Here is a 57,671-nt window from a genome sequence, read left to right as displayed (position 1 = left end):
TGAGACGACACAAACGATCACTGATCAGTTGCCCTGCTGGCTTACCTACACCAACGAAAACACCCACCAATTTATCCGCGACAACCTGCATCGGGCACCGATGTATTCCGGTCAAATCGAGGGGCAGGGTCCCCGGTATTGCCCTTCGATCGAGGATAAGATCGTTCGCTTTGCCGATAAGGATCGGCACCAAGTTTTTTTGGAACCGGAAGGTCGCGACACGTTAGAAATGTATGTACAAGGGTTGTCCACTAGTCTGCCGGAAGATGTGCAACAGGCATTTCTGCGCACGATCACCGGAATGGAACAGGCAGAAATGATGCGGACCGGGTATGCGATCGAGTATGATGCGATTGTGCCGACACAACTATGGCCCAGTTTGGAGACAAAACGGGTACCGGGACTTTTTACCGCTGGTCAAATCAACGGCACATCCGGTTATGAGGAAGCGGCAGGCCAGGGAATTATGGCTGGTATTAACGCCGCTCGCAAGGTGCAAAAAAAAGAACCGGTTGTGCTGGATCGTTCCCAGGGGTATATCGGAGTTCTGATTGACGATCTAGTGACCAAAGGTACGGCGGAACCGTACCGGTTGCTCACTTCCCGGGCAGAATATCGGCTTTTGCTGCGCCATGATAACGCCGATCTTCGTCTGACAGAACTGGGTTATGAGATCGGGCTGATTTCAGAGGAGCGGTATCGTCGGTTTACGCAAAAGCGGGAGGCGATTGAACGGGAAATCGACCGCTTGCGTCACACCAAAATCAAACCGACTGCAGCAGTGCAATCCTTGTTACATGAGCTAGGATCGAGTGAACTGGATAACGCGGTGGAATTGGCGAAGTTGATTAAGCGGCCGGAAGTTCGTTATGAGCATATCCAGGTTATCGCTCCCGCCGATGAACCGATTCCTGCGGATGTAGCGGAACAAGTGGAGATCCAGCTGAAATATGAAGGGTACATCAAGAAGTCACTGCAACAGGTGGAGAAAATGAGCAAGATGGAGAATAAACGAATCCCCGATTGGGTCGATTATGAGCAAGTGGTGGGGATTTCGACGGAAGCTCGTGAAAAATTGAACCGGGTACGTCCCCTTTCCCTGGGGCAGGCTTCTCGAATTTCCGGCGTCAATCCTGCGGATATCTCCATCTTGTTGGTTTATATTGAGCAGGGGGGAAAGAAGAGCGCTAGCGTTTAAAAGACGACTTACCAACCGGTCGGCCGGACTGGATCCAGCAACGGAAACGGTCGACCGGGTTTTTTATGGGAACAAGGGGGAATGGTGATGAGCGAACAGGCGGAATGGTTGGCACAAGCGGTAGAAGAGGCATGGAGTCTCTCCTTGACTTCGCATCAACGGGAACAGTTTGAACAATATGGACGCCATCTGTTGGAATGGAACCAGCGGATCAATTTAACGGCGATCACTTCAAGCGAAGTGATTTATATTAAACATTTCTATGATTCCCTTACCATGATCGATGCTGTGCCGATGCAGCGTGTGCGGTCACTGGTGGATGTAGGGACGGGTGCGGGTTTTCCTGGGATTCCGCTTAAAATTGTGTTTCCCGATCTACAGTTGGTATTGGTGGATTCCCTGCGGAAGCGGGTTCAGTTTTTGCAGGAAACGGTGGAATTGTTGGGGCTGAAAGGTGTGCAAACGGTACATGGCCGCGCGGAGGAAGTGGCTCGAGAGCGCCGCTACCGTGAGCAGTTGGATGTAGCGACTGCACGGGCAGTGGCCAAGTTGAATGTCTTAGCGGAATACTGTTTGCCATTTGTTTGTACAGGTGGATGGTTTGTCGCGTTAAAGGGAGCCGAAATTGAAACGGAGATCCAGGGGGCAAAGCGAGCGCTTCGCACTTTGGGAGGGAAAGAAGACTTTACGGTAATTCCTTGTTCGTTACCACAAGAAGCGGGTATGCGCCATCTCGTCGTCGTATCCAAAGAGAGATCCACTCCCCGTACATATCCACGTAAAGCGGGAACACCACAGCGAAAGCCGTTGGAGTAAATCATAAAAAAAGGCAGCTTGATGGGCTGCGGTCAGGTGTTGATACCCAGGATCGGGAAAAACGCGATCCTGGGTTTCCTTCACCCCAAATTGTTGATTAAGTTGTGCAAACCTCGTAGCGCTAATTTTCGTTTCTCCAATTGTTGTTCTTGCTCGCTGCTGTGGAAAGGTTCCATGAAATCTTCATAGGACTGACCATAAGGGTCTTCGATATCGATGTGATCTTGTTTTAATCCCGATTCTTGTGAGCTGTTGCGTAATACGTGCCGTGCCATTTCCTGATTCATAAAGGGTTGTTGCCCGCTATTGCGCTTGGTTGCGAATGGAGCAGAGGATAAAGGCTCCTGCTGTTGTTTTTCTTTTTCCTGTTTTTTGTCGGATAAAGGGCCCCTCGTCATTTTCCGATCGGACCAATCTTGTCCATAGCTTGACGAGAGTGAATCCTTGCTATTGGGTGGCGATGTTCGTTCTTTCCGTGAAAAAGGGGCTTCTTTGGAAGCGCGGGGTGGCTCCGCCTTTTTGTTCAGCGTTCCTTTAGGCTGCTGAAATGGTTGGTAAGAGTTCAAGGGTGAAGAGGAACTTTGTCGCTTTTTCCGTGATTCGCCGCGTTCAACTTTGTGTTCTTCCGTTTGTGCTTGTTTCTTTTTAATAGAGTCGCTCTCATTGGCCTCCCAAACCATAGGACTGGTTTGCGGTGGATTGGTGGGACGGACGGAATCCTCCTGACGGAAGGATTTTTTATTTTTATGGTTTAGTGGAATAATCGACGGTCGCTGGTTTGTTTTTTGTTCGGGTGGTTCCGTTGTTTCCGATTTGCGGTTAAATGGTTTTTCCCGTGCAGAAGTGGTGAACGGCTGCAGTTGAGACTTTTCCAAGGCTTGGGTCGACGATTTTTGCTCCCATCGATCCTCTTTCTTTTTAATTCCGGGTTGTGGATATTTTCGAGACATGCGCTTTCGCAATTCCGGTTCCCGCTTTTGAAAGCTCTTTTTTTCTGAATCTGCTGATGCCGGTTTCGGTTTTCGGTTGCTCAGCGAAGGGCGCTGCAATAATTTGCGCCGGGTTTGAATATCCCTTTCCCGGAGCGTTTCTTTGAACTGATCGCGTTCATCGTATTGGTCGTGATCGGGTTTATTGTCATAAGCTTCATAAGTTGCTTCCGCTTCTATCTCTTCCTCTGGGAAGGTTGACTCTTCGACGGAATAGGAGGTAGAAGGGGTGTCGATTGGATCGTGGGAAGTTTGCTCGACAGCAGACGTATCTTCCTGTTCTCCTTGTAAAATATAGACGGAATGGCGGGCATCCGCCTCTAAGCGCTCACTGTGGAAAGATCGGATGCCTCTATCTTGATCTTCGATTAGAAAGAGTCGTTCCGTTTCTACTCCTTCCTGAGCAGACACGCCGGGGGAACCGTTCATCGATGTGCTACACATTACTGACGCAATCGATCCAGGATTCAGCTTCAAGATGAGAGCAGTTTTTCCCAAGCGGGCGGCCTCTTTAGCTGCTTCCAATCCTGCTTGGCCCTTTGTGATCACGATCAGATCGTAGTCTCCGCCCGTATTTGCCATTTTACTTCCCTCCTTTGTAACTGGAATTGTGCCTAACCGGTGCAATCAACCTCTGAAAAGACAAAAAAAGCGACTCCTTGATGGGTTTCATCTTGGGTAAGATCGCTGCGATGTTGGATTTATGGATTCCCCCAGGGAAAGCCCTGGGGGATCTTACAGGGATAACGGAATCCGTGTTATGCGGTTATTTTTTTGCGCTGCTTTTGCCACGGTTGACACGCTTTTCCGCGGAATTAGGTACGCTGAACTCTTCCTGAATGGTAGCGGCCACTTCTTGCTGTGTTTTTAGCGGAACGGATTTGGATTTACTTTGGGTAAATTTGCATAAGCCGAAAGCATTGGCAAATTGTGCGTCAATACCGTAATCCTCAGCAAAGATCAATTTATCGCCAAAGCGGTCGCGGTAATGAGGTTTGAAGGGGATCGATGATCCGCCAGTCAAAATGATGTAGGTAATGTCATCGGCGAAGTCGAGCCGATTCCAAACCTCATCCACTAATGCAACACCAACTTCTTGGGTACAGCTGTTGACGATTTCCTTGACATCGTAAACTTTGCCTTTGAAACTGATTTCGCCGGATCGAATCACGCGGTTTAAGCTCCAGATCGGATACTCTTTTCCGGTTTTATCCGGGTCAACTTCACGGGTGAATTCAGCTAAACGTTTTGAGAGCAATTGATAAACATTGATCATCGCATGACGCGACGTAAAGCTTTGCCGTTTAATGATGGTTTCACCGTGAAGGGTTTCTACATCAGAGGTACCAAACCCTAAGTCGTTAATACTTACCTTTTGAATAAACAGATCTTCATTTAGAAGCTGACCCTCTCGATCCAGGGCGATATGGAATAAGGTGGCCATCGGTTGGCTGATGACGTATAAGTTTTCCCGTTTGATTTCAAACTCAATGCGGCGATAAGGCATATTTCCCTGTTTGATTTCAAAGCTGTGTTTTCCGACCAAACGCCGCTTCAACTCTTCTTTATAATCAATATAGCTGTCGGTTGGGAGGGCGACGGAGACAATCGGTTCGCTGTCGCTGATTCCCTGGAGCATCAAGCCTGTACTAACCCGAAACATAATTAAATACTCTTGTTCACGGAACCAGGTAGGGCTGAACAAGCGACGTTCATGGGAATCAAACAACTCATCGTCGGCGGACTGCTCAATGGCCAGTTTACCGACGAACCATTCCGGATCTCTCTCTTTTTCCCGGTACATAATGTTGTGCGGATCATTGTTGTACGTGATTTCACCGACACGATTGGGAACGACCATGTTGCGGATAAACATCTTCAGGAATTTGTCCCCATTGCGACTAACAACCTTTGTACCGTAATAGCCTTGATCATTTCCTATATATATGGGTGTGCTCATACCAATTGCTCCTCCTCGTTTTTTGTCGAAGGGCGTCTTTTTTCTCTCAATTTTGATTCTACCAAGGCTAGATGATTAGGGTCAATATAAAGCGGCGAGAATTGGTCATATTTCGACATTATGCGCTGTTTAACCGTTGATTTTCCGTTATTTGTAGATCATTTGCATGAAATTAGAAATGGTCTATCCGCTATGGCGAAAATAGTTCATTTTGGTTAGTGATGTGGAAAAAGGGATGTTTCACGTGAAACATTTTCCCGATTTCCATGTGCAGGTAGTTTCGATACAATAGAGAATAAGTAAGGAAGAGCTGACCAATCTCTGGCCGGTACTATTAAATAGGTGGTGTCCATGAGAATGAAAGAGCCGTTCACCCGCCTCTTCGGTATGGCTGAAAAGGGAGAGGTGGATGAGGTGAAACAGATAAGGGTCGGCGAAATCCACCCCAGTCCTTATCAGCCGCGAAACATTTTTCAGGATGATCACATGGACGAGCTTTGTCAATCGATCCGTACACATGGTGTGATTCAGCCGATCGTGGTGAGAAACCGAGATCATGGATATGAGCTAATCGCAGGGGAGAGACGGTGGCGTGCCGTCAAGAAATTAGGTCTAGAAACCATTCCCGCTGTGGTACGGAATATGACCGACACACAAGCAGCTTCGGCTTCTTTAATTGAAAACCTACAGCGAGAAGGGTTGTCAGCGATTGAAGAAGCGATGGCGTATCAGAAGTTATTGGAACTTCATCACTTAACACAGGAAAGTTTGGCTCAACGTCTCGGGAAAGGACAATCGACAGTGGCCAACAAGCTGCGATTGTTACAACTTCCGGCCGAGATAAAAGATGCTTTGTTGCACCGAAAAGTGACAGAACGCCATGCCCGGGCATTGCTTGGTCTACATGAACCCCAATTTCAACTAAAATTGTTACACGAAATCATGGAAAAAGGGTTAAATGTCAAACAGACGGAAGAACGTGTGCGTAAGTGGACGGAGGAGAAAAAACGTCCCAAAGCAAAACGAAAGTCGTTTTCCCGTGATGTTCGGATCGCGGTAAATACCATCCGCCAGTCGGTGGATATGGTGAAACAATCGGGATTGCCCGTCTCGGCAGATGAACATGAACGGGACGATTGCTATGAAGTGATCATTCGTATTCCTAAAAAATAACCTTATGATTATCACGTTGAAAGAGGTGTACACAACAACATGGGTCGAATTGTAGCGATCGCCAATCAAAAAGGTGGAGTAGGCGTGCGTCCGTAAGGGATGGTGAGCAATGCCTCAAAGGAGGTTGGGATTGGAGAGGGATCCCATGGTTATCCGGCTAACCTGAGGTGGAAACACTGGAGGGGAACATCGCATGCCGGCAAAGCCCATCGGTTGTAAAGTCAGCGAACAGCCGGATCGGGCGAGACCAATGAAGTGATAAGGTTAAGGCTATACTGCTTGAAACCCAGTTCCTTGGCTCTGACCACCGGGGTGTGCGAAAGCTGATTGAGACGCACGCAAAGGAGAATTATGAAGGAATTTGCCTGTGTTCTTCATACTCTCTATTCTCTTTTCAGCGCATCGGAGATGCGTAAAAGGAACGAACGGGAACCTAAGTCACTTCCGGCTGTGCTCACGATTCTAAACGGAGATAGTCTAAGGCGGAGCGTGTCCATCATCGATAAAGGGCCGGTCGGCTAAGGCTACGGAGCCCCCGTAGTAGTCCGAGATAGGGAAAGCCTGTCACATGGCGAAGGGGGGCAGGTCGTTCAAACGATGGGATTATGGAGGAATGCGAAATGCAGAGAGCCGAAATAATCATATCGTTACTGAGTCAAAAAGCAAAAAACGATGAGTGTTTTGTCTTCCGCAGACTGTACCGTCATTTGTATAATCCAGACTTGTACCAGAATGCTTTTAGGCATATTTACATTGGGTCCGAACCCAAAGCTAGCGAGCTTTCAATGGAGATCGTGGACGCCATCATTCAAAAGATGAAAACAGAAACGTACCATCCCCAGCCAGTGATACGTCCATGCGGCCAGCAACCGCCTGGATGCCTTTCCTTTGAAGATAGACTGGTCCAAGAAGGATTACGGCAACTTCTTCAGGCTATTTATGAGCCTCAGTTTCTGGAATCCTCACACGGCTTCAGACCTGAGCGAAGTCATCTAACCGCTTTATCTGCAATCAAGGCATCTTTCGGGAAAGCCGATTGGCTTATCACGGGTAAAATCAAAAACGTTTCTCATTTCGACCATGATACACTTATTCAACTGCTCTCCCGCAAAATTGATGATGGTAGGTTGCTGGAACTCATTCGCCGGTTTCTCCGCGCAGGTTATGTGGAAGTAAACCCAGCGGACGATTCTCTGGTTATACAGCGAGGAATTACCCCGTTGCTGCTCAATATTTATCTGCATGAATTGGACACATTGTTGCAAAGGTTGTCGCTTGATTACAGCAACGGCAGGGTTCAAGCAAACAAACCCGAGCAGATGCGCACCTTCGAAAGAGCGGAGAATGCGCTGAAACGGGTCGGGAGTCGGTTAAATGAGGGCCTCATTGATGGCGACGATAGCATGGTGAAATATATCCGTTTTGCGGATAGGTTTGTAGTTGGGATCACCGGATCTAAACGATTGGCGGAGGCGGTCAGGGATGAGATCCAGTCTTTTCTTAAACAAACTCTCAAGCTGGAGTTAGATACAGTCTATATTGCTAATCCAGCAGAGAAAAGGGTGCGATTTCTCGATTATGAGATCACCCGATCAATTCAGGATTTCTCCCCGGAAACCAAAAAGAAAGTCATCCCAGATATACGGTTATTGGTGCCAGGTGATGTCATCCGCACTAAGCTCCGCCCTTTTTGTAAGAACGGGATACCGATCCATCACCATGCCAGAATCCATTGGTCTGTGCCTGATCTCATCAGACGTTACACTGCTGAGATCAGGGAATTGTACAGCTACTATCACTTGGCTGCCGATGTAAACGCCAAACTGGGAAGGTTCAGGTATTATCATTATCACAGTCTGGCAAAGACCATTGCCCGTAAGGAGAAGCGATCGGTCAAACAGGTGTTGGCTAAGTACGGGATCGAAGTAAAGCGGAGACAGGGCGGCGGAAGTAAAAAAATGATCGGGATAAGATACCAGGATGAAGATGGGAAGGAACAAATGTTAACCTATTTCAACGAACCGTTGAAGAGGTGCGATGATCCTCGCTATCTCTCGGCACGGTGATGGGCAGATCCAGAGCACGATATACGGTGTGACTGCATCGACAGTTGTTATGACATTATTTTATATATTATATTCGCAGTTACAGTAGGATCCATTAGTGATCAAAGGAATCGGCCCATCATTGCTCATCGTTTATAATTGCTCAGGAACGGCTGGAGAGCCGAATACATTGAAAGGTGTACGTTCGGTTCGGAGGGGGGTTCCACAGAAACCGGCCATTGCGGTATGGCAAGGCGCTTGGTTCCTACCCTACAAGACAACAACATCGATTAATCTAGGTGCCAGCTTGGCACATCAAGGGAAGAAAACATTGATTGTGGATATTGATCCGCAAGGGAATACCACATCCGGTTTAGGGATTAATAAGGCGGATGTCAATCAGTGCATTTATGATGTATTGATCAATGAAACACCTGTCAGCCAAGTGATTCATTCCACCAGTGTGGAAGGTTTATCGTTAATTCCAGCTACAATCGAATTGGCGGGAGCTGAAATTGAGCTAGTACAGACGCTCTCACGGGAACATCGTTTGAAACGCGCGCTTCATGGGATTCAGAACGACTATGATTTTATTCTGATCGATTGTCCACCTTCCCTGAGTGTGTTGACCATTAATTCCCTTACTGCCGCCAATTCGGTGTTGATTCCGATTCAATGCGAATTTTACGCGTTGGAAGGGTTGGGGCAGCTCTTAAATACGATCCGGATCGTGCAGAAGCACTTAAATAAACGATTGGAGATCGAAGGAGTATTACTTACGATGTTTGACGGTAGGACTAACTTATCCACTCAGGTGATGGACGAAGTAAAAAAATATTTTCAGCAGAAGGTATACAATACGGTAATTCCACGCAATGTCCGTTTAAGTGAAGCACCTAGCCATGGAACGCCCATTCTTCATTATGACGCCCGTTCAAAGGGATCCGAATGCTATGTGGAGTTGGCAAAGGAAGTGATTCAAAATGGCCGGTAAAGGACTGGGAAAAGGGTTGGGATCACTTTTTCCCGATACGCTGGTAAATGAGGAGGATCCGATTCAGGAAGCGGCGGTAACGGATTTACGTCCCAACCCTTATCAACCGCGTAAACATTTTGATAGTGATGCCTTGGAAGAACTGAAGGAGTCGATTCAAGAGCATGGTATCGTTCAACCTTTAGTCGTTCGCAAAAGTATTCGAGGTTACGAGATTGTAGCGGGAGAACGGCGTTATCGTGCGGCAAAAGAAGTAGGACTGGAGTCAGTTCCCGTAGTGGTACGATCGTTTTCCGATGAACAGATGATGGAGATTGCTCTCATCGAAAACCTGCAACGGGAAGATTTAAACGCTATCGAAATTGCACAAGCGTATCAAAAATTGATGGATCATTTTTCGCTCACACAGGAATCTTTGGCGAAGCGCGTTGGTAAAAGTCGCCCCCATGTGACGAACTTTCTACGATTATTGCAGCTTCCTCAGGATGTACAGGATTATGTTTCACGTGGAACATTGAGTATGGGACATGCCCGTGCATTGTTGGGACTAAAGGATGTAGAGGTACAGACGCGCTTAGCCAAAAAAGCGATTCAAGAGGGAGTCAGTGTTCGCCAGCTGGAAGAGCAGGTTCAACAGTTGCAATCACAACCGGTAAAAAAGAAAAAGAAAACGAACCCGGAAGCCAATCCTGCCTTTAAACGCTATGAAGATTTGTTGCAAGAAGCATTTAATACTCCGGTGCGAATTCGCCAAGGTCGACGAAAAGGGCGGATCGAAATCGAATACTTTTCACAACGGGAGTTGGAGCGATTATTGGAACTGCTGCAAAAAGATCGTATTCTGGAATAGGGGGTTCATCATTGATCTATTTAGACAATGCCGCCTCCAGCTGGCCCAAACCACCGCAAGTGACAGAAGCGATGAGCCAGAGCATCAATCAATACGGAGCTAATCCCGGACGAGGCGGGCATCGCTTGGCACGCCAAGCCGCCGGAATGGTAGAAGAGACACGCCGATCGTTGGCAAATCTCTTTGCGGTTCGTGATGCCCGCCATTTATTATTTGCCCCCAGTGCCACATACGCACTAAACCAAGCTATCCATGGTACATTGCGTCCCGGTGATCATGTCATCAGCTCCGCATGGGAGCACAACGCAGTGGCGCGACCGTTGGAGGCACTGCGACGAGCGGGTGTCATCGAGGTAACATGGTTACCGCCACAGGCCTCGTTGGCCAGTAGTCACGCATGGGAAAAAGCGATTCGTCCATCTACTCGGTTGCTGGTGGTTACACATGCCTCCAATGTGACCGGGGCGATCCACCCGCTTGCAGAAATCGGATCATTGGCCCAAAGCCGCCATATTCCGTTGTTGGTGGATGCAGCCCAAACGGCGGGAATAGTGCCGATTGATGTGGAAGCGATGGGGATTACAATGTTGGCGTTTCCCGGCCATAAAGGTTTAATGGGGCCGCAAGGGATCGGGGGATTATATGTAGATCCGAAACATCCGCTGCAACCGCTGATCCATGGTGGAACAGGCAGCCGGTCGGAGGAATTGAATCCACCGCTTGATCGGCCGGTGGCTTTTGAGGCGGGAACGCTTAATACACCAGGTATCGCCGGATTAAACGCCGGTGTCCGCTTTGTGCAACAGACAGGGATAGAAACCATCCATCGTCGGGAATGGGAACTGGTCCACCGTTTGATCGCGGGACTTTGCGACATTGCCGGTGTCCAATTGCTGCTACCCGACGGTGAAGCACTCCCTGTCCTTTCTTTTACAGTGGATGGCGTCGATGTACAAGAGATCGCCACCATTTTGGATCAACATTATGAGATCGCGATACGGGCAGGGTATCACTGTGCCGCTCTGGCTCATCGCTCCTTGGAAACAAAAACAGGTGGGGGAACGGTGCGTGTCAGTCCCGGCTTTTTTAACACTGAGCAAGAGATCGATACATTTATAGAAGCAGTGACAGAGATTGTAGATGCGCTCACCTAATTGAAAGGGTCGGCTTTCGGTTGTAGATGATTGGGGAAGGAATGAAGGGACGGCTAAGAATCATGTTAAAAGAAATTTCTTCCTAAACCAAAGTTGCTGAATGGCGCTTGGAGCCTATCTGGGCTCTTTTTTGTCCGAAGTCGGTACAATTGATGAATTTTCATTTTATCCGACCGAGTAACCTCCCAAGTGGGGTTTAAGACGAATAACCACCTCGACCGTTCTGGGATCAGGGTTGGCAATAGCATTGTAAACTATGGTATTCGAGAGGATAGTCATACTAAGGAGAGAGGAAGTTTCGGGTGGAAACTTGGTTGAATTGGTTGCAAACCTACTGGCTAGAGGTATTATTGATCCTGGTAATCATGCAATTATTGGTCGGCATGTGGTGTGTCGTGACAACGATTCGTCTGCACCAGCAGAAACAATTGATCAAAAAGTTGCTCGAACCTGCACGGGAAAATACGTTAAAAACCATTTTGGCGTCTGACCGTGCTGATCAAGATACAGTATTGGGATATTTGTACCATTTGGATGAATCAGCTCGACGGTTAAAAGGAAATATCGGGTTGGTTCGTTACAATGCAATCGGTGAACAGGCTTCGGATATGAGCTTTTCCCTGGCGCTGTTGGATGAGTACCAAGATGGCGTGGTGATCAGTAGCTTGTTTAGTCATCAGGGGCAATCTTATATCTATGCGAAGCCGGTGGAAAAAGGAGACTCCTCTTACCGATTGTCAAAAGAAGAAAGGCAAGCGATTCAACGGGCGATTAAACCCACAGTGGAACGGGAAGATTCAATGCAAGTGGATACGGAGAATGGAAACGAATCAAATACAAAAACGTAACGGTTCTACTCTGTTAAACAGATCAACTCGGTCTATCATCCTTTGTCAACACAGGCCAAACAGGTCTGTTTTTTTTATACCTCCGAAGAGCGAGGCTTGGGAGCGAGACGATGAGTGATTTGCTAGTCCATGCATGGAACGAAGGCGAAAATCTACCTCCGCCCCCCCTCTTATAACACGCGCTCTCCATGGTGAATCGCCACACGGCGAACGGCGTTGGAAATAACATTGGCCATTTTCATCACAATGCTAAGGCGAGTGTTTTGCAGAACAAAATATTCCATAAATCCGGCAACATTTACGATTCCAGTGATATGCACCTGTCCGACTTCCGGAAGTTGTTTATTTACTCCGGCACCTGGTTTTAAGGGGCCATTTCCCACTTGAATCCAACCGACGCTGGAGAGCTGTCCCAAACAAGCGTCGACTGCGATTACGAGGGGATTGTTCAATTCTCGTTTCATCTTGATTAAAGTAGATTGCAGATTGACGGCATGTACCGGCTCGTCCAACGTTCCATAAACGCGTAAAAAGGGTGGTGATGATTTTTCCAATTGCGATCCAACGAGCGGTCCCAAAGAATCGCCGGTTGATCGGTCGGTGCCGACGCAGACGCATGCCAACTCGCTGGTTTGAGGATACAAGTGTATGGCCTGCTGCAACCAATCGGCACATCGGTATTCGGCACTGGGATGGGTATATTTGACCCGACCGGGACTGGAAAAAGAGGGAACTGGCTCACGCATGGCGTCAACCTCCGCAATAGTTTCAAATCCTTACTAGTATACGGATCCCTGTCAGGAAATATACATATAGGGACAACCCGGACAAGGGGGATTTTGATGCATTTTCGACTCTGGCAATCTCTTAAACTAAGCATGACGATCGTAGGAACAACGATTGGTGCCGGTTTCGCCTCCGGACGGGAGATATGGGAGTTTTTTGGTTCATACGGTCAAAGCAGCAGTTGGAGCATTCTACTGGCAATGGTTCTCTTTTTAGCGGCCAGTATGGTGATTCTATTTATCAGTTGGAAAAAGCAGACCCGTCATTATTCCGAAGTATTATCCCATGTAATCGGGCCACGTATGGCCAAGGGATTTGACGGGCTGGTTGTTTTATCTCTACTCAGTAGCACGTTGGTGATGATGGCGGGAAGTGGTGCCACCATACAGCAATGGAGCGGTTCTTTTGCTTTAGGTGTATGGGTGATGGTTGCAGCGGTAGTTTTGATTCTTCTCTTTGATCTACGGGGGCTTCTCTCAATGAACGTTATCTTGATTCCGGTGATGACGGCAGTGTTGATACTGGTTTGTGTAAAATTTTTAAGCTCCTACGGTTGGCCGACCCTCACCGCTTCCATCACATCCCCTGCCTTACCTTCTTGGCCTTCCGCCATTACTTATGCCGCTTTTAATATGCTGTCCTTGCTGGCTGTACTGTCCACGCTGGGTAAACAAATTCGACATAGCGGTGAGATTTGGGTGGCGGGAATTTTAAGCGCATCACTGTTAGGGATGATCGCATTCCTGTATAATTATTCATTGTTGCGTGTAGAGGACTTGGTTTCTCAGTATGAGATTCCTTTGTTCGCCCTGATACACTCGTATTCACCATGGTGGGTGATGGCGATCTCTTTGATTTTGTGGCTTGCGATCTACACGACGGCGGTAAGCAATGTGCATGGGTTGGCATTTCGCTTTGCAACGGTTTTATCCTTACCGCATTGGTTGATTGGAGGGGGGATTTTAGTGCTTCTCGTCCCCCTTACCCGACTTGGTTTCGCCAATTTGGTTACCATTCTTTATCCTTTGTATGGAGTGCTCAATCTATTTATCCTTACGATGATTCTTCTCTACCCTTTGAACCGTCATAAACAGGGGTAACGCTTGCATAGGAAAAAGAATCAAAACCGGGTACAATGGAAGAGGGAGATAAGAGATTCTTGTATCTGGTTTGGGATACCATGGTTTAAAGTGGATGGAAGCGAACGCCTTTCTCACAATGGCCCACTCATCCTGATCAGCAATCATATTCGTTTATTTAAGACGATCAAGACCGCTATTCAGCATTTACCCCACAATCGAATCCTGGGCAATACAAACGGTTAACCCGGTTGATGAGGGAAAATGAGTTATTTATAATAGAGGGAATAAAGAAAGGTGGAGGAAGCGATGGAGCGGAAAAGCTTCCAGCTCGGGGATGTCGTAGAGATGAAAAAGCCCCATCCCTGTGGAACCAACGCTTGGAAAGTGATTCGCATGGGGATGGATATTCGAATGAAATGTACCGGTTGTGGACACAGTGTCCTATTGCCTCGTTCAAAATTTGAGAAGCGGATGAAAAAAGTATTGGCATCGACGGATCCACCCCAATCGTGATGCCCCTCATGAAAAAGAGGGGCTTTTTTATATCTTTGCGAGCGGGAAAACCCCTAGCTTCAGCTATGGGTATGAAAGCGAGCGTCAGGCGAGGGAGGGTTTTTTTACCCCTCTCACAAGCCTGACCATCTTCGCCTGTAAGTGACCGGCTTGAAAACGACGATTTCAAGGATGGAGATCATGCCCGATCATGTCCATTTGCTCATACAATGTGATCCCCAATTCGGCATACACAAGGTGGTCAAGCATCTCAAAGGGTATCCATCACGAGTATTAAGGCAAGAGTTCCCGCACTTGAAATCACGAATCCCCTCACTATGGACAAACGTCTATTTTGTAGCAACGGTTGGGACGGTTTCATTGGAAGTAGTGAAACAGTACACTGAGACTCAACCAAGGAGGTGACCCATGCACAAAGCGTTTCGGTTTCGTCTGTATCCAACCAAAGAACAAGCAATTCTCATCAACAAATCCATTGGTTGCAGTCGTTTCACATTCAATCTCTTTCTAGCCAAGTGGAATGAACAATATGCACAAACGGGGAAAGGGCTCACCTATCAGGCTTGCTCCAATCAACTTCCCAGCCTGAAAAAAGAGTTGGAATGGTTAAAAGAGGTAGATTCCACTTCGTTGCAAAACGCCTTGAAGGATCTAGCGGATGCCTTTTCTCGTTTCTTTAAAGGTCAGAATGATCAGCCGCGTTTCAAAAGTCGCAGGAATCCCGTTCAATCCTACACCAGTCAATGCAACTATCCAAAAGGAAAACCGTCGATTGCAGTCATAGGCAACAAGATCAAGCTACCCAAACTCGGATGGGTCAAGTTTGCAAAATCAAAAGAAGTAGAAGGCAAAATTCTTTCCGCTACCATTCGGCGTACCCCATCGGGGAAATATTTTGTGTCGGTTTGCTGTGAAATGCATGCTTGCCCCTATGTTCCCGTCGATAAAGACAAAGCGATTGGTATTGACTTAGGTCTAAAAGATTTCGCCATCCTTTCGGATGGCAGGAAAGAAAATGCGCCAAAATATTTCCGAAAATATGAGAAACAACTGGCGAAAGCACAGCGAGTCATGAGCAGACGGAGCAAAGGCGGTTCCAACTGGAACAAGGCCCGGATCAAAGTTGCCCGGATTCATGAGAAAATTGTAAACGCCCGCCGTGATTTCCTTCATAAGTTGTCTTTGCGGTTGATTCACGAAAATCAAGTGATCAGCATCGAAGATTTGCAAGTGAAGAACATGGTGAAGAATCACAACCTGGCCAAGCCATTACGGATGCTTCCTGGTCGGAGTTTGTTACCATGCTGGAATACAAGGCACAATGGCACGGGAGAACACTTGTGAAGGTTGGAAAAACCTTTCCCTCCAGCCAACGCTGTTGCGGTTGTGGGTATCGAAACAAAGACGTAAAGAAGTTAAACTTAAGAGAATGGACATGTCCAGCATGCAATGAACACCATGATCGAGACATCAACGCAGCGAAGAATCTCTTGCAAGAAGGTCTACGATTGATCGCCGTGGGGCCCACGGTCTGAGCTTGGTCAATTTCTCCCGGTTACGGGGGATTACCCAAGCGACCGTAGGAAGTGCCTGTGGTGAATCCCCTGCGTTTACGCATGGGGAGTGGTCAAGACAGGTGGGGGCGGTTTCGCTATAATGGACAAAGATTATCATGAGATGCGGTAACGATGATTAAAAGAGGAGATGAAGCTACATGCCGTTAACCACCGGCATTGTCGGTTTGCCCAATGTAGGCAAATCAACCTTGTTTAATGCAATTACCCAGGCGGGAGCCGAATCCGCCAATTATCCGTTTTGTACCATTGACCCTAATGTCGGGGTGGTGGATGTTCCCGATGAACGGTTAGAGCGTTTGGCCGAGATCGTCAATCCTCAGCGTGTGATGCCCACGTCGTTTCAATTTACAGATATTGCCGGACTTGTCAAAGGGGCAAGCAAAGGAGAAGGGTTAGGAAATCAATTTTTGTCCCATATTCGGGAAGTGGATGCGATCATCCATGTGGTGCGTTGTTTTGAAGATGACAATATTACCCATGTATCTGGCAAGATCAATCCTGTTAGTGATATGGAAACGATCAACCTAGAGTTGGTATTGGCCGATTTGGAGACGGTAGAACGCCGCCTGGAACGACTTCATCGCCAAAAAAAGAGTGGGGATACGCAAGCGATCAAGGAATATACGCTGTTGACACAGCTGCGGGATGCCTTGGCTGAAGGGCAGCCGGCGCGGGGAGTAGATCTGTCGGAAGAGGATAAAGGGTTGATCCGCTCTCTTAACTTGTTGACCATGAAAAAGATGCTGTATGCGGCCAATGTAGCGGAAGAGGAAGTGGCGACACCGGATGAGAATCCGCTTGTGCATCAGGTGATTGAACAAGCAGAGAAAGAAGGCGCGGAAGTGGTGACCATCAGCGCCCAGTTGGAAGCGGAGATTGTGGAGCTGGAAGGGGAAGAACGGGATCAGTTTTTAGCGGACTTAGGCTTAGCCTCTTCCGGTCTGGATCGATTGGTGGCAGCCGCATACAAGCTGTTGGGCCTTATCACCTACTTTACCGCCGGTGAAAAAGAGGTGCGTGCCTGGACGATCCGGGAAGGCACAAGAGCACCTCAAGCGGCTGGGGTGATTCACTCCGACTTTGAACGGGGTTTTATCCGGGCGGAAGTGGTTGCATACGATCACCTTTTAGAAGCCGGGTCGATGGCCCAAGCACGAGAGCGGGGACTGCTTCGCTCTGAAGGAAAGGATTATGTGGTTCACGACGGCGATGTCGTTCACTTTCGCTTTAATGTTTGAGTGGCAGCGATTTTTTGCCGTTCCCAACCGCTTGGGCGAAGCCCCACTGATCAGGTGTCCCGTGAGGGGCAGCATCGGGGCCGGAGTGGACGTTATCTTCCTTTTTGCAAACGGCGAGAGCACGCAGGCTTAAAATCCCTTTCCCTAAAATCTTGTCACATGCTTGTGCTTTTGGTAAAATGTATTATCGTGAATAATGACTATTCACTCCTTGCCCCTGATAGGGGCCGCCAAGTCCAGAAGGAGGTGGAACATAATGAGTAAATATGAGCTGATGTACATCGTTCGTCCCGAGTTGGACGAGGAGAAGCTGAACAGCACCCGTGAGAAAGTCCAAGGGATTCTCTCCCAAAACAACGGTGAAGCCATCGAGCAGGAGCACTTTGGCAAACGTCGTCTAGCTTACCTGTTGGACGACTATCGCGAAGGCATCTATACAGTGGTTACCTTCCATGGCGATACCGACACGGTTAACGAATTGGATCGACAGCTGAAGTTAAATGACGACGTCATCCGTCACATGGTCATCAACATTGATGATAAACCGGAAAAACAAAAGTAACCACGGCCAACAAGGGCATCTCACCAATCGGGGACACAACGGAGAGCCCGCTGGAGAGAGTAAATATTGAGCAGAAGGTTTGGCTAAAATGTTTTAAGCGTTGCGGTTCTACCGAAAAGGGAGATGACCCTTCCAAATCTCCAATACAGGGTCTTCGCCCAAAAGGAGAGGTTGCCCCTCACAGGACACCTGATTGGAGGGGCTTCGCCCAAAAGGAGAGGTTGCCCCTCACGGGACACCTGATTGGAGGGTCTTCGCCCAAAAGGAGAGGTTGCCCCTCACGGGACACCTGATTAGGGGGGCTTCGCCCAAAAGGAGAGGTTGCCCCTCACGGGACACCTGATTAGGGGGGCTTCGCCCAAAAGGAGAGGTTGCCAATGTTAAACCGGGTGGTTTTGATTGGTCGATTAACTTGGGATCCGGAACTGCGGTATACGGCGAACGGTGTAGCGGTAACCAGTTTCCGGTTGGCAGTGGAACGGCCTTTCACCAATCAGCAAGGGGAACGGGAAGCGGATTTCATCGACATTGTCGTTTGGCGTCAACAAGCGGAAAACGTAGCCAACTATGTGAAAAAGGGACGCATGGTGGCGGTGGAAGGCCGTCTACAGGTGCGGAACTATGAAAATCAGGAAGGTCGTAAGGTCCGCGTAGCGGAAGTGGTGGCGGACAATGTTCGTTTTCTCCCTACCGGTGGTTCCGGTGGGCAAGGCGGCAATCCGGGGTACGAGGGTGGAAACGGATTTCAGAACGACCGCAATTCCTCAGACGATCCCTTTGCAGATGACGGCAAACCGATTGATATCTCCGATGACGATTTACCCTTCTAAATAACAGTCGAAAAGAGAGGAGGCTAACTATGGCTCGACGCAGAGGCAATAAACGCCGTAAAGTCTGCTTCTTTACAGTAAATAAAATCGAGTATATCGATTACAAAGATGTCGATTTGCTACGGAAGTTTATCAGCGAACGCGGGAAGATTCTCCCTCGCCGGGTGACAGGAACTTCTTCCAAATATCAACGGCAATTGACCCGGGCAATCAAACGTGCTCGGCAAATGGCGCTTTTGCCGTACACGACGGACTGAGCATCAAAAAAGGGACGTGTCACACGTCTCTTTTTTCATTCACATTCCTGCTTGGGACAGAAGGAGGATTCTTCCTCTTCTGTGTGGAAGATACTTTTTATCACGCTTTCCCAAAAAGGAGTGCTGACGATGAGCAGGCCGGAGCGAAGCGTACACATCGCCAAAAGCATGAAAGTGATCGAATGGTTAAAAACAGAGATGTTGGATCAAATCGCCAATTTATATAAAGGATTGCATCATGCCAACCGCTCTCTGATCCAAGACAGTTTGGCCAGTTTGGTAGTGGCTACTTATGTCTTGGCGCGGCGTGTCGGTTTCTCTTATCGGGAAGTGGACCAGGCTGTTACCCGTAAATTGCGGGAGGCGGCACGAGAGCGGCATCAGCTGGAAGACTGGTATGGTGATCTGTCCCAGTTGGAAGAATATATCAGCAAGAGGTGACCACGGATTGTCTCCATTTACAGATGTGCGCGGCGGGTTGATAACGGTTGGTCTATATTTGCTGCTCCTTCTCTCAATAATAACGCCACTAGGCGTCATCAGCTTATGGTTTATTCCGCTCCCCTTTTTCTGGTTTAGCGCCAAAAACGGCTGGAAATCGGCATTGTTTCCGGTGACGATTTGCGGAATCCTCTCCCTTTTAGTCGGACCGACGATGATCGCCGCATGGCTGTTTGCCACCGGAATCGGTCTATTGATGGGGGAACTGTACAGAAAGCCGGAATCCACCGGGACTGACGTTGTTTTAGGCGGGTGGGTGGCAACGTGGCTGGGAGTGTTGGGGTTACTCCTGTTCGCTACCTGGATGTTTGACGGATTGGGACAGTTCCAATCCATGTGGCAACAACAGTGGGAAAGCACGCAGCAAACGTTGGAAAACTACGGTTTAAATGCAGTGGACATGGAAGAAGCCCCATCATTAAACCTCGTTCTTCCGATTATGATGTTCTTTATCACAATTCCCTTTCCTCTGTTTAACTTCCTATTGGGCCGACGCTTGCTGATGCGCCAGGGATTGCCCGGGAAATACCTTCCTCCGATCCGGGAATGGCGCTTGCCCCGACCCTTTTTTTATTTTTACTTTATCGCATTGTTGTTACTGTTGTTGTTTGGTTTAGAGGGGGGAACGATTTCTTTTATTGCCGGCACAACGGTTACGTTGATGTTTTTAATCTTTTTTGTGCAAGGGTTGGCTTTTTCCGCGTTCCTGTTGCATCGTTGGAATCGAGGGAATGGTTGGGTAGTTCTGGTTGGAGTGCTGGCGCTTCTCATCCCGTTATTCTCTTTTTTTATCCATCTGTTAGGAATCGTGGATACTGGAACAGAGTGGCGAAAGCGGATGGAGTCCAAAAAATAATTTCTTTAAGAGGCGCAGCATGGGTTCTGCTTGCAAAAATCCCTTCCACACCATTAAAACCTGAGAGTAAGGTTGTGGTAGAGGGAAGCTTGTCGGTACTAAGGAAAACTGCAAGGGAATATAATGGGATCGACTTTATCAATGGTAGTCGCTTTGAATCCAGTCAAGCCTAGGGTACAATAGGAACCAGGAAACGAAAGATCGGTTTTCCGGCTTGAGGGGATGTCATCATGCCGAATTTTATTACAAAACGGTGGCACGGAGCGCACATGGTGTTCGCCATGTGCTTCAGTTTAATTTTAATCGCGTTGTTGGGGATTTACCGCTGGCAATATGCCCTAGTCGCATTGCTGGTATTTTTCCTGTTGGCTTATGTTCTGGTACGGGCTGAGCAGCAGTTTCGTACGGATTTTATCGATTATGTTGAGACCCTTTCCCAGCGCGTAAAGGGAGCCCATCAAGCGGCGATGGGGGGGATGCCTCTCGGGATCCTGTTATATGATCGGGAAAATCGCGTTGCTTGGCACAACCCCTTTATCAAAGAGATGACCAAGGCGGAATCATTGGTGGGTGTTCCCGTATCGGAGCTGTTTCCCGCTTTAAGCGAAGCGGCCCAGCCGCAAAAGATTGAAGTAGAGGGACACGTTTTTGAAGTGATCCATCAGGCGGAGGAACGTTTATACTTTTTCCGGGACATCACTCGTTTGGAACGGTTGCGTGAACGGTATGAGCGGGAACAGAGTGTCATCGGCGTTCTGCATATGGATAACTTCGATGAAGCGGGTGTTGGCTTGGATGAGCAGGAACGGACACTCCTTTTATCCGATGTGATATCGGCGGTTACCCGCTGGTCGCAGACGAATGAAATCAGTTTGCGCCGGTTGGATTCCGACAAATTCTTTATGGTAATGAAGCGGGAATCGTTGGAACGACTAAAGAAAAACCGGTTTGATATCCTGGATGTGGTGCGAGACATGACGAGGCAGATCAAAATCCCGATCACCCTCAGTATCGGGGTAGCCACGACAGGAGCCAATATGGTGGAACAGACACATGCCGCGGAGGCCGCCCTCGATATCGCACTGGCCAGAGGTGGAGATCAAGCTGCGTTGCAAGACGGGGACCGAGTCGTCTTTTTCGGCGGAAAGACCAATGCGGTTGAAAAGCGGACAAGGGTGCGGGCGCGAGTGATTTCCCATGCGCTGTCCAACTTGATTAAGGACAGCGAACAGGTAATCATTATGGGCCATGTGCAACCGGATATGGATGCATTGGGTTCCGCCATCGGCGTGCTAAAAGCCGTCGAATTGGCCAATGGCAAAGGGTACATCGTTTTAGGGGAATCCAACCCCTCCATCGCGGGGTTGGTAAATGTGATCAATCGTAGTGAAGTTTTACGTGAGCGGGTCCTATCCCCGGAACGGGCTTTGCAGAAAGTAAATGCCAATACGCTGTTAATATTGGTGGATACTCATAAACCTTCCCTGACGATTGAACCGAAGTTGGTGGACCGATCGCAACGGGTCGTGGTGATCGATCATCATCGACGCGGGGAAGAATTTGTACGCGATCCGGTGCTCGTCTATCTGGAACCCTACGCTTCCTCCACTAGTGAGCTGGTGACCGAGCTGTTGCAGTATCAAGAAAGACGTCTCAACCTGGGGAAAGTGGAAACGACAGCCCTGTTGGCGGGGATCGTTGTCGATACAAAAAGCTTCGCCTACCGTTCCGGATCCCGCACCTTTGAGGCCGCTTCTTTTCTACGGCGCCACGGAGCTGATTTGGCGATGGTACAATCCTTGTTGCAAGAGGATCTGGACCGTTTTGTCAAACGGGCGGAGATTGTCAAAAATACGGAAGTGGTATACGATAAAATGGCGATCGCCGTGGGCGAAGAAACCGAAACTTACGATCAACTCGTGATTGCCCAAGCGGCGGATACCCTGTTGAACATGAAAGGAGTAGGGGCCTCCTTTGTCATTGGCAAACGCGAGGATGGAAAGGTATCCATCAGCGCTCGTTCACAGGGGGAAATGAACGTTCAGGTAATTATGGAGGAGCTGGGAGGCGGGGGACATCTGACTCACGCTGCTACCCAGTTTGAGGGAATCTCCATCGATGAGGCGCGGAGTCGCCTGATGGACGTATTGAGACAGATAGAAGAAGGGGGCGACGCCGAATGAAAGTTATTTTTCAGCAAGATGTAAAAGGGCAGGGGAAAAAGGGAGAAATGAAAGAAGTGGCGGAAGGATACGCCCGTAATTTCCTTCTGCCCCGGGGGTTGGCCATTGAGGCTTCCGCCGGTAATATTAACACCCTAAAGGATCAAAAGCGAAGGGAATCGGAACAAAAACAAAAAGAATTGGAGCATTCCCGGCAATTGGCTCAAGAATTGGAGCAAGCGGATATCACCATTCGCACAAAGGCAGGCGACGGTGGTCGACTGTTTGGTTCGGTCACTTCCAAACAGATTAGCCAACTCCTCAAACAGAAGCATGGCCTGCAAGTGGACAAGAAAAAAATCCAACTGGATGAGCCGATCCGTACCCTTGGCGTCACCAAAGTACCAGTTAAACTCCATCCTAAAGTGATGGCTACGCTCTCCGTCCAAGTGTTGGAGCAAAAATAATAAGGTTTTGTTATCAATCTTAGCTCCATCCGTGATGGAGCTCTTTTTTAGGTGAGTAGCGTCTTGGAGGAGGAAGGTTCATGAGCGAGTTGTTTGCCGATCGGATGCCCCCCCACAACCAAGAAGCGGAACAGGCGGTGTTAGGTGCCGTCCTGATTGAGCCGAGTGTCCTGGTCACTGTTACCGAGCGCCTGCGCCCGGAGGATTTTTATCGGCAGGCCCATCAGCGATTATTGCAAGTAATGATCGATTTATCGGAACAAGGGGAACCGGTTGATTTGGTTACCATCACTTCCGCCTTGCAGGATCGCAAAAGTTTGGATGAGGTAGGGGGGGTCCCTTACCTGACTGAACTGATTGGTACGGTTCCGACGGCGGCCAATGTGGATTACTATGCGCAGATTGTGGAGGAAAAGGCGATTTTGCGGCGTCTGATCCGGACTGCAACCGAAATTGCCACATCCGGTTACAGTGGAGCTGAGGAAGTCGCTCATGTGATCGATCAGGCGGAAAAAAAGATCTTGGAAATTTCCCAACGCCGAATGAGCAAGGGTTTTGTCCCCATCAAAGAAGTACTAATGGAGACGTTTGAACGGATTGAGTCGCTCCATTACAACCAGGGGAAACTGACCGGCGTTCCATCGGGTTATTCCGACCTTGACCGCATGACAGCCGGATTTCAGCCATCAGATTTGATCATTTTGGCGGCACGTCCCGCCATGGGGAAGACGGCATTCTCGCTCAATGTTGCCCAAAATGTTGCCGTTCGCGCCAATAAGCCTGTTGCCATCTTTAACTTGGAGATGTCGGCACCACAGTTGGTGCAGCGGATGTTGGCGGCGGAGGGGAATATTGACGCCCAAGTGTTCCGTAACGGTCATCTCGGTGATGAGGATTGGGAAAAGCTGACGATGGCCATCAGCACTTTGTCGGAAGCCCCAATCTTTATCGATGATACCCCAGGAATCACGGTTTTCGACATTCGCGCAAAACTGCGCCGCTTACAGGCGGAACAAGACTTAGGCTTGGTGTTGATCGATTACTTGCAGTTAATTGAGGGCAGCGGTCGTGATAGTCGGCAGCAGGAAATCTCCGAAATCTCCCGTTCTCTCAAATTATTGGCGAGGGAGTTGCACGTGCCGGTAATCGCGCTCTCACAGTTGTCCCGTGCCGTTGAACAGCGTCAGGACAAGCGGCCGATGTTGTCCGATTTACGGGAATCCGGCTCGATTGAGCAGGATGCAGATATTGTATCCTTTTTGTATCGGGATGATTATTACAATGAAGAATCGGAGAAAAAGAATATTATTGAAGTCATTTTGGCTAAGCACCGTAACGGGCCCGTCGGCAAGGTGGAGTTACTGTTCCTCAAGAACTACAATAAATTCCTCAGTTTAGATGTACGGCACGGTCAAGAGGAAATGGCATAGTTAAACTTCCAACAAAATCGATTAAACGCGAATGACACGAGCATAAAAATAGATATTGTTCGTGTTTTTTGTTGACAGAGACCATTAAATACCGCTACACTGATAAAGAAGAAAATGAAAATCGTTCGGATTTACGCCGCGAAGGAGGATGAACAGATGTCGACGGTGGTCGTGGTCGGTACCCAATGGGGTGATGAAGGAAAAGGGAAAATCACCGATTTTCTGGCGGAAAAAGCGGAAGTAGTCTCCCGCTATCAGGGAGGGAATAACGCAGGACACACCATTGTGTTCGGAGGGAAGCGTTATAAGCTCCATTTGATTCCCTCAGGTATTTTTTATGGAGAAAAGCGATGCGTGTTAGGGAACGGCATGGTGCTACATCCGCAAGCGTTGGTGGAAGAGCTGGAATATTTGCGGGGGCATGGGGTGTCTACCCAAAATCTGCATATCTCGGATCGGGCCCATGTGATTATGCCCTATCACATCAAGCTGGATATGGCGGAGGAGAGTCGTAAGGGAGCAGGCAAAATTGGTACCACTGGTAAGGGGATCGGGCCCGCTTACATGGATAAGGCAGCCCGTACCGGAATTCGGGTGGCGGATCTGTTGGATCGGGATCAATTTGCGGAAAAGTTGAAGAAAAACCTGGAAGATAAAAACCGTTTGCTAGAAAAAATGTACGATACCACTGGATTTACGTTTGAAGAGATTTATGAACCCTACTTGGCTTGTGCCGATCAAATTCGGCCCTATGTGACAGATACATCGGTGGTGTTAAATGATGCCATCGACGGGGGACGGCGCGTTCTGTTTGAGGGAGCGCAAGGGGTGATGCTGGACATCGATCAGGGAACATATCCCTTTGTTACATCCTCCAATCCGGTGGCAGGAGGCGTTTGCATCGGTTCCGGTGTCGGTCCCACCAAAATCCGTCACGTCATCGGGGTAGCCAAAGCTTACACCACCCGTGTGGGAGACGGCCCCTTCCCAACGGAGTTGTTTGATGAAATCGGGAAGCAGATTCGGGAAGTTGGACGGGAATATGGGACCACGACCGGACGTCCGCGCCGTGTGGGCTGGTTCGATAGTGTGGTGGTACGGCATGCGCGTCGCGTAAGCGGGATTACTGGGCTCTCTCTCAATTCGTTGGATGTCTTAAGCGGTTTGGAAACGGTCAAAATCTGTACCGCTTATCGCTATCGCGGACGAGTGATGGAAAACTATCCGTCCAACCTGGATATGCTGGCAGAATGTGAGCCGGTCTATGAGGAATTGCCGGGTTGGTCTGAGGATATCACCAGGGCTCGCAGCCTCTCCGATCTTCCCCTGGCTGCACAGCATTACGTCGAACGCATTACCCACCTAACCGGGATTCCTCTTACGCTGTTTTCCGTCGGTCCGGGTCGGGAGCAGACGATCCAGGTTCGTCCCGTATATGCTTGATAAAAATTGCACCAGCAACCAGCAATCGATCCTGTGATTGCTGGTTTTTCTTTTTTTACACGGTGGGTAACCGATCGCTCTAGGCAAAAGGATCTATTTTGCGCAGGAGTTGGGCTGATTTTGTCGAATTTCCAGTAGGCTGAGGGTAGTTTTCTTATAACATTTACGTTTATAAAAAATAACACTAAAATAAAAGCTGTTTTTACAACTGTTTTTAAAAAATGGATCTGAAGTTTCCGCTGAACAGATAAAAATAGCGATCAATTTCCTTATATTGTTTATCCAGCGAAGAGCGTGGTAAGATGTTGCTGGATCAAAACTAAATAAGATTAAGGGGAGAGGGAACATTGCGAATTGTATCAATGGCGATGGTGTTCCTACTATTGTTTGCTGTCGCGATGCCCGGTATGGCTTTCGCGGATGAACCGGAAGAAGCGGTAGAAACGACGGAAGAGAGGGTCGATCAAAACACAAAAGAGGAAACGCTTGCAGAGCCGGATCAATCCAACAGCCAACAAGAGGATCATTCATCTCAACAAGAGGATCCTCAAGAAGAGAATTTGCCCGTTACGGATGATACGTCTGTGGACGATACGGAAACAGGGCTGGATCAACCAATGGACAACACACCAGAGGAAGATGAAAACAAACAAGATATTGTGACAGTCCTGGATGAGATAAATCAAGGTTTGTCCCTTGGCGTCGATGTTGAAGTGGAAAAACGGCGTGCGACCGTGACTGCTTCTGTAGACAACACGACCCAATATGAGTTGACCGATGGCGTGTTTCACTTCAATTTAGAAGGATATGAGCCAAAAGTTAAACAAAACGGCACGGAAGCAAAAGCCACCTATAAGAAGCTGGAAGCGGGTAAATACGAAGTCACCGTGAAATACGTGGCGACGGTAACCCTGGACGGAGAAGCTCATAAAGTGGCAAGTGAGCGTATACTGGCGTTTCAAGTAGGGCAAGACTCGGTTGAAGCCGCGATCGGCGCTTGGCACTACTATCAAGGAAACGAAGATATTTTGGAACTTCATGCGTATGTGGAAGATGCCGACCGTGGAAAAGGGACTTGGACGTTTGAAGTGGATGGTCAGAAACAGGTCATAGACACAGAGGACCTGTATGCAGATGTTTGGTTTGAGCTTGCAGACCCACAGCCAGGCAAACGGTATGATGCACAGATTAGCTTTAATGGAAAAGCGGACGGCAAAAAAGCAAAAGGTTCCACCACCTATTCCTTCCAATTGGTGGTTCCCACTTTGGACTATGCTTGCACCGAAAAAGGGTTAGAGATGGTGACAAACTTAAAAGGTGCAAAGGCAGCCCAGGGAGAATGGTTTTTTGGTCTCTTGGATTGGGAGCAGGAAGAGTGGGCAGCGGAGCATGAATCCGGTTGGGTGGAAGGTACAACCTACAAACATACATTTAAGAAGATAAAGCCGGGCAGCTATGACCTCTTAGTCGATTACTTTGGCGATGTCGATGGAGAAGAGTTTTGGACCTGGTTTTATGAGGAGCTTGAAGTGGAAGCTGGTGATCCCTGTGCAGCTGCTGTAGGCGGTCCAAAACCGGGAGATGGAAAGCCTGGCGAACAGCCGGATCCAGGTGAAACGGTTACCCCGAAAGAGCCGAAACAAACCACAGGTGAGATTGAGCATGGCGCTGCTATGCCCAAAACCTCCAGCCAATATCCGTTGGGAATGCTGATCGGTGCAGTTATTACGTTGTTGGGACTTGGCGTATATCTGATGCGCCGTCGGGTTGTCTTCACTTCATAAGCGTACCTGGTCATAGGACTAGCGGATCAGTGAAAAGTTGAATTTAAGTTTTAAGAGAGCAGATAAGGAAGACATCTTCTCTCTTGCGCAAGAGTTGTAAATACCACAACAAAAAAGCTTGGTTTATTAAAAAAGTCTGCGTCCATCCATCGGTTGGACGCAGGCTTTTTTATCTTTATACGTCAGAAGTCTTCCACTTCTAAAGTGACGAGATGAATGACGCTTTGCTCGGCTACTTATGATACGTCTCTCCTCGGTTGATTTTAAAGGCACGATAAATCTGTTCCAACAGGATAACCCGCATCAGTTGATGAGGAAAAGTCATTTTGGAAAAAGAGAGGGTATAGTCCGCCCGTTGCAACACATGACGGGAGAGACCGTGTGATCCGCCGATGATAAAGGCGATCCGGCTCTGACCGTAGGTAGCGCGTTGGTCCAGCTGATTGGCTAAGCTTTCGGAAGAGAGGGAGACACCCTGGATGGCGAGGGCGATCGTATAAACATCGGCTGAAAGATGACGAATGATTCGTTCCCCTTCTTTCTCGCGGATTTGTTGAATTTCTGATTCCCGCAATGGTTCCTGCCCTTTTTCCTCGGGGATCTCGATCACCTCTATTTTTGCATATGGCGATAACCGCTCCAGATAATGTTCCAATCCCATCACTAAAAATCGCTCTTTCAGCTTGCCGACGGCAATAATTTGGATATGCATAATACCCTCCCTCTTTTTTGGACAAAGGATTGCGATAACTTCACATGGATAACTGTGCCCGTTCCGCCTTGACTGTAGTTAGAATGTAGCAAGTCTTGGGCGAAGTGACTGTGGCGAGACTAGTGCTGGTTCGTATGGAGCAATGGCGGCAAATCCGCCCTACAATGATGGAGGAAAGCGATTATTGATGCGGCTGCACCAGGACTTTACTCCCCGTCGAAACGAGTGAAGCGATACGCCGGTGTTCCTCCGCATTGCCGGCAGCGGGCTCCTGTTTGTGCGGTGTTTTCAACCGGTTCAATCTCCGGTGCCCGTTGATATTGGTCGACATAGTCATCGATCACCAGTTCGATATGCTCCTTACAAGCATACCATGAATGGTCGGCAACCATCATGGTTATCCTCCTTCAATTCTGGAATGGGAAACCCCACCGGTTGGTCCGGCGGGGCTCTGATGGATCACGGTTGTTTTTGCAGCGTGATTGTCACGGTTTCTTTTTTACCTTGACGGTAAAAGGTAATATTCATCTCTTCTCCGATGTTTTTCTCTTTCCAGAGGTAGGAGCGAAGATCGGAGCTGTTGCGGATCTTTTTGTCATCCAGCTGGACGATAACATCCAATTCCTCCATGCTTTGTGCTGCCGGTGAGTTGGGGTGGATATTGATGACGACGGCCCCTTCGTTTACATTATCCGGCAAATTAAGCCGTTGTTTGCGTGCTTGCTCGGAGATGGTTTCCAAATCCTTTAAACTAATTCCAATAAAGGGGCGGCGGACTTCACCGTGTTTAATCAGATCGTTGATAATCGGTTTGGCATCATTGGAAGGAATGGCAAAACCGAGTCCCTCCACGCCCTGTTCCGCGATCTTTAGGCTGTTGATTCCAATTAGCTGACCTGCGCTGTTGATGAGCGCCCCTCCGCTGTTTCCGGGGTTAATGGCTGCATCCGTCTGGATGACATCCATATCCATCGTGGCGGACACCGCAATGGTGCGGTGGGGAGAGCTGATTACACCGGCGGTTACCGATTGGGAGAATTCCAATCCGAGGGGGTTTCCAATCGCAATGGCAGGCTCTCCGACTTTAATCTTATCAGAGTTTCCAAATTCCGCGATTGCTTTTACAACTTGATCATCGATCTCCAGTACCGCTAAATCGGTCAATTTGTCTGAACCCAAAACTTTGGCATCGACCGTTTTACCACCATTCTCTCCTGGAATGACGACAGCCACTTGGGAAGCACCCTCAATCACATGGTGGTTGGTGACGACTTTGGCTTTTCCGCCTTTTTTTTCAATAATCACGCCGGAGCCTGTGCCGCTTTCCACGGTTTCCGGACTAAAGGGATCACCGGATGCTTGCAGGTTGATAATTCCCACAACCGCAGGCTTTGCTTTTTCTGCCGCTTTGGTGATGTTTGTATCGACATCCACACTGACGGATTTACCTGGACCCTCTTCCTCGTTTAGCGCTGGGCCGCTAAAAAATTGCTGAGGTAGGATTCCGGTCTGGGCCATGACCGGCAGGATTCCTAAGACCAATAATCCACCGATAACAGCGGAAATCAGGGCGATCAAAAATATACCGAGATAACGGCGGATACGGCTAGAATTATCATAATAACTCACGGCAATACACCTCCTCTTGATAATTGCCTCCTTTAGTCGCTTTTTCAGTATGCGGATGAGGGTAGAACATTATACGATTGATAAACTGGGCTCATCAGTGAAATGCGCCATTGTTCAAGATTTGTATCACTTTTTGAGGAAAGTGTGTTGATACAAATGAAATTAGTTGGAGGTTTGGATTGAGAGTGTCAGGATCACAATGAAAAAGGAGAGTGCATGGTCACCGCTCATACGTTCGATTATATGATAAGCGGGTTGCTCTTGCCACCTATTGTTACTGAAAGGAGAAGTAAAAATGAAAAAACAGAAACGGATACCGAGCCGCGATCCCATGACAGAAGTGCATTGGGGAGCGCAGTTGGCCGATTTAAAAGAGGCGGAATACCGCACCAACCTTCTGTTGGGGGCGTTGATACAATGTTTAATTGAAAAGGGATGGCTGACGGAAGAAGAGCTGAAGCAATCCATGGAAGAGATGGAACGAGAAATGGAATCGCTCTTTATGTAGACAGCTTTCGTTTCTCTTTTCGGTCTAAACGGTGCAGGGGAGTAGGTCGATCCGGATGGGTTTCCCATAGACGGACATCCTTTCCCACCTGTAATCCGCCCTCCTCCAAGATGCCTTTTACCGTCAAGTGAGCCAATTCCAATAGGTTATTGTCCTGGCTGAGGTGGGCCAAGTAGATATTTTCCCCGTTGCCTCCGATAATCTCCAGCAGCGCTTCAGCAGCGTCTTCATTGGATAGATGGCCGGTATCACTCAATATTCTGCGCTTTACATTCCAAGGATAGGAACCCATTCGCAACATCTCGACATCATGGTTGGATTCAAAGATGACCGCATCGGTACCCGTCACCTTTTCTACGATCCGACGGCTGACATAGCCGGTATCGGTCACCAATGCCAATGATCCTGCTGGGGAATGGATGCAAAATCCCATTGGATCGGCTGCATCATGAGAGATGGGGAAGGACTCCACCGTTAAATTTCCCACTTCCAATATCGAATAAGTGGAGAAGGTGTGTTGTTGCTCGATCGGAATCGCTCCCACACTGGAGGGAAGGTGTTCCCACGTCGCTTCGTTCATATAGATGGGAAGCTTGTGCCGACGGGCGAAAACCCCTAATCCCTTGACATGGTCGATATGCTCATGGGTGACCAAGATGGCGTCCAACGAGGCAGGGCTTGTCCCAATCAATTTCATTCGTTGTTCCAACTGTTTGCCGCTTAAACCGGCATCGATCAAAAGTCGAATGCGGTCGGTCTCCACGTAGATGGCGTTCCCCGTGCTTCCGCTCGCCAATATACTATACCTCATCGGATATCCTCATTCCCTCTGCTTATCGTGCCCCTCCGTTGTTTCGGCAGTGGCCACTTCACTTACCCCAGTGATAGCATTGACATAATATACTTTCTTGTCGGTCTGGATCCGCCACACCGGTGACAAAACGCGGACGGTCGCTTCATAGGAAGAGCCGTGATAACCCAACTCCACAGCTGTGATCGTTTCCCCTTTACTCAGTTTGCCGCTTTCGATCAAGCTCAACAGAGCGGTATCGGCGGTAACGCCCGGCTGGGCGGCGTTATTCTGCTCGATTGCAAAATGGGTAAACCGGATTGCGGAGATGAGTCCCTCCTCCACTTGCACGGTTAAACTGGCATCAAATAGAGGACGATCTCTCCAATACTGATAATACACTCGTTGCACGGGATTGGAATCATCCGCATGATAGCGATAATCACGCCAATTCTCCACCTGCTTTTTCCAATCTTCTACCGGGATGGTAGGTGGATTCCAGGTTTTGCTGCTACTGCCGTCGGGCTCCGCTGTCCATTTGGTGGCAGTATCGGTTGGTGTCGCTTCCAAGTAGGCAACCTGGGGGGCATTGGTCGGTCGGTCAACCGGAAGAATGGTGATGCCTTTGTCCTGAGCCAGCTGATTCAGTTCTCTTTTGGTGCTTTCCGTGGAGTTTCGATCTTCTGATTGTTCCTTTTGCGCTTCCAACAGCTGTCCGGCCAGAAAAAGATTGAGCGCTAGAAACGCCAGGATTAAAATCGTTTTTGCTTTACTCCAATCCATACCGACACCCTCCCCCCATCATGGGATAAAGCTCATTTCCCCTTGATTGTCGATCACGACCCAGACCGGCTTTAATTCTACCGCTTCTTCTTGGACTTCGGCCCGGTATCCGGGATAAATCCAGTCAATGCGGGATAAGGGAAGCTTTTGCTTTTCCAGCTGCTTCAACAAATCTTGTTTACTTAACAATTCTCCTGGTTGGGTTTGTTCAGAGTTAGTCACCAGATAGCGGAGAGAACGCTCATAGGTTGCCACACCTTGATTGGTAGCGGCAAGGCGGATGGTGTCGAGATGCTCCTTGTCCTTCTTGCTCCAAAAGACGGGGTAACCTCCGCTAAACAAGCGGAAATCGTACAGGGTGGTCTCATTAGCGGAATCCTCATTCACCCGTTCCAGCAGATAGTTGCTGGTCCATCCCCCGTGACGGTTGATGAAGCGGTTGATACTGTTGAGCTCCTCCGATGCCGATGATGAATCTTGGACAGTGCTATTGGTGGGGTTGCTAAATACCATGGTTTCGTTTGTTCCATTGTATTGAAGTGTACGGCGGCGATCGCTGTAGATATAGACGGAATCCCGCACCAGTGTCCGTTTTGCCAACGACGGATCAGGAAAAAGCGCCTTACGCATATCATCGATGTCGATGGTGTTGAGGGTGAATGTTTTTTTATCCATCTGTTGATCGTGATCCGGCAAATAAAACACCCGTGGTACGCCGCGGAAATCGTCGTTCACTTGCTCTTTTTCATCTGTGTATACCGGGGAGACCAGCGGGCTGTTCTCAAAATCAGCCAATGAGATCCAATCGTTAAAATCCTCGATTTGAGCCGTTCCCTCCACTACTTTCTGATCCTGATCCGAGATCAGCCAGACCGATACAGCGGTGTTGTCGCCGTTGCCGTGAAACCAGATGCGGCTGAAGGTTTCTAGGTTACCGGCATTAGGACGAGTAGAAAAGAGAGTGGACAGCACCTCGATATTGGTCTCCCGGTTCATACGGAGTTCAATGCCGTCTTCCTGTTCCATCAGTTCGTTCCAACGGTTAGAAGCGGGCGTGATCGGTTTAAACTCCTCAAATTGAGTAAAGTGAAGTTTTTCCATCAGATCCTGGTGTTTGGCGTTTTCCGGAAAAACCTGTTGGTGCGTCCCCTCCCGGTGCAATACGATCTCAGGGGGAGCAGTCAACTCAAACAGGTTCTGTTTTTCAAATTCTTCGTTCCCAATTTTAAACGGCTGGATATAATCGGGTCGCAGCGGCTCTTCATACGAGGGGGAATTGTACCAGAGCAGACCGGTTTGAGCACAACTGGCGATGACCAAAAGAAAGAGCGCGATCGATTTTAAATGCTCCCTCATCGAATCACCTCCAGTTCACATGGGGGCAGTGAGAAGAGAACAGTGGTCCCTTCCCCAAGCTGACTCTCGATGTGAATATCGCCGCCGTGGGCTTTAATGATTTCCCGGGCGATCGAAAGTCCGAGGCCGGTTCCCCCCATACTGCGGGAGCGGGCCTTGTCCACGCGATAAAAGCGTTCAAAGATGCGTTCCAGGTCTTTGGTGGGGATTCCCATTCCCGTATCGGATACAGCCACCTGGATAAAGCCGTCATAGCGAAGCCGAGCGGACAAGGTGACATCTTTCCCTTCCGGTGTATATTTAACCGCATTGGAAAGGAGATTATCCAACACTTGGTCAATCTGATCGCGGTCGGCGTAGATGCGAGGCAGCTGTTGTTCCGGAAGTCGCAGCCGGAATTGGATATCCTTTTGTTCACACTGGACGGAGAACCGATCTGCCGCTCCTTTTAAGATTTCGTTGATCGACAGTGGCAGTTTGTGAAAGCGGGCCTGATTGGCATCCAGGCGCGACAGCTGCAACAAATCGTGAATCAACCGTGTCATCCGCTCCGCCTCCTGTCGCGTCACTCCGAGAAAGCGGCTGGCCAGTTCAGGGTCCTTCATCGCACCCCCTTCATCCAACGCTTCTAGATAGCTTTTAATGGTGGTAAGGGGTGTGCGCAATTCATGGGAGACGTTGGCGACAAACTCTTTGCGCTGCCGGTCCAGTTTTTCTTCCTCTGTCACATCCTGTAGCACAGCGATTAAACCGACAGTTTCCTGACTGGAGCGGCGAATGGGAGTAAATGTGATTTTGACGATGGTTCCCTCGTTTTGACCCTCATCCGAGTTCTGGTTTAATTCCAAAAACGTCTGCCTCTCCTCCAACAGCGGCAAACGGACCGGCTTGGATAGGGGGAGAACCCGCTGAATCACTTCCCCTTCTTCGATTTCCTTTTCCAGTATCTCTTCGGCCCGTCGGTTGGAAACGATCACCTGCCCTTGGCGATCCGTAGCTATTACACCGTCACTCATATTGGCCAATACCGACTCCAGCTTTCCTTTTTCTTCTTCGTTTTGTGAGAGGGCTTCCCGCAGGTGACGGGCCAAGTGGTTAAAGGCGTTGGCCAGCTGGCCGATCTCATCCTGGCTTTTTACATCTACCTGACGGTCGAAATCCCCTTCCGCCATCTCTGTTGCTTGTTGAGTGATCTCCTTGACCGGATTGGTGATGGTACGGGCGAGGACAATACCCAAAAAGACGGTTCCAACCAAGGCGATTCCGGTGATCTGGATCAAAATCTGGTTGATCTGCCGGATGGTATTGTAAATCTCCTGCATGGGCGCTTCGATATAGATGGCTCCGATAGTCCGACCATCACTCTCAATGGGATAACTGCCCAACATGACGCGTTGTCCAGTCGTATCCCGTCGGATTTCAGGTCCCTCCTCCGCCAGTCCCTGGATCACTTGATTCGCCTTTACGTTTTTTTGCCCCACGCGCGATTTGTCGTCATCGGTGGTGCTGATCACCACGCCGTCCGGGTCGACGATTTGAACCTCGTTGTCGCGGCGGTTAAAGGCGAGTTGCTGGTTTAATCGATCCACTTCTTCGTTACGGCTTTCCAAGTCCAAATCGGGATCTTCCAGCACATCCGAGACAAGGCCGGTCAGAACATTGGCCTGATAGTTTAGTTCGTTTTTGAGGTTGTTTTCATAGTACTGCTCCAGCGAGCGGAAAAAATAGACGCCGATCAACTGAATGGCGATCAGGAGCAGGCAGACATAGATGATGACAACTTTCCATTGGACACTGTTAAAGAGATGCAACCACTTTTTCATGGCCGTTCACCGTTCGGAGCCCGGATCCCGCATGGTGTACCCGATTCCGCGTCGGGTGATGATGTATTGGGGCTGGCTGGGGTCGTCCTCAATCTTCTCCCGCAACCGCCGGATGGTGACATCGACGGTACGCACATCGCCAAAATAGTCGTAGCCCCATACCGATTGCAGCAAATGCTCCCGGGTCAGCACCTGATTTGCGTGTTTAGCCATATAGGAGAGCAGCTCAAACTCGCGGTGGGTTAGATCAATGGGGGTTTTCTCCTTTTTGACGATATAGCTGCCCTGATCAATGGTGACGGCACCTACCCGCAGCGTGTTGGCAGGGGTGGAGGAACTGTCGTCGTGATCTTTGCTCCGTCTGAGGTTGGCTTTAATCCGGGCCAGCAGTTCACGGTTGCTAAAAGGCTTGGTAACATAATCATCCGCCCCGATTTCCAAGCCAAGCACTTTGTCCACTTCTGAGTCTTTGGCCGTTACCATGATAATGGGAACTTGGTAGGATTGGCGCACCTTGCGGCACACTTCGATCCCATCCATTCCCGGTAACATCAGGTCCAACAGGATCAGGTCCGGGACGGCCTCAAACACCCGTTTGACAGCAGTATCTCCATCATAGACGCATTCCACTTCATAACCTTCTTTAGACAGATTAAATTGTAAAATATCCGCGATGGGACGCTCGTCTTCCACAACGAGAATTTTTGCGCTCATATCATGCACTCCCCACAAGAATTTGATGGGTAGGTTTATTCCAGCCAACGGCGATGGGATTCCGCTGCAGTCTCCCCATATATTTGCTCCCAGGCGGTTTCAAAAGGGATCCCTCGGCCCAAAAGGCGATGCAGGTGATCCAGTTTGTCCTCACCCTGTTCCTCCACCATATGCCGGACCAGCAGGAAAGATTGGCGATAAGCCAATGCTTGGTTGTCCAATTGGTCAAATCGATTCCGTAAATCGTCGTAACTGTATAGCGCCCGATCGTTCAAGCGATTAGCGGGAACCACCCATTCGTAACCCAACTGGTCGTATTCCACCCATTGGGCAAACGCTTCCGTGTACCATAAAGGATAATTTCCTCCCGTGACCCGGTCCAGATAGAGATGGGCCACTTCGTGTACGAGCGGACCTTTTTCTCGAAACAGTTGCGCCCACTCCTGCGGATTTTCGTCTGCACGTGGGAATCCCCGATACCAAATCTCAGGGTTTAGAAGATAGATAGAACCAGAGAAGTAAACCCCTGTCGCACTCTGGGCATGACTCCAAGAAAAGTGATTTTGGAGGGATTCCCGGTCGGGAAAGAGAAAGACGGGAACCGGGCGGGTAGGAGTAAAATTGTACTCTTGCTCAAACGTGCGCAGCACCCGATCCGCTTCGGCTGCCACCAGTTGCCCTTGGGCTTTCATATCAGAGGAACGGTAATATACGTGCGCCCGCGATCCTTCGATAACATGGCCGTCTCGAAAGCGCCACGCTTCCCACCAGTGGTTGCTCTGGTGCAGGACCGGTTGGGCGATCATTTTTCCATAATGAGTATAGCCAACAGCAAACACCAACAACGATGAGAGAAAAAAGCACAGCCAAGCTCGCAAGTGGGTCTGAAATGTATTTGTGACCATTTTCCCACATTCCTTCAGTCAGCACAAATGTGCTTCGATGTTTCCATTTTAACACATTGCGTAAGAAGTCTCCCGCTTCTCGAAGCGGTGAGAGGAATGGCGCGTCAGACGAATGTTGTCATTGGTCGAGAAAGAGGAGAACAATTCCGTGTAGCGCCCTTGCACTAAAGCACAAGTCTCGCCATGGTCACTTCGTTCCCGGGTCTCACTTTGCACTAAAGCACAAGTCTCGCCATGGTCACTTCGTTCCCGGGTCTCACTTTGCACTAAAGCACAAGTCTCGCCATGGTCACATCGTTCCCGGGTCTCGCTTTGCACTAAAGCACAAGTCTCGCCATGGTCACTTCGTCAATCTGAAGAAATGTTTTTCCGCGCCAAATCAGCCAAAAATGGGCGTTCTCGGGATTCCCTGCACCCGGTGAAGCAGAATAGATTGTCGTGTACCCACTTTCCGGGAAGGAAGGAGAGCAGTCATCGGATGAGAAGTTATCGCCAGATCGCCAGTAAAGGATTAAAAACCAAAGTGATGTTGGAACAACCTCTCCTCCGTCCCTTTATCCCTCATACTCTTTGGTTTACAAAGGACGGATTAAAACAGATGCTGGAAGTATTCCCTACCGTCTTTGTCAAACCGGACAAAGGGGGAGGAGGCGCCGGAATCGTCCGAATTCAGCGGATAACGGCGGGATATCGGTTATGTTTTCGGCAAAAATGTCGCAATGTGAGTCGGGAGGGGGTGGATCGTGCCTTATCTTCCCTATTGCTCCCCCATAAACAATATCTGATACAGGAGGGGATCGACCTGGCTACCATCGATTCCCGCCCGTTCGATGTGCGGGTGTTGCTGCAGAAGCCGGGTTCCCGGTGGGTTATCAGCGGAATGATCGCCAAAGTGGCGGCGCGGCGACAATTTGTCACCAATCATTGTAAGGGAGGAAGCCCTGTCGCCTTGGGGCAGGCCTTGGAACGAATGGAAGGAGTCCCGGTTAAACCCCGGCAAATTATAGAGGAGCTGATTCGGGTCTCATTTTTGACGGCAAAGGTGCTGGATGCGCGCTTTCCCGGGATTCGGGAGTTGGGGCTGGATGTAGGAATCGACCGGCAGGGGCGGCTTCACATATTTGAGGTAAATACACGTCCCTTGTTTCAGATGTTCCGCAAAATTCAAGTACCAGGGGTATATAAGAAAATCCTGCACCGGCACCGGCAAGTGATAAATTAAACGGAATCGAGGAAACTTGTCCTATTTCGACAAAATATTCTGTTGACGGATCGATCAAGCCATTGATACTATATTTGGCAAAAGAAGGATTCGTAGCCGGAAGTAGAGAAAAAAATGCGGCGCTACCTTCTTTGCCTTTTTTGTTTGTCAGCGAAAACATATTTTGAAAGGTGGGTCAATCAGATGACGATCACCGTGGGTGTCTATCTGGGCAAGAAGGACCGATTTTTGCGTAATTGGTACGATATCCTTCCGCGTGGGCAATTTCCCTTGTTGGTGAAATATTGTATTCAATCTTATTTGAAAGGGGTTTACTTTCCCCTGGATACGATTTGTGACCGGGATGTGTTTCGTGACAAGCTGAGCACATTGCAGGAATTAGCACCAACTCAGCGCAACGTCACTTTTTCCTCAGAAGATGGCCCTGTATTCGAATGGGTTGACAGGGTGGATAACGGCTATCGCAGTGAAGAGATCAAGAGTATTTTGAAGGATACCATTATACATACGCTATTGGAGGAGCATGAACGGACTCCGCTCTATCATCAGCGTTATCGTCAAGCCCGTCCCCAGTCTTACGAATCCTGGCAGGGGGAAAAACGGGAACGTTGGTCTTCACAACCGGCGCTTGTAAAGGAAACACCGACTTATCCCACTTCACCGGCTCGTATCCAAGTGGAGGAGTTATATAACCTGGAGGAAGCGCCGACACGGGAGCAACCCGTTCGCAACAGCGAGTCCAGTGAGGAGAAGGGGACAGGCGGTTATTCCCGTTGGGCCAACCGTATGAGTTGACTTTTCATTCAGTCAGACTGGAAAAACGGCAGTGTTCCCATAAGGAGCTGCCGTTTTCCTTCACAACCGTTTTCAGTTAAGCGATAGCGCCTCTCGTACCCGTCCTTCAGCTTGATTTAAACGATGGCGGGCGGTTGTAACGTCACATGTGGCCAACAGCATCACAATGGCGGTTTTGGTCTCTCCCTCGCAGGCGTTTAAGGCTTGTTCCGCTTCTGCTGACGTGACACCAGTCGCCATCGCAACAATTCGCTGGGCGCGTCTGCGTAACTTTGCATTGGACGGGCTTAAATCGACCATCAGGTTTTGATAAGTTTTTCCTAAGCGGATCATCGTACCGGTGCTTAACATGTTGAGAATCAACTTTTGTGCCGTTCCCGCTTTCAGGCGGGTAGAGCCCATTAAAATCTCCGGTCCAGTCTCCACTTCCAAGGCATAATCGGCCAACTGGCCGAGGGGTGAGCCCGGGTTACAGGTGATGGCTGCCGTTGTTGTACCCAGCATGACGCCGTATTCCAAGGCTCCCCGCACATAGGGGGTTTTTCCGCTGGCGGCGATTCCCACCAGAAAGTCATCTTTTTGAAAAGAGCGTTCAATTAAGTCCCGCTTTCCCGCTTCTGGGGAGTCTTCCGCTCCCTCTACCGGAAAGCGGAGTGCATGGTCCCCACCAGCGATCAGACCTTGGACTAGTGCTGGATCCGTGCCAAAGGTGGGGGGACACTCCGAAGCGTCCAATACACCGAGACGTCCACTGGTACCCGCCCCCACATAAAAAAGACGTCCACCACCACGGATTTTCTCGGTAATGTTGTCAATGGCAGCGGCGATGGTAGGAAGAATAGCCGCTACCGCTACAGCGATACGGTGATCTTCTTGGCTCATCACTTGTACAATTTCCATGGCGGTCATCTGGTCCAATTTCCGGGTATGGGGATGGACTTGCTCTGTGATCCAATCGTTTTTATCCGCCTTCATCATCTCGCTCCTTCTTGAAAACTCTCACCACCTACGCTTCGCTTAGAGGCGGGAGTCCTCTCGGTGCATTATGATAGAAATGCCATAACCTAGGGCAGCACAGTAGTTTTCAAGGTGGGTGGGAATGGCCCCTCCCGAGACCAATCCGACTGGATCACTCCCTTCGGCACCATCCCATCACCCTAACCGACATTTCATGTTTGAGTTGAAAATCCCTACAGAAGTCTATAATTCGGCGTTGACGCTTTTTCTCAACCGGCAGTCGTGGTTGTCGTAGGAGTGGTAGGTGTGTTTTTGCCGTAGAGCTGATCCATCTCCCGGCTAAATCCAAAGAAATAAGTGATGATAAAACCGGCGACATACGAGATCAGCACACCCAACAAATACATCAGGATCTGCCCAGGTGCGATCAGCAGGGTCAGCGGTAAACCGGATACTCCGATGGCGACGGAGGCGATCCCAAATACAGCTTGGAATGCACCACCGACGGCAGCTCCCAGACAAGCGGTGATAAAGGGGCGGCCCAAGGGAAGGGTTACACCGAAGATCAAAGGTTCACCGATTCCTAAAATACCTACGGGCAGTCCACCTTTGATTACATTACGCAGGGTTTGATTGCGGGTTTTGAAGTAGATGGCGAAAGCGGCCCCTACTTGCCCGGCTCCCGCCATGGCCAATATGGGAAGCAACGGGTCTAAGCCGGTCTGGTCCAATAGCTGCATATGGATGGGTGTCAATCCCTGGTGTAATCCTGTCATCACCAGCGGCAGGAAGGTACCAGCGAGCACGCCGCCGGAGACGACCGCCATTGCTGCGCCACCTGTATCCAACAGGCCGGTGAGAACAGTGGTAATTGCGTCGGAGATCATGCCCCCGACCGGTTGTAAGACGACATAGGTGGCAAATCCAGTGATGAGAACAGCGAGGGTTGGCGTAAAGATAATATCGACCACAGAGGGGATGATGCGTCGAAGACCGCGTTCGACTACACTGATAAAATAAGCGGCCAACAACGCACCGATTAATCCGCCCCGTCCCGGAAGCAAAGCTTCACCAAACAGGGTGATCTCAGCGATATCTGGCAGAATGATCATTCCACCTGCCACACCCCCTAGAGCAGGGGTTCCACCAAATTCTCGGGCGGTGTTGATCCCTACAAATACCGCTAGATACGCAAAGATCACTTTACTGATGGCAGTGAGCAACTGAATCCAGGGGTTACTTTCATTGATATCAAAAGAATGAATACAGACATTGGTTAGCCCCATAATCATCCCGCCAGCTACAATCGCGGGAATTAAAGGGATAAAAATATTGGCCAATTTGCGTAAAAACAGCTTAAAAGGAGTGCGATTCCGATCGGATATCTCCGCTTTTCGATCCTGTACTTCATCCGCTTTTAGCCCGGTCTCTTCGGACATAAAATTTGCAACTTTAGTGACGGTGCCTGGACCTAGGATGATTTGAATTTGTCCGGAAGTCTCGACGACACCCATCACGCCTGTATGCGATTTCAATTCTTCCAAGCGAACAGCATCCCGATCGACAGGCGTCACCCGCAGACGTGTCATACAGTGACTGATGTTAGCGATGTTGTTGCTCCCGCCCAAATATTCCAACAGAGAGCGGGCTAGGTTTTGTTCTTTGCTCAACCGTGATCCCTCCTTGAGAGCGTGATCGGACCCTCCTCAGGATGTTCTTTGCACAGTTGTCATAACCGGGGTTGTCCGTTCCAAGGCAATTCTACAACAATATTCCTACTCTTTCTACATTAGACTTTAGTTGTGGTGCATACTAATCCTATGCCTACCGATTAATAAAGATGACTAAAGCCGGTGTCAATTATCTAAAAATATACGATTACGCAGGGCTTTTGAGATTGATCAATCATCAGGCATAGATAAAGCGTTAATGTTCCTCACTTCGATCGATCCTGACCTTTTTCGTATCTTTTTTTGATAGATTTTGTCGAATAGCCGATTACAGGAAGGGAATTTAACGATGTAAATGGAATCCTATCGATATTTTAGGGAACCGCCTTTATTTCTCATGGGAACCAATTTGCCGATTTCCGCGTCTGTCTATGGTGTGCGGAGGGTGAAATGGAGGTTAAACTCTTGGCCGAATGGATGATCGCCCTGGGAGTGTTTTGGGAGACTGTATTTCAGCATCCAGGGGCAAAGTGGGCCGGAATCGTTTTTAGTTCGATGATGATCGTCATGTTGGTAACATTTAGACATCACTGGGGAGATTTCGTTCCACACCACCTGTACTCGATGATCGTGCTGCTTTTTGTGGCGGGTTTTGACTACCTGTCAGGCGTTTGGTGGTCTCTGTGGATTTATCTCATTACGCTAGGTGTGTTGCATGACCGCGATTCCACCAAAAAAACGGTATTATCCACTTTACTCTTTTTTGGTGTGTATACCCTGCTTCAATACGGGTTCTCAATCAGCGATTCATTTAGCGATGTGCTAAATGCGTTTCTGTTATTTTTAGCGATGACATTGATGACGATCTATCTTCGTCGCGCACGTGCAAGGACCGAAAAGATCAAAGAACAGAACCGGCGTCTGCTGGAGAAGGTGGATGAAGCCCATTCCCGCTTACATGAGTACATCGAGGAGCTGGAAGAGACTTCGCGGCGGGATTATCTGACCGGTCTATACAACTTTAGCGGCTTTCAGGAGCAAGTGTCTAAAAGTTTGGCTCGTTGCAGTGTTGCTGGACAGTATTATTATGTGATCTGTCTCGATTTGGTCGATTTCCAACAGGTTAATATGAAAGAAGGGATAAATGCCGGTGATCAGATGCTGGTACAAATCGCTCGCCTGCTGAAGAAAAAACTCCCTCCCTATGCTCAGGTTGCCCGCTATGACGGGGATCAGTTTGCCATCGGGCTGACGGGTGACGATTCGGCGATGCGGCTCTGTCTAGATACAATTGAGACGGTGATCGGGGGGTTGCGAACCGAGCGATCGCTGATGAATTATTGCATCGGGACTGCTTCCTATCCGATGGAGGCGCAAAATGAATCGGAGCTGATCCGGTTGGCGGAGCACCGTCTTTCCATTGAGCAGCGGCGGATTCGTCATCAGGAAGAAGAACGGCGTCGTCATCTGGAAAAATTGTCGGCAGTCGGCCAATTGGCTGCCGGTTTGGCACACGAAATTCGCAATCCGCTCACCTCCATTCGCGGGTTTATCCAGATTTCTGCGATGGAATCTCCAGAGGTGAAAAAGTGGGAATCGATCATGTTGCCCGAGATTGATCGGATCAATGATCTGTTGAAACAGTTCCTTCATCTGAGCGAATCTCGCCCCGCACGATATACGCTGTTTAATGTGGATCGATTGATCGACGATGTCTTTCAGCTGCTACAACCCAAAGCGATCTTAATGGGACATGAGCTAAAGTCGTATGCACCTACCTCGCCGGTTATTATTGAAGCGGATGCGGAACAGCTAAAACAGGTATTGATCAACTTGGTGCAAAACGGCTTGGAATCGCTCCAGGATAAAGGGATGGTATCTGTTCGCTGGAAAGAAGTGCGCGATCGGATCAGCATCCGGATTCAAGATAACGGTTCGGGAATCCCACCTGAATATATGTCCCGCATCTTTGATCCCTTTTTTACTACCAAAGGGGATGGAACGGGGATGGGCTTATCCATCTGCCATCGCATAATTTCAGAGCATGGCGGACAAGTGCATGTAACCAGCCAACCGGGGCGGGGGACCACCTTTAATATTCATCTCCCCATCCGACAAGCGGGTAAAAAAGAGAGAGAACAGAACCAACCGGAGCAGGAGACTCCCGCTCTATCCAAGCTAAACCGCAGCGAAGTGGTGGAACGGGTCAATATGTTAAAAAATTTTTGAGGGAAAGTAAGAAAGTCGTATCCTAGCAAAGCGATCATTTAAAATTGGAAGGGAGAGAGTTATCAATAGACTCGCTTTTGCACCCTTGTATCCAGATAAGATAAGATGGAAGAAAGGATTGATCACAGGGGGGCGATAGCATGCCGAAAAAGAAAAGTTCCGGATTTAACATTATCAGTGGTGATTCCACTACCCACGGTGGTTATTATACTGGCACACTCAATCTGAGCAACTTGTCATCCGTTCTGATTGACGGTGAGGAAGCGCGGATCGATTTGGGATTGATCCATGCCAAGAGCAGGGTGGAACGGGGGATTAAGTTTTCCGGCGACCCCGCCGATACTCCCGCCGGAAAGGAGTATTGGGTGGTATGGGTGGCGATTGACCGTAATGAACAGGGGTCGTATTATGCCGGGGCGGCGGCTTGTCCGATGCGGATCGACCGGGAAGCCCGCCGCGGATGGAAAAATCTCGCCGATCACGTCAACCGCATGGATGATGCACTCAAGCGTCGCATTCGCCTGGATCAGTTGGGGACAACGGAAAGACAGGCATTAAAAAATTTGTTGCAGGAAAATGATGAGGCGATGTGGTTAAACTCTCCCACCGAGCTAAAAAATGTTCTCGGGGAAAAATGAACGCTTTGTGAACCATCGGTGGTGCGGCTTGCTCACTGTTACCGCCTTGCGTTACACTTAAGTCCAGTACGGAACCGACTTGCTAGGACACCAAAAAAGCGGGTATTATACCCGCTTTTTTGGTGTCTTAAAATAGGCAAACCCCGCAATCCATCTATAATGGGACGCAAGGTTGTAAGGTTATCCGTTCTCCCCCAACTAGCATCCATGAGAAAGGGAATGTGGGCCACCAAACGGTTGGCCTTATTTGTTTCCTCTTTTTGTGCGATTAAGGATCGATTCGTTGCTATTGACCAAGGAAGAAGAGTATGGTAGCTTAAATGAAAGCGCTTTATAGAATGAATTAATCTTTTTTTCAGATAAAAATTGTCGACAATCGACCGAACTCCCGATCGATGATCGATCTAAGCACTGATACAGAGGAGGAAAGAAAATGGTAATCTACGGGGTTGCTTTGTTGGGTGGGTGTATGTTGGCGGGCGTGGTTATCGGCGGATGGTTGGGGGATCTCATCGGCATCGACGCCAATGTGGGCGGGATTGGAATTGCGATGCTTTTGTTGATTTTGACGGTGGATTACCTGGAGAAGAGGGGTAAATTGAACCAGAAATCCAAGGCGGGACTCTCTTTTTGGAGTGCGATGTATATCCCGATTGTGGTCGCCATGGCCGCTCAGCAAAACGTGGTAACGGCATTAAAGGGCGGTCCTTTAGCGATCATGGCTGGGCTTTGCGCTACTTTGGCTGGTTTCTTCCTGGTTCCCGTCCTCAGCGGGAGTGGGGTAAAGAAAAAAGCGGGACATAAAAACGAAGGGGGGCGGCCGGCGTGAAGGAGACGCTGATCGCCGTTTTTGAGGAAAACGGGTTGGTGGCGGCTTTTGCCATTGTGGGGATTGCAACGTATCTCTCCTATGTGTTGTCCGACAAATTGACCAAGGGAAGGTTACACGGTTCGGCGATTGCGATTATCCTTGGATTGTTTCTGGCTTATCTGGGTGGCGTTCAAACGGGTGGAGAGAAGGGACTGGCCGATATCCAGATGTTTTCGGGTATCGGTTTGATGGGAGGGGCGATGCTGCGGGATTTTGCGATTGTAGCGACAGCCTTTGGCGCTAACCTGGAGGAGTTAAAAAAGTCAGGTTGGAATGGGGTGATCTCGCTATTTTTCGGAGTAGGCATCTCTTTTGTCGTTGGTGGAGCAGTCGCGATGGCGTTTGGATATACGGATGCGGTTAGTGTAACCACCATTGGGGCGGGGGCGGTGACATACATCGTCGGTCCGGTTACGGGAACCGCGATCGGTGCGGCGTCTGATGTGATCACCCTTAGCATCGCAGCGGGATTGGTGAAATCGATCTTAGTAATGATCGGAACTCCGTTTATCGCCAAATTTATTGGATTGGATAATCCCCGTTCAGCCATGGTCTACGGGGGGCTCATGGGGACCACCAGCGGGGTGGCCGGTGGGTTGGCAGCCACTGATCCTAAACTGGTCCCCTACGGCGCGATGACCGCCACCTTTTACACCGCATTGGGGTGCTTGTTGGTCCCCTCCGTTTTCTTTCTCCTCCTGCGGGCGCTACTGGGATAAGGGGGAGGGCTTCCTTAGGAAGATTGGTAATGCTTTTTTAACCGGGTAATGGTAGCTAGATTATGTACACTTAGGATTTCGGCAGCTTTTTCTATATCCTCTTCTAATAAGGTTTTTACGATCTGCTGATGATCCTTGATCGATTGATCTAGGGTTTCCCCTTCCCAGGACTTGTTGATCAATACACGCAAGGGAGCGCTTAAGCGGGAGTAGTGGGTCTCAATCAACTTGCTGCCGGAAAAACGAATGATACAACGGTGAAACTGTTGGTTTAAGTGGGAGTAGGCTTCCTTGTCATCTTCCGTGAACCGCTCTTCCATTGATCGGAGAATTTCTTGCATGTTCTTTAAATGGGGGGCTGCGGTTTTCGGGGTATAGCGTTTGAGGGCGAGAAGTTCCATCACATTGCGCAATTCTACGATGTCGATCATTTCCGACCAGCTGTATGCCTTGACACGACAGCCACGGCGAGGGAGTCGTTCGATCAGGCCAGCTACTTCCAACAGATAAAACGCTTCTCGTACCGGGGCACGGCTGGTGCCGAACCGATCTGACACCTCCCCTTCCCGTAATTGCTCACCCGGTTGCAACTGTTGGTTCATGATTCGTTCCGTGATGTCATTGGCGATGAGATGGGGAAGGGAATTGTCCACTTGGATTTTTGCGGTCATATGGCGATCGCTCCCGTTGCGAAAGATTTTTCGGATTTTTCTACCCAGAGAAAGTAGCACATCTGGCACCAAATGTAAAGAAAGAGAGGGCTTATTTAAGGGGGGAGTCCATGAGGGTTGCATACCAGTTTCCAGGGCAAGGCTCTCAATATCCGGGGATGCTCCGCCATCTGCCCGATCATCCGGCGGTGGCCCGCACCCTGGTGGAGGCGGGAGAAGTGCTGGAAGAGAATGTGCGTGAGCTGGATCGAGCCGAACGCTTATCATCCACCACAGTGACACAAGTTTGTCTGCTTATCGCCGGTGTGGCGACAGCGCGTGTATTGATGGAAGAGGGGGCGATACCCGATGCGGTGGCAGGTCACTCTGTCGGTGCCTTCGGGGCAGCGGTGACGGCAGGGGTTTTGGATTTTCGGGATGCACTGCAGATGGTACGGTTGCGCGGCTGTCTGATGGAAGAAGCTTATCCTCGCGGTTATGGGATGGGAGTGGTGACAGGCATGGGGGAACAACGGTTGCTCTCCCTGGTGGAATCAGTCCAATCACCGGATGATCCGGTTTACCCCGCCAATTTTAACGCTTGCGACCAGATTGTGATTGCTGGGAGCATAACGGGGCTGGAGCAGGTATTTGCCGCCGCTTTCAGAGAGGGAGCTCGCCAAGCGCATCTCCTCGATGTGAGTGTTCCTTCTCACTGTCCCTTGTTGAAAGGCGTATCGAAACGATTGGCTGCGGCTTTAGACGATATAACGGTGCGGGAGCCGCGTATGCCATTTGCCGGAAATCGTCGAGGTCGCTTGTTACGACGAGCAGAAGTGGTAAAGGAGGATTTGGCGCTGGGGGTTTCCCACCCTGTCCGTTGGTTTGATGCCACCTCGCTGCTGGTGGAAGTGGGTGTCCGCCTTTATGTGGAGATGCCACCCGGCTCTGTCTTGACCCGCTTGGCGACCAACGCCTTTCCGGAGGTACGATCGCTGGCGGTGGACGATAGTGGTGTGAGATCGGCTGCAATCTTAACAAAACGGATACAAAAGGAGGCGTAAACGATGAATCCATCCGTACAAACCCCACCATCGCAACGGTCCTGGACCCGGCGGCGAGAGGAAAAGACCCGCCGCCTTGTAGAAGCAAAACGGTGCGCATCAGGAAAAGTGATTCCGACAAACCGGATGGTAGAGGCGCTGGAGGTGCTGCTCGCACCAAAAGATCGTGTGGTGTTGGAGGGGAACAACCAGAAACAGGCGTCTTTTTTGTCCGATGCTCTGGCCCAAGTGAATCCGGGGAAAATTCAGCGATTGCATCTCATTATGTCTAGTATTTCCCGGCCGGAACATCTGGATATTTTTGAAAAGGGGATCGCGGAGAGAGTAGATTTCTCCTATGCGGGTCCTCAAAGCCTCCGAATCGCGCAGATGCTGGAAGACGGCATTCTGCAAATGGGAGCGATCCATACGTACTTAGAGTTGTTCGGGCGACTCTTTATCGATTTGATTCCCAACGTGGCCCTGGTGGCGGCAGATAAAGCGGATGAAGCCGGCAATTTGTACACGGGAGCCAACACGGAGGAGACTCCTACCCTGGTGGAGGCGACGGCCTTTAAAGACGGAATTGTGATCGCCCAGGTGAATGAGTTGACGGAGGAGTTGCCGCGGGTGGATATCCCTGGCTCATGGGTGGATTTTATCGTGGAAGCGGATCAGCCGTATCAATTGGAGCCCCTGTTTACCCGCGATCCGCAGCATATTACGGAGTTGCAGATCTTGATGGGAATGATGGCGATTCGCGGTATTTATGAACGTCACCAGGTCCAATCGCTAAACCATGGCATCGGCTTTAACACCGCCGCAATCGAGCTGTTGCTACCTACCTATGGGGAGCGGCTTGGACTGAAGGGGAAGATATGCAAACATTGGGCGTTAAACCCGCACCCCACCTTAATTCCAGCGATTGAGAGCGGATGGGTGGAAAGTGTCCACTGTTTCGGCGGGGAAGTGGGGATGGAACGATATGTGGCCGCCCGTCCTGACATCTTTTTTACCGGTCCGGACGGCAGCTTGCGTTCCAATCGTACGATGTCACAAGTAGCAGGGCTATACGCCGTAGACCTTTTTATTGGTTCGACATTGCAGATGGATCGAGACGGTAACTCCTCCACAGTAACGTCCGGACGACTGTCGGGGTTCGGTGGCGCTCCTAACATGGGGCATGATCCCGGCGGCCGCCGCCATGCAACGCCCGCCTGGCTGGAGATGAAAAGGGGAGATGATCCCCTCGGCCGTGGGCGAAAGTTGGTGGTTCAGATGGTGGAGACCTTCCAAGCAGGGAACGCTCCGGTGATCGTTGAATCCCTGGATGCCATCGATGTCGCTGAGCGGGCCGGTTTGGCCACGACTCCTGTGATGATTTATGGAGATGATGTTACCCATGTGGTGACGGAAGAGGGAATCGCTTATCTCTATCAGGCGCACAGTTTGGAGGAGCGGCGGGAGGCGTTGTCCGCAATCGCCGGGGTATCGCCTACGGGTCTATCTTTCGATAGGGGGCGGTTGGAACAGTTGCGCCGCGAGGGGATAGTGGCTTTTCCCGAGGATTTGGGTATTCGTCGTACGGAGGCAAAGCGCTCGCTGCTGGCCGCTAAAAACGTGGAAGATCTCGCGGAATGGTCGGGTGGTTTGTATGAGCCACCGGTTCGTTTCCGGAGTTGGTTATGATGAAGGAATTGACGATTGTCGCTGGGAAAGTGACGGGGGATCGAAGAGAGCTGGCGATGTTGGCGGTCCAGTCCTTGATCGAGGAAGCGGAACTTACCCCTAAACCAGGGTTGGTGGATCGAGAGAGTTCTGGTGCTCATACGGATCTCGATATAGATTTGATGCTCCGTTCTGCTCACTCTCTTACCGACGCATTTGCTGCGATGGTGGATGCTGCTGTCGGAAAAAGGCCTGATCAAGAACTGCGGGAAGAACTGGCTCAGATCGGGCGGGAGGGGGAGCGGGCGATGTTTCAAGCTACCGGGGGCACCAACACCCACAAGGGAGCGATTTGGGCCTTAGGTCTCCTCGTGGCCGGTGCGGCGATCCATGAACGGGGAGCGGCTCCGGAGCAAATCGCGATGACGGCTGGAACCATCGCTCGGTATCGGGATCGTTGGGCACCGGTAGCTGAAACCAATGGGTCTCAGGTTTGCAGACGGTACGGAGTGACGGGAGCAGTGGGGGAAGCGCAAAACGGGTTTCCCCATGTGATCGATGTCGCTTTGCCAACTTTACACAAGGCGCGTCAGCGTGGGATGAGTGAGCGTTACGCTCGATTGGACACCCTGGTTTCTCTGATCGTGCGAGTAGAGGATACCTGTTTGCTCCATCGAGGGGGAATCGAAGCGTTAACGATGGCCCAAACAGGGGCACGAGAGATTTTAGCACAGGGAGGAGCCTCCACTGCTGCGGGATGGGAAGCGCTAAAACGATTAGATGTAAAGTTGCTGGAACGCCGCGCATCCCCGGGGGGAAGCGCCGACTTGCTGGCGGCGACTCTGTTTTTGGATCGAGTGAGTGGTAGGAATATCAGACCAACCGGAGGTGGCGGGAATGGAAACCCTGTCCTTTGAATACGCGGCGACTAAACCATTAAAAAATCGAGCCCATGTCGGAGTGGTGGGCTCCGGGGATCTTGAAGTGTTGCTGGAGGGCTCGGAAGAGCCAAAAGCCCGGATCGTCGTGAGAACCGGTAGCGAAGGATTTGGCCAAACATGGCAAGCGGTGTTGGAGCGATTTTTTACCATTCACGATGTGGCTGCTAATGTGACAATCAATGATTTCGGAGCCACACCCGGCGTGGTGAAACTGCGACTGGAACAGGCGTTGGAGGTGGGATTGCATGAAGCAGGCAATTAAACGGAGCTTTGTGGAATTGAGCGCACGGGAGCGTGCCGTCTCTATTCTCGATCAGGGAACTTTTCGGGAATTGCTCGATCCTTTTGATCGAATTGAATCGCCCCATTTGCTTCCGCAAGGAATTGTTCCCCAGAGCGATGACGGGGTTGTGGTCGCTCGCGGTCGGATCGACGGGGAGCCGGCGGTCGTCTTATCGATTGAGGGTTCTTTTCAGGGTGGGGGCATTGGGGAGGTTTCCGGCGCCAAAATCGCAGGAGCGCTGGAATTAGCACTTCACGACAACGAGCGGGGCGTGACCACGCGTCCCGTCGTCATCTTTGATACCGGTGGTGTGCGGCTCCAAGAGGCCAACCATGGGTTGTTAGCCATTTCTGAGATGATCGCAGCGGTCGTCGCTCTACGCCGCCATGTCCCTGTTGTCGGGGTGATCCCAGGGAAAGTGGGATGCTTTGGCGGGATGTCGATCACGGCGTCACTGTTTACTACTTTGATCATGACGCGGGAGGGGCGCTTTGGACTAAACGGTCCCGAAGTGATCGAACAGGAGGCAGGCATCGAGGAGCTGGACTCCTGCGATCGCCAACGGGTCTGGGATGCGATCGGGGCTACCCGCCGCCATGGAGTCGGGTTTATCGATGAACTGGTGGCCGATGATGTCGATGCGATTGGAGCTGCGATTCGGCGAGCCTTTGCTGCACCGCTGCCGAAGTTGCACCGTACGGAACAGGTGGAGGAATATCAATCGCTCCTGAGCCGGGTGGATCCGACCCGTCCTTTGGATGGGGCTACTCTGGAGAAGATCTGGGCGGAGCCTTTACCGAGCAGCGAGGGAAGCGATATTCAACAGTTGTCGCATTCCGTGGAAGGGGTATCCGTTAGCCGAGGGCGCATATGGCTAAAGGCTTTGACGGGGATGTCGGGTGTAAAAGGGGAGGTTCCCTCTGTTCAGTTCGCCGATGCGCAGCTGAATGGAGAACCGGTCCGTTTTATTTCCGTTGTACCAAACCCTTCCGCCCGGTTTCCACGGGCGCGGCACGGAGAGGTCGGGTTGGAGGAAGGTTGGGCAATCGCAAAAGTGGTCCGTCAAGCGATGGAGGAAGACCGGGACGGCCATCGTCGTGCCATTGTCGCCATTGTGGATGTGCCGAGTCAGGCCTATGGTTACCGGGAGGAATTGCTGGGTATCTCCTACGCCTGTGCTGCGGCGGCAGACGCATATGCATCAGCCCGGATGGCGGGCCACCCCGTCATCGCCCTGATCGTGGGTAAAGCAATCTCCGGAGCCTTTTTAGCACACGGATTTCAGGCCAATCGCCTTCTCGCCCTCAACGACGAAGGGGTTCAGGTTCATGCCATGTCCAAACCGTCTGCTGCCCGCATCACCCGCCGCTCCATAGAAGAACTGGAAGAAGTGACCCGCAAAGTTCCCTCTATGGCCTACGATATCCAATCTTTTGCCACCTTGGGCGCCTTAGATGAACAAATTGACGGAATCGATGCGGATCAGCCGCGGGCAACCGACATCCAAAAGATTCAAGCGGTACTCACCCAATCCATTGCAGATATCCGTGCCAACCCCAGCGATCTAAGCCGTCGTGTGCGGACGGAAGCGGCGCGGAGTGGCGGACGACGTTCTTCTATTCAAGTGCGGAAGTTGTTGCAGGAGCAATGGGAGACTTTTTGCCACACTACCTGTTGAGGTTGGGGAAAGCGAAGGATTTGGTCACGGATGTGACGCCGCCTGAATGGGTTGGGGAATCTTTGTGTATCGCCCCTTGGGTAGTGGTAAGGAGGGCACCAGTAAAGAATGGTCTCATTCCTGTGGGGGTGAGGGGAAAGGAACGGAAGCAACGGTTTGCGGCTTATCTGCCGCCGGGATTGGTGCAGGAGCAAATATCTCCAGAGCGGTTGGCTGTAGCAAGAGATTGGCAAAAGATGCGGAGATCTCGATTTCAACAGGCGATTGCAGCATTGGATGTCGTAAAAGCGATCATGGAGAGAGTTTCTCTTTCTTGGGGGCCGGTCGGCAGTGTGGGATTTGAACTGGCGACAGGCGTACCTGTCGTAAAGCCCACCAGTGACCTTGATCTCATTTTGAGAACACCGGACGAGATCCCATATGAAACTGCCCATTGGCTGGTTCGGGCGTTGGAGGTTGTCCCTGTGCGAGTGGATGTGCAGATAGAGACAGCGATTGGAGCGGTAGCTCTGACGGAATACGCGGGGGAAGGGGAAAAAATTCTGCTGCGAACGATGAATGGACCGGTACTTATCACACGGGAGGAGCTGTGAGTGTGACAGCAGAATCCCCTGGTTTACGCATGGAGAGTGGTCAAGAGGAAAAAGCAATATTGTTACCGCCATCCGCACACCCTATGGGAAAGGAGGCGGTTTCCATGGAACCAACAGATCAAAACGAACACTATGCTCGTCACGGTGGAGTTCATTTTACGCCGAATGCCTCTCCAGAAGCGATTAATCGATTTGTTAATCGTCTACCGGAGGAGAGGCGGGACAGCTTCTACGAAGTGATCAAAGAATTGAGTGAAGCAAACCTGATCACCTTGCACAATGATGGCGTGCTGGCCGATGGTGAAGGAAAAGTAGGAGGAAGCGACGACTGCTGACGAGGGGTGTATCGAAGGATAAAAATGGTGGTCGGTTTAACCGAACCACCATTTTATGATGCGCTCCCACCAGGATGAGTTTCGCTCTTCTTTTGGTTTAGGGTGATGGAGGGAACAGGTTTGCCTAGGTTCCGTACCCTGTAAAAAGTAGGAATCGATGGTGCGGGGGCACTCTGATCCCGCCACCAACCCGCTTTCTGGATCGATCTTCACCCGTACCACTCCCTGGGGAACGGAGAAACGGTGTGGCTTTACATGGGCCAACGCATCCCGCATAAAGGAGCCCCATGCTTGATGCGTCAAACGGGAGGTGCCCTGCGGCAACGGCCGGTGCTGATCGAATCCCAGCCACACCGTAGTGGCTAGATCTGGGGTATAGCCCGACAGCCAAGAATCCCAGTCGGTACTGCCGGTTTTGCCTGCTACCGGCCGTTTAAGGAACTGCTTGACGCGATTGGCGGTTCCTCCTGGTTGAAATACCTTTTTCAGCATATGGGTCATCACAAATGCTTCTGCGGGAGAGAGCACCTTTTCTTCCTGCGGTTTTGCTTGTGCCAGCACCCGGCCGTCAGGCGCTTCGACCCGCAGGATGGAAGTGGGGGGATGGTGCATTCCACCAGCTGCCAATGTAGCATATACCTGAACCATCTCATAAGGGCTGACGTCGCTGGTGCCCAGGGCCAGAGAAGGAACCGGGTTTAGCGGGCTGTGAATACCGAGGCGTCGAGCCATACGTACGGTTTCTTCCTCTCCGATCGTCAGATGGGTATGAATGGCGTATACATTGTCCGAGGTGGCGATTGCTTCCCCCATGGAGATGAAGCGATTGGCATAACGCCCGTGATAGTTGGTAGGACGGTATGGTTTTTCCTCATGGAAAAACGATGTCGGCTTGCTTTCAAAACGGGCAGCGGGAGTTAGTCCTCGTTCCAGCGCAGCCAGGTACACAACCGGTTTAAAAGTGGAACCCGGCTGCCGTTTGGCAAAAACTCGATTAAATTGGGAACGACGATAATCTTTTCCCCCCACCATTGCTTTAATGTGGCCGGTTTGTGGGTCGACGCTGATCAATGCTCCCTCTAAGTCAGGTTGGGCGGCTAAGCTGTGTTCCATCGCATGTTCTGCCTGCTCCTGCATCGACAAATCCAGCGTGGTATAAATCCGTAAACCACCGTTCTGTACTAGCGCCTCATCCAAACCAAAGCGGGAGACGGCCTCATTGAGCACAACATCCCGAAACCAGGGAGCACGGGCTGGACCGGGTTTGGGTGGCGTGGAGAACACCAGCTGCTCTTGTTTGGCCTGCTTCGCCGCTTGCGCCGTAATGGTCCGATGGCGAGTCATAGCATCCAGAATGGCGAGTTGCCGCTGCTTGGCCCGTGTTTCGTTTTGTAAGGGGGAATACCAACGTGGGCCACGCGGAATTCCCGCCAGCATCGCACTTTCCGCCAATGTAAGACGGTGGGCAGGCTTACCGAAATAAGCCCGGGCCGCCCGCTCCGCTCCATAGGAGCCATGGCCGTAATAAATTTTGTTTAGATACATCTCCAGAATTTCATCTTTACTAAAATGAAGTTCCAACTGTGCGGTGTAAATCGCTTCTTTTAATTTACGAGACCAGGTACGGTCATGGGTTAGATAGAGATTGCGGGCCAGTTGTTGCGTGATTGTACTGGCTCCTTGGGCCACCCGTCCGGATCGCAGATTGACCCAGGCAGCCCGCAGGATTCCCCGCGGGGAGAAGCCGTGATGGTGATAAAACTGGCGATCTTCTGCGATCAGCGTAGCCTGGATCAACGAGGCGGGCAGTTGTTTTAACGGGATATAATTCCGGTGCTCCCCTTTATCCCATTGATCGATAGCCCGTCCCCGCACATCGACGATTTGCGTGGTCATGCCGATATCAGGGGGAGGCAGGGGCTTTGATTTTAAATAAAGGACGGTGAGAATGGCGAGGCCTACCCCGGCCAACAGACAAAAAAGAGCCCAACGCAACAGGAGGCGCCCTCTCCGCCACCAGCGTCCGACGGCTGGGAAGATGGATGGGATGGAATTAGTGGATGTGGTACGATCGATGTTATCGGCCATCGTCATTCCCCCTGTTGATGGGTCAAGTGATGTGGGCGGTTCGGGGTGATTTCCTTCACGACTGTTATGGTATCCCCCGGCCTGGCAATCCTTACTAGTATGAAGAGCGAAAGGGGCACTTATACAGAGGAAGTCTGTTGTCGATCTAAATAATGGGATTACTTTTGGGAGCGAAGTGTCTTTGCTATGCTGCTCAGCAGATCCAAAAATCCCTTCCTCCTACACAGGAACTAATGCGAAAGTCGAGGATATCCTTGATTCATGATTGTGTTGGGCCGTTGATTGGATTATTCTTAAGGGAGGTTTGTAGTAAAGGAGAAGAATGGAATCCATGGATATGCAATTGTGGTATACGGAAAAACAAACACCCAATTTTGGGATCACCGCTAAAATTGGACAAACCCTCCATCATGAACAGACCGAGTTTCAAAGCTTGGATGTGATTGAGACGGAGGAGTTTGGTCGAATGTTGGTTTTGGATGGAATGGTGATGACGACGGACCGGGATGAATTTGCCTATCATGAAATGCTGGCACATGTCGGCATGGTTACCCATCCGAACCCTAAACGGGTGCTTGTTGTCGGCGGTGGAGATGGTGGGGTGATCCGTGAAGTGCTGAAGCACCCCAGCGTGGAATCCGCCACTCTTTGTGAAATTGACGGCCGTGTGGTTGACGTTTCCCGCGAATATTTCCCCGCTATCGCCGGTGCACTGTCCGATCCCCGGGTTCGCATTTGTGTCGAGGATGGGATTAAGCACATCGACGCACATCCGGAAGAGTATGATGTCATTCTGGTTGACTCTACCGAACCGGTGGGACCGGCTGTTGGCTTGTTTCAGCGTCCGTTTTACCAAGGGATTCACCAGGCGTTGCGAGGGGATGGCGTGATGGTAGCACAGACGGAATCCCCCTGGTTTAATCGAGATCTGATCGTCCAGGTAAATCGGGATATCCGTTCCCTTTTCCCGGTGACACGCTTATATACAGCCAGCATCCCCACCTATCCCAGCGGATTGTGGAGCTTTACCCTAGGTTCCAAGGAGCGAGACCCGTTGGCGGTGGACCCCGGCGACATCCCCGAATTGGCTACCCGTTATTACACGCCGGAACTACACCATGCGCTGTTTTCGCTGCCGGCGTTTGTCAAGGAATTAACGGAACAGGAGTGATCCGTGGTGCGTTTTGACGAAGCTTATTCTGGCCATGTGTTTATCGGGTCTACCTCCGATCTGGAACGGGCGGAAACGGTGCTGTACGGGATGCCGATGGACTGGACCGTCAGTTATCGGCCGGGCTCCCGCTTCGGTCCCAATCGAGTGCGGGAAGTCTCGATCGTGCTGGAAGAGTACAGCCCTTATCTCGATCGGGATTTATCCGATATCCATTACTATGATGCTGGCGATATTCCCCTACCCTTCGGGAATCCGGAGAAAAGCATCCAGGTAATCGGCCAGTTTGTCGAAAAAGTGATGGATCGAAAAAAGCGTCCCATCGGCATCGGCGGTGAGCATTTGGTGACATGGCCGGCTGTGCGGGAAGTGCATAAGCACCATCCCCGATTGGCGGTAATCCATTTGGATGCCCACGCCGATTTGCGTACCGATTATGAAGGGGAGATTTACTCCCATGCTACGCCATTGCGCAAAATCGCACAGCTGTTGGGAGCGGAAAATGTGTACCAGTTCGGCATCCGTTCCGGTACGCGGGAGGAGTTCCAATATGCGCAGCGGGAGGGGATTCATTTCCACCCGTATCACGTTTTGCAGCCTCTCAAAGAAGCGTTGCCGCAACTGGATGGACGTCCCGTCTATGTTACGGTGGATATCGATGTGTTGGATCCGGCTTTTGCGCCGGGAACAGGTACTCCGGAACCGGGAGGGATCACTTCGACGGAATTGCTGGCGTCCATCCACGCCATCGCCCAATCCGGTGTCCATGTGGTAGGGGCTGACTTGGTCGAAGTGGCACCGGCATACGATCCCAGCGATCAAACACCTGTAGTGGCGGCCAAGGTGTTGCGCGAAATGCTGTTGGGCTTTACCCGGTGAAGTCCAGAAGGGGTGTTTGGAAGCGCACACCCTTTGCTGTACCGCTTAACGGTGGCTACTGGGGTGGGTAAAAGCGAGCACTTCGTTCCCAAGTCTCGCACTGCACTTACCAGCACAAGTCTCGCTATGGTCACTTCGTTCCCAAGTCTCGCACTGCACTCAGTTTGTTTTGCCCGCTTTTGCAGGCAGGAGCTGGGATGAACGGTTTTTACTTTTTACCACCCTACCAAAACCTTCCCTTATTTGTAGGGAGGGTTTGCCTTGCTGGAGTATCGAAGGAAAGGAGCCGTCGATGTGAGTACGATACGCCTGGAGATATCCTCCCACATCCATTCTGGGGATAATGGTAAACAGGAGAGTATTGATCAGCAGTTGGACGGCCGCTTAGAGCAAAAAGGAGACATCTGGATTCTCCGTTATGTAGAAAATATGGGAGAGTCCGATCAAGTCCGAACGACAGTCAAAGCCGGGCCGGAAGAAGTGATGGTAATCCGGCAAGGGATGAT

The 57,671-nt window shown here is 50.3% G+C and carries 54 protein-coding genes and 2 pseudogenes (2 of these 56 only partly in view); 40 read left to right on the top strand and 16 right to left on the bottom strand.

Annotation, left to right across the window (positions count from 1 at the left end; all coding sequences use genetic code 11):
- A protein-coding gene (mnmG, locus tag C8J48_RS15760) for a tRNA uridine-5-carboxymethylaminomethyl(34) synthesis enzyme MnmG (RefSeq protein WP_107728188.1) crosses the window boundary here: on the top strand, positions 1–1,198 show its 3' portion. Its footprint begins 689 nt before the window's first position; only the last 1,198 of its 1,887 coding nucleotides appear in the window; its start codon lies beyond the left edge, outside the window; its stop codon occupies positions 1,196–1,198.
- 87 nt (positions 1,199–1,285) lie between these two features.
- A complete protein-coding gene (rsmG, locus tag C8J48_RS15755; protein ID WP_107728187.1) occupies positions 1,286–2,014 on the top strand; it encodes a 16S rRNA (guanine(527)-N(7))-methyltransferase RsmG in 729 nt (242 codons plus the stop codon).
- An 80-nt stretch (positions 2,015–2,094) separates the two neighbouring features.
- Here the strand turns inward: rsmG and C8J48_RS15750 are convergent, their stop codons facing one another.
- Positions 2,095–3,585 (bottom strand): FAD-dependent oxidoreductase, encoded by a 1,491-nt coding sequence (locus C8J48_RS15750; RefSeq protein WP_107728186.1) that lies wholly within the window; start codon positions 3,583–3,585, stop codon positions 2,095–2,097.
- A gap of 184 nt (positions 3,586–3,769) precedes the next feature.
- Positions 3,770–4,963, bottom strand: a complete 1,194-nt coding sequence (locus C8J48_RS15745; RefSeq protein WP_107728185.1) for a ParM/StbA family protein — start codon at positions 4,961–4,963, stop codon at positions 3,770–3,772.
- Positions 4,964–5,320: 357 nt separating this feature from the next.
- Between C8J48_RS15745 and noc the strand changes: the two genes are divergently transcribed.
- The 6 genes from noc to C8J48_RS15715 all read left to right on the top strand — a co-directional run bounded on the left by noc (position 5,321) and on the right by C8J48_RS15715 (position 12,027).
- Positions 5,321–6,136, top strand: coding sequence for a nucleoid occlusion protein (gene noc, locus C8J48_RS15740; RefSeq protein WP_107728184.1), 816 nt, complete (start codon positions 5,321–5,323; stop codon positions 6,134–6,136).
- A 620-nt stretch (positions 6,137–6,756) separates the two neighbouring features.
- Entirely contained in the window at positions 6,757–8,202 is a 1,446-nt protein-coding gene (locus C8J48_RS15735) for a reverse transcriptase/maturase family protein (protein WP_170105617.1), read from the top strand.
- Positions 8,203–8,419: 217 nt separating this feature from the next.
- Positions 8,420–9,175, top strand: coding sequence for a ParA family protein (locus tag C8J48_RS15730; RefSeq protein WP_107728275.1), 756 nt, complete (start codon positions 8,420–8,422; stop codon positions 9,173–9,175).
- Positions 9,165–10,025 carry a ParB/RepB/Spo0J family partition protein gene (locus C8J48_RS15725; RefSeq protein WP_107728182.1) on the top strand — a complete coding sequence of 287 codons (861 nt, stop codon included), beginning with the start codon at positions 9,165–9,167 and terminating at the stop codon, positions 10,023–10,025. Before C8J48_RS15730 ends, C8J48_RS15725 begins: the two co-directional genes overlap by 11 nt.
- A gap of 11 nt (positions 10,026–10,036) precedes the next feature.
- Positions 10,037–11,179 carry an aminotransferase class V-fold PLP-dependent enzyme gene (locus C8J48_RS15720; RefSeq protein WP_107728181.1) on the top strand — a complete coding sequence of 381 codons (1,143 nt, stop codon included), beginning with the start codon at positions 10,037–10,039 and terminating at the stop codon, positions 11,177–11,179.
- A 302-nt stretch (positions 11,180–11,481) separates the two neighbouring features.
- On the top strand, positions 11,482–12,027 hold the full coding sequence (locus tag C8J48_RS15715) for a DUF4446 family protein (protein ID WP_107728180.1): 546 nt from the start codon (positions 11,482–11,484) through the stop codon (positions 12,025–12,027).
- A gap of 170 nt (positions 12,028–12,197) precedes the next feature.
- Here the strand turns inward: C8J48_RS15715 and yyaC are convergent, their stop codons facing one another.
- Complete coding sequence (yyaC, locus tag C8J48_RS15710) at positions 12,198–12,773, bottom strand: spore protease YyaC (protein WP_107728179.1); 576 nt, start codon at positions 12,771–12,773, stop codon at positions 12,198–12,200.
- A gap of 96 nt (positions 12,774–12,869) precedes the next feature.
- On the opposite strand from yyaC, the gene C8J48_RS15705 reads away from it, so the two are divergent.
- From C8J48_RS15705 to C8J48_RS15635, 15 genes and pseudogenes are all read left to right on the top strand, one after another.
- Positions 12,870–13,913: a YkvI family membrane protein gene (locus C8J48_RS15705; RefSeq protein ID WP_107728178.1), complete on the top strand. Its 1,044-nt coding sequence runs from the start codon at positions 12,870–12,872 to the stop codon at positions 13,911–13,913.
- Between the two features lie 288 nt (positions 13,914–14,201).
- Positions 14,202–14,408, top strand: coding sequence for a DUF951 domain-containing protein (locus tag C8J48_RS15700; protein WP_107728177.1), 207 nt, complete (start codon positions 14,202–14,204; stop codon positions 14,406–14,408).
- A 162-nt stretch (positions 14,409–14,570) separates the two neighbouring features.
- Positions 14,571–14,813: pseudogene (tnpA, locus tag C8J48_RS15695) on the top strand (IS200/IS605 family transposase); the annotation flags it as partial.
- A 3-nt stretch (positions 14,814–14,816) separates the two neighbouring features.
- A pseudogene (gene tnpB / locus C8J48_RS15690) lies at positions 14,817–15,943 on the top strand (IS200/IS605 family element RNA-guided endonuclease TnpB).
- A gap of 179 nt (positions 15,944–16,122) precedes the next feature.
- Positions 16,123–17,223, top strand: coding sequence for a redox-regulated ATPase YchF (ychF, locus tag C8J48_RS15685; protein ID WP_107728176.1), 1,101 nt, complete (start codon positions 16,123–16,125; stop codon positions 17,221–17,223).
- Positions 17,224–17,479: 256 nt separating this feature from the next.
- Positions 17,480–17,785 carry a 30S ribosomal protein S6 gene (gene rpsF, locus C8J48_RS15680; protein ID WP_107728175.1) on the top strand — a complete coding sequence of 102 codons (306 nt, stop codon included), beginning with the start codon at positions 17,480–17,482 and terminating at the stop codon, positions 17,783–17,785.
- Between the two features lie 377 nt (positions 17,786–18,162).
- The gene (ssb, locus tag C8J48_RS15675; RefSeq protein ID WP_107728174.1) at positions 18,163–18,615 is read left to right on the top strand and encodes a single-stranded DNA-binding protein; all 453 of its coding nucleotides are present in this window, start codon (positions 18,163–18,165) and stop codon (positions 18,613–18,615) included.
- A 29-nt stretch (positions 18,616–18,644) separates the two neighbouring features.
- Positions 18,645–18,872 carry a 30S ribosomal protein S18 gene (gene rpsR / locus C8J48_RS15670; RefSeq protein WP_009710555.1) on the top strand — a complete coding sequence of 76 codons (228 nt, stop codon included), beginning with the start codon at positions 18,645–18,647 and terminating at the stop codon, positions 18,870–18,872.
- Positions 18,873–19,001: 129 nt separating this feature from the next.
- Positions 19,002–19,313 carry a MazG-like family protein gene (locus tag C8J48_RS15665; RefSeq protein ID WP_107728274.1) on the top strand — a complete coding sequence of 104 codons (312 nt, stop codon included), beginning with the start codon at positions 19,002–19,004 and terminating at the stop codon, positions 19,311–19,313.
- 7 nt (positions 19,314–19,320) lie between these two features.
- Positions 19,321–20,229 carry a DUF2232 domain-containing protein gene (locus C8J48_RS15660; protein ID WP_170105615.1) on the top strand — a complete coding sequence of 303 codons (909 nt, stop codon included), beginning with the start codon at positions 19,321–19,323 and terminating at the stop codon, positions 20,227–20,229.
- Between the two features lie 230 nt (positions 20,230–20,459).
- Positions 20,460–22,412, top strand: a complete 1,953-nt coding sequence (locus C8J48_RS15655; protein WP_107728172.1) for a DHH family phosphoesterase — start codon at positions 20,460–20,462, stop codon at positions 22,410–22,412.
- Positions 22,409–22,858, top strand: coding sequence for a 50S ribosomal protein L9 (gene rplI, locus C8J48_RS15650; RefSeq protein WP_107728171.1), 450 nt, complete (start codon positions 22,409–22,411; stop codon positions 22,856–22,858). The genes C8J48_RS15655 and rplI overlap by 4 nt, the downstream gene beginning before the upstream one ends.
- 80 nt (positions 22,859–22,938) lie before the next feature.
- Positions 22,939–24,288, top strand: coding sequence for a replicative DNA helicase (gene dnaB, locus C8J48_RS15645; RefSeq protein WP_107728170.1), 1,350 nt, complete (start codon positions 22,939–22,941; stop codon positions 24,286–24,288).
- A 156-nt stretch (positions 24,289–24,444) separates the two neighbouring features.
- Positions 24,445–25,731: an adenylosuccinate synthase gene (locus C8J48_RS15640; RefSeq protein ID WP_107728169.1), complete on the top strand. Its 1,287-nt coding sequence runs from the start codon at positions 24,445–24,447 to the stop codon at positions 25,729–25,731.
- 347 nt (positions 25,732–26,078) lie between these two features.
- Positions 26,079–27,515, top strand: a complete 1,437-nt coding sequence (locus C8J48_RS15635) for a hypothetical protein (protein ID WP_107728168.1) — start codon at positions 26,079–26,081, stop codon at positions 27,513–27,515.
- 232 nt (positions 27,516–27,747) lie between these two features.
- Here the strand turns inward: C8J48_RS15635 and rlmH are convergent, their stop codons facing one another.
- The 3 genes from rlmH to C8J48_RS15620 all read right to left on the bottom strand — a co-directional run bounded on the left by rlmH (position 27,748) and on the right by C8J48_RS15620 (position 29,856).
- Positions 27,748–28,227 carry a 23S rRNA (pseudouridine(1915)-N(3))-methyltransferase RlmH gene (gene rlmH / locus C8J48_RS15630; protein WP_107728167.1) on the bottom strand — a complete coding sequence of 160 codons (480 nt, stop codon included), beginning with the start codon at positions 28,225–28,227 and terminating at the stop codon, positions 27,748–27,750.
- A gap of 206 nt (positions 28,228–28,433) precedes the next feature.
- Positions 28,434–28,619, bottom strand: a complete 186-nt coding sequence (locus C8J48_RS15625; RefSeq protein WP_107728273.1) for a CxxH/CxxC protein — start codon at positions 28,617–28,619, stop codon at positions 28,434–28,436.
- A 67-nt stretch (positions 28,620–28,686) separates the two neighbouring features.
- Positions 28,687–29,856, bottom strand: a complete 1,170-nt coding sequence (locus tag C8J48_RS15620; RefSeq protein ID WP_245891248.1) for a S1C family serine protease — start codon at positions 29,854–29,856, stop codon at positions 28,687–28,689.
- Positions 29,857–30,151: 295 nt separating this feature from the next.
- On the opposite strand from C8J48_RS15620, the gene C8J48_RS15615 reads away from it, so the two are divergent.
- Positions 30,152–30,364, top strand: a complete 213-nt coding sequence (locus C8J48_RS15615; RefSeq protein ID WP_107728166.1) for a hypothetical protein — start codon at positions 30,152–30,154, stop codon at positions 30,362–30,364.
- Here C8J48_RS15615 and C8J48_RS15610 read toward each other — a convergent pair.
- From C8J48_RS15610 to C8J48_RS15585, 6 genes are read right to left on the bottom strand one after another with little or no spacing between them, the layout of a single operon-like run.
- The gene (locus tag C8J48_RS15610) at positions 30,357–31,175 is read right to left on the bottom strand and encodes an MBL fold metallo-hydrolase (RefSeq protein ID WP_107728165.1); all 819 of its coding nucleotides are present in this window, start codon (positions 31,173–31,175) and stop codon (positions 30,357–30,359) included. The genes C8J48_RS15615 and C8J48_RS15610 overlap by 8 nt on opposite strands.
- Positions 31,176–31,184: 9 nt before the next feature.
- Positions 31,185–31,937 carry a two-component system regulatory protein YycI gene (yycI, locus tag C8J48_RS15605; RefSeq protein WP_107728164.1) on the bottom strand — a complete coding sequence of 251 codons (753 nt, stop codon included), beginning with the start codon at positions 31,935–31,937 and terminating at the stop codon, positions 31,185–31,187.
- A gap of 18 nt (positions 31,938–31,955) precedes the next feature.
- Positions 31,956–33,293 carry a YycH family regulatory protein gene (locus C8J48_RS15600; protein WP_107728163.1) on the bottom strand — a complete coding sequence of 446 codons (1,338 nt, stop codon included), beginning with the start codon at positions 33,291–33,293 and terminating at the stop codon, positions 31,956–31,958.
- Positions 33,290–35,116, bottom strand: a complete 1,827-nt coding sequence (locus tag C8J48_RS15595; RefSeq protein ID WP_107728162.1) for an ATP-binding protein — start codon at positions 35,114–35,116, stop codon at positions 33,290–33,292. The genes C8J48_RS15600 and C8J48_RS15595 overlap by 4 nt, the downstream gene beginning before the upstream one ends.
- Positions 35,117–35,122: 6 nt before the next feature.
- A complete protein-coding gene (gene yycF / locus C8J48_RS15590; protein ID WP_107728161.1) occupies positions 35,123–35,830 on the bottom strand; it encodes a response regulator YycF in 708 nt (235 codons plus the stop codon).
- 35 nt (positions 35,831–35,865) lie between these two features.
- Positions 35,866–36,735 carry a peptidase MA family metallohydrolase gene (locus tag C8J48_RS15585; protein WP_107728160.1) on the bottom strand — a complete coding sequence of 290 codons (870 nt, stop codon included), beginning with the start codon at positions 36,733–36,735 and terminating at the stop codon, positions 35,866–35,868.
- 478 nt (positions 36,736–37,213) lie between these two features.
- Here C8J48_RS15585 and C8J48_RS15580 point away from each other — a divergent pair, with 478 nt between their 5' ends.
- Together C8J48_RS15580 and C8J48_RS15575 are read left to right on the top strand one after the other, a co-directional pair.
- Positions 37,214–37,957: a YheC/YheD family protein gene (locus C8J48_RS15580; RefSeq protein ID WP_170105613.1), complete on the top strand. Its 744-nt coding sequence runs from the start codon at positions 37,214–37,216 to the stop codon at positions 37,955–37,957.
- A gap of 183 nt (positions 37,958–38,140) precedes the next feature.
- Positions 38,141–38,752: a lysozyme family protein gene (locus C8J48_RS15575; protein ID WP_107728158.1), complete on the top strand. Its 612-nt coding sequence runs from the start codon at positions 38,141–38,143 to the stop codon at positions 38,750–38,752.
- Between the two features lie 72 nt (positions 38,753–38,824).
- On the opposite strand, the gene murQ is transcribed toward C8J48_RS15575, so the two are convergent.
- Positions 38,825–39,727 (bottom strand): N-acetylmuramic acid 6-phosphate etherase, encoded by a 903-nt coding sequence (gene murQ / locus C8J48_RS15570; RefSeq protein WP_107728157.1) that lies wholly within the window; start codon positions 39,725–39,727, stop codon positions 38,825–38,827.
- Between the two features lie 251 nt (positions 39,728–39,978).
- Positions 39,979–41,379, bottom strand: coding sequence for a PTS transporter subunit EIIC (locus tag C8J48_RS15565; protein WP_107728156.1), 1,401 nt, complete (start codon positions 41,377–41,379; stop codon positions 39,979–39,981).
- Between the two features lie 465 nt (positions 41,380–41,844).
- On the opposite strand from C8J48_RS15565, the gene C8J48_RS15560 reads away from it, so the two are divergent.
- The 4 genes from C8J48_RS15560 to madM all read left to right on the top strand — a co-directional run bounded on the left by C8J48_RS15560 (position 41,845) and on the right by madM (position 45,836).
- Positions 41,845–43,608: a sensor histidine kinase gene (locus C8J48_RS15560; RefSeq protein WP_170105611.1), complete on the top strand. Its 1,764-nt coding sequence runs from the start codon at positions 41,845–41,847 to the stop codon at positions 43,606–43,608.
- Positions 43,609–43,748: 140 nt separating this feature from the next.
- Entirely contained in the window at positions 43,749–44,246 is a 498-nt protein-coding gene (locus C8J48_RS15555) for a YwhD family protein (RefSeq protein ID WP_107728154.1), read from the top strand.
- Positions 44,247–44,679: 433 nt separating this feature from the next.
- Positions 44,680–45,075: a malonate transporter subunit MadL gene (gene madL, locus C8J48_RS15550; RefSeq protein ID WP_107728153.1), complete on the top strand. Its 396-nt coding sequence runs from the start codon at positions 44,680–44,682 to the stop codon at positions 45,073–45,075.
- Complete coding sequence (gene madM / locus C8J48_RS15545) at positions 45,072–45,836, top strand: malonate transporter subunit MadM (RefSeq protein ID WP_107728152.1); 765 nt, start codon at positions 45,072–45,074, stop codon at positions 45,834–45,836. The genes madL and madM overlap by 4 nt, the downstream gene beginning before the upstream one ends.
- 14 nt (positions 45,837–45,850) lie before the next feature.
- Here the strand turns inward: madM and C8J48_RS18560 are convergent, their stop codons facing one another.
- Complete coding sequence (locus tag C8J48_RS18560) at positions 45,851–46,507, bottom strand: GntR family transcriptional regulator (RefSeq protein WP_170105609.1); 657 nt, start codon at positions 46,505–46,507, stop codon at positions 45,851–45,853.
- Between the two features lie 110 nt (positions 46,508–46,617).
- Between C8J48_RS18560 and mdcH the strand changes: the two genes are divergently transcribed.
- From mdcH to C8J48_RS15495, 7 genes are all read left to right on the top strand, one after another.
- Positions 46,618–47,550: a malonate decarboxylase subunit epsilon gene (mdcH, locus tag C8J48_RS15525; protein ID WP_107728150.1), complete on the top strand. Its 933-nt coding sequence runs from the start codon at positions 46,618–46,620 to the stop codon at positions 47,548–47,550.
- A gap of 3 nt (positions 47,551–47,553) precedes the next feature.
- The gene (mdcA, locus tag C8J48_RS15520) at positions 47,554–49,218 is read left to right on the top strand and encodes a malonate decarboxylase subunit alpha (protein ID WP_107728149.1); all 1,665 of its coding nucleotides are present in this window, start codon (positions 47,554–47,556) and stop codon (positions 49,216–49,218) included.
- Positions 49,218–50,114: a triphosphoribosyl-dephospho-CoA synthase gene (locus C8J48_RS15515; RefSeq protein ID WP_211316660.1), complete on the top strand. Its 897-nt coding sequence runs from the start codon at positions 49,218–49,220 to the stop codon at positions 50,112–50,114. The genes mdcA and C8J48_RS15515 overlap by 1 nt, the downstream gene beginning before the upstream one ends.
- Entirely contained in the window at positions 50,095–50,400 is a 306-nt protein-coding gene (locus C8J48_RS15510; protein ID WP_107728147.1) for a malonate decarboxylase subunit delta, read from the top strand. Before C8J48_RS15515 ends, C8J48_RS15510 begins: the two co-directional genes overlap by 20 nt.
- Entirely contained in the window at positions 50,384–52,099 is a 1,716-nt protein-coding gene (gene mdcD / locus C8J48_RS15505; protein WP_107728146.1) for a biotin-independent malonate decarboxylase subunit beta, read from the top strand. The genes C8J48_RS15510 and mdcD overlap by 17 nt, the downstream gene beginning before the upstream one ends.
- A gap of 20 nt (positions 52,100–52,119) precedes the next feature.
- Complete coding sequence (locus C8J48_RS15500) at positions 52,120–52,692, top strand: malonate decarboxylase holo-ACP synthase (protein ID WP_245891247.1); 573 nt, start codon at positions 52,120–52,122, stop codon at positions 52,690–52,692.
- Between the two features lie 104 nt (positions 52,693–52,796).
- A complete protein-coding gene (locus C8J48_RS15495) occupies positions 52,797–53,027 on the top strand; it encodes a hypothetical protein (protein WP_107728270.1) in 231 nt (76 codons plus the stop codon).
- Positions 53,028–53,063: 36 nt separating this feature from the next.
- On the opposite strand, the gene C8J48_RS15490 is transcribed toward C8J48_RS15495, so the two are convergent.
- Positions 53,064–55,115 carry a transglycosylase domain-containing protein gene (locus tag C8J48_RS15490; protein WP_170105607.1) on the bottom strand — a complete coding sequence of 684 codons (2,052 nt, stop codon included), beginning with the start codon at positions 55,113–55,115 and terminating at the stop codon, positions 53,064–53,066.
- A 337-nt stretch (positions 55,116–55,452) separates the two neighbouring features.
- Between C8J48_RS15490 and speE the strand changes: the two genes are divergently transcribed.
- From speE to C8J48_RS15475, 3 genes are all read left to right on the top strand, one after another.
- A complete protein-coding gene (gene speE, locus C8J48_RS15485) occupies positions 55,453–56,286 on the top strand; it encodes a polyamine aminopropyltransferase (protein WP_107728269.1) in 834 nt (277 codons plus the stop codon).
- A gap of 6 nt (positions 56,287–56,292) precedes the next feature.
- Entirely contained in the window at positions 56,293–57,165 is an 873-nt protein-coding gene (gene speB, locus C8J48_RS15480; RefSeq protein ID WP_107728143.1) for an agmatinase, read from the top strand.
- Between the two features lie 261 nt (positions 57,166–57,426).
- Positions 57,427–57,671: the 5' portion of a YwiB family protein gene (locus C8J48_RS15475; protein ID WP_107728142.1), read on the top strand. Its footprint extends 208 nt past the window's final position; only the first 245 of its 453 coding nucleotides appear in the window; the start codon lies at positions 57,427–57,429; the stop codon falls past the right edge of the window.

This window comes from Desmospora activa DSM 45169 (genome assembly GCF_003046315.1).
GTDB lineage: Bacteria > Bacillota > Bacilli > Thermoactinomycetales > DSM-45169 > Desmospora > Desmospora activa.
The sequence above is the reverse complement of the archived record's forward strand: the minus strand, read 5'-3'. Positions and strand labels throughout refer to the sequence as shown.

Bases quoted from the DNA above. Each gene is read 5' to 3' on its own strand.
- rsmG (WP_107728187.1), top strand. From the start codon at position 1,286: ATGAGCGAACAGGCGGAATGGTTGGCACAAGCGGTAGAAGAGGCATGG.
- C8J48_RS15750 (WP_107728186.1), bottom strand. From the start codon at position 3,585: ATGGCAAATACGGGCGGAGACTACGATCTGATCGTGATCACAAAGGGC.
- C8J48_RS15745 (WP_107728185.1), bottom strand. From the start codon at position 4,963: ATGAGCACACCCATATATATAGGAAATGATCAAGGCTATTACGGTACA.
- noc (WP_107728184.1), top strand. From the start codon at position 5,321: ATGAAAGAGCCGTTCACCCGCCTCTTCGGTATGGCTGAAAAGGGAGAG.
- C8J48_RS15735 (WP_170105617.1), top strand. From the start codon at position 6,757: ATGCAGAGAGCCGAAATAATCATATCGTTACTGAGTCAAAAAGCAAAA.
- C8J48_RS15725 (WP_107728182.1), top strand. From the start codon at position 9,165: ATGGCCGGTAAAGGACTGGGAAAAGGGTTGGGATCACTTTTTCCCGAT.
- yyaC (WP_107728179.1), bottom strand. From the start codon at position 12,773: ATGCGTGAGCCAGTTCCCTCTTTTTCCAGTCCCGGTCGGGTCAAATAT.
- C8J48_RS15705 (WP_107728178.1), top strand. From the start codon at position 12,870: ATGCATTTTCGACTCTGGCAATCTCTTAAACTAAGCATGACGATCGTA.
- C8J48_RS15700 (WP_107728177.1), top strand. From the start codon at position 14,202: ATGGAGCGGAAAAGCTTCCAGCTCGGGGATGTCGTAGAGATGAAAAAG.
- ychF (WP_107728176.1), top strand. From the start codon at position 16,123: ATGCCGTTAACCACCGGCATTGTCGGTTTGCCCAATGTAGGCAAATCA.
- rpsF (WP_107728175.1), top strand. From the start codon at position 17,480: ATGAGTAAATATGAGCTGATGTACATCGTTCGTCCCGAGTTGGACGAG.
- ssb (WP_107728174.1), top strand. From the start codon at position 18,163: ATGTTAAACCGGGTGGTTTTGATTGGTCGATTAACTTGGGATCCGGAA.
- rpsR (WP_009710555.1), top strand. From the start codon at position 18,645: ATGGCTCGACGCAGAGGCAATAAACGCCGTAAAGTCTGCTTCTTTACA.
- C8J48_RS15665 (WP_107728274.1), top strand. From the start codon at position 19,002: ATGAGCAGGCCGGAGCGAAGCGTACACATCGCCAAAAGCATGAAAGTG.
- C8J48_RS15655 (WP_107728172.1), top strand. From the start codon at position 20,460: ATGCCGAATTTTATTACAAAACGGTGGCACGGAGCGCACATGGTGTTC.
- rplI (WP_107728171.1), top strand. From the start codon at position 22,409: ATGAAAGTTATTTTTCAGCAAGATGTAAAAGGGCAGGGGAAAAAGGGA.
- dnaB (WP_107728170.1), top strand. From the start codon at position 22,939: ATGAGCGAGTTGTTTGCCGATCGGATGCCCCCCCACAACCAAGAAGCG.
- C8J48_RS15640 (WP_107728169.1), top strand. From the start codon at position 24,445: ATGTCGACGGTGGTCGTGGTCGGTACCCAATGGGGTGATGAAGGAAAA.
- rlmH (WP_107728167.1), bottom strand. From the start codon at position 28,227: ATGCATATCCAAATTATTGCCGTCGGCAAGCTGAAAGAGCGATTTTTA.
- C8J48_RS15625 (WP_107728273.1), bottom strand. From the start codon at position 28,619: ATGGTTGCCGACCATTCATGGTATGCTTGTAAGGAGCATATCGAACTG.
- C8J48_RS15615 (WP_107728166.1), top strand. From the start codon at position 30,152: ATGAAAAAACAGAAACGGATACCGAGCCGCGATCCCATGACAGAAGTG.
- C8J48_RS15610 (WP_107728165.1), bottom strand. From the start codon at position 31,175: ATGAGGTATAGTATATTGGCGAGCGGAAGCACGGGGAACGCCATCTAC.
- yycI (WP_107728164.1), bottom strand. From the start codon at position 31,937: ATGGATTGGAGTAAAGCAAAAACGATTTTAATCCTGGCGTTTCTAGCG.
- C8J48_RS15600 (WP_107728163.1), bottom strand. From the start codon at position 33,293: ATGAGGGAGCATTTAAAATCGATCGCGCTCTTTCTTTTGGTCATCGCC.
- C8J48_RS15595 (WP_107728162.1), bottom strand. From the start codon at position 35,116: ATGAAAAAGTGGTTGCATCTCTTTAACAGTGTCCAATGGAAAGTTGTC.
- yycF (WP_107728161.1), bottom strand. From the start codon at position 35,830: ATGAGCGCAAAAATTCTCGTTGTGGAAGACGAGCGTCCCATCGCGGAT.
- C8J48_RS15585 (WP_107728160.1), bottom strand. From the start codon at position 36,735: ATGGTCACAAATACATTTCAGACCCACTTGCGAGCTTGGCTGTGCTTT.
- C8J48_RS15580 (WP_170105613.1), top strand. From the start codon at position 37,214: ATGAGAAGTTATCGCCAGATCGCCAGTAAAGGATTAAAAACCAAAGTG.
- C8J48_RS15575 (WP_107728158.1), top strand. From the start codon at position 38,141: ATGACGATCACCGTGGGTGTCTATCTGGGCAAGAAGGACCGATTTTTG.
- murQ (WP_107728157.1), bottom strand. From the start codon at position 39,727: ATGAAGGCGGATAAAAACGATTGGATCACAGAGCAAGTCCATCCCCAT.
- C8J48_RS15555 (WP_107728154.1), top strand. From the start codon at position 43,749: ATGCCGAAAAAGAAAAGTTCCGGATTTAACATTATCAGTGGTGATTCC.
- madL (WP_107728153.1), top strand. From the start codon at position 44,680: ATGGTAATCTACGGGGTTGCTTTGTTGGGTGGGTGTATGTTGGCGGGC.
- C8J48_RS18560 (WP_170105609.1), bottom strand. From the start codon at position 46,507: ATGACCGCAAAAATCCAAGTGGACAATTCCCTTCCCCATCTCATCGCC.
- mdcH (WP_107728150.1), top strand. From the start codon at position 46,618: ATGAGGGTTGCATACCAGTTTCCAGGGCAAGGCTCTCAATATCCGGGG.
- mdcA (WP_107728149.1), top strand. From the start codon at position 47,554: ATGAATCCATCCGTACAAACCCCACCATCGCAACGGTCCTGGACCCGG.
- C8J48_RS15515 (WP_211316660.1), top strand. From the start codon at position 49,218: ATGAAGGAATTGACGATTGTCGCTGGGAAAGTGACGGGGGATCGAAGA.
- C8J48_RS15510 (WP_107728147.1), top strand. From the start codon at position 50,095: ATGGAAACCCTGTCCTTTGAATACGCGGCGACTAAACCATTAAAAAAT.
- mdcD (WP_107728146.1), top strand. From the start codon at position 50,384: ATGAAGCAGGCAATTAAACGGAGCTTTGTGGAATTGAGCGCACGGGAG.
- C8J48_RS15495 (WP_107728270.1), top strand. From the start codon at position 52,797: ATGGAACCAACAGATCAAAACGAACACTATGCTCGTCACGGTGGAGTT.
- C8J48_RS15490 (WP_170105607.1), bottom strand. From the start codon at position 55,115: ATGGCCGATAACATCGATCGTACCACATCCACTAATTCCATCCCATCC.
- speE (WP_107728269.1), top strand. From the start codon at position 55,453: ATGCAATTGTGGTATACGGAAAAACAAACACCCAATTTTGGGATCACC.